Annotated in this window: 50 protein-coding genes and 3 pseudogenes (1 of these 53 running past the window's edge); 31 read left to right on the forward strand and 22 right to left on the reverse strand. The window is 61.9% G+C overall.

The window, feature by feature from the left end:
• A pseudogene (locus tag EFB14_RS18960) lies at positions 1-127 on the reverse strand (IS3 family transposase); the annotation flags it as partial.
• 231 nt (positions 128-358) lie between these two features.
• On the opposite strand from EFB14_RS18960, the gene EFB14_RS18965 reads away from it, so the two are divergent.
• Entirely contained in the window at positions 359-1,096 is a 738-nt protein-coding gene (locus EFB14_RS18965) for a hypothetical protein (protein WP_126827973.1), read from the forward strand.
• A 6-nt stretch (positions 1,097-1,102) separates the two neighbouring features.
• Here EFB14_RS18965 and EFB14_RS18970 read toward each other — a convergent pair whose 3' ends face one another.
• On the reverse strand, positions 1,103-2,530 hold the full coding sequence (locus EFB14_RS18970) for an ISNCY family transposase (RefSeq protein WP_126827975.1): 1,428 nt from the start codon (positions 2,528-2,530) through the stop codon (positions 1,103-1,105).
• A 357-nt stretch (positions 2,531-2,887) separates the two neighbouring features.
• On the opposite strand from EFB14_RS18970, the gene EFB14_RS18980 reads away from it, so the two are divergent.
• The 11 genes from EFB14_RS18980 (at position 2,888) to EFB14_RS19030 (ending at position 13,026) form a co-directional block, all read left to right on the forward strand.
• On the forward strand, positions 2,888-3,544 hold the full coding sequence (locus EFB14_RS18980; RefSeq protein WP_125844505.1) for a response regulator: 657 nt from the start codon (positions 2,888-2,890) through the stop codon (positions 3,542-3,544).
• Positions 3,541-4,917: a sensor histidine kinase gene (locus tag EFB14_RS18985; RefSeq protein WP_126827979.1), complete on the forward strand. Its 1,377-nt coding sequence runs from the start codon at positions 3,541-3,543 to the stop codon at positions 4,915-4,917. Before EFB14_RS18980 ends, EFB14_RS18985 begins: the two co-directional genes overlap by 4 nt.
• Before the next feature lie 111 nt (positions 4,918-5,028).
• On the forward strand, positions 5,029-5,712 hold the full coding sequence (locus EFB14_RS18990; RefSeq protein ID WP_126827981.1) for an MtnX-like HAD-IB family phosphatase: 684 nt from the start codon (positions 5,029-5,031) through the stop codon (positions 5,710-5,712).
• A 19-nt stretch (positions 5,713-5,731) separates the two neighbouring features.
• Positions 5,732-7,153 carry an aspartate aminotransferase family protein gene (locus tag EFB14_RS18995; protein WP_126827983.1) on the forward strand — a complete coding sequence of 474 codons (1,422 nt, stop codon included), beginning with the start codon at positions 5,732-5,734 and terminating at the stop codon, positions 7,151-7,153.
• Positions 7,154-7,157: 4 nt separating this feature from the next.
• Entirely contained in the window at positions 7,158-8,111 is a 954-nt protein-coding gene (locus tag EFB14_RS19000; RefSeq protein ID WP_126827985.1) for an arginase family protein, read from the forward strand.
• The gene (locus EFB14_RS19005; RefSeq protein WP_125844515.1) at positions 8,108-8,461 is read left to right on the forward strand and encodes a DMT family transporter; all 354 of its coding nucleotides are present in this window, start codon (positions 8,108-8,110) and stop codon (positions 8,459-8,461) included. Before EFB14_RS19000 ends, EFB14_RS19005 begins: the two co-directional genes overlap by 4 nt.
• Positions 8,458-9,330 (forward strand): fatty acid desaturase family protein, encoded by an 873-nt coding sequence (locus tag EFB14_RS19010; RefSeq protein WP_126827987.1) that lies wholly within the window; start codon positions 8,458-8,460, stop codon positions 9,328-9,330. The genes EFB14_RS19005 and EFB14_RS19010 overlap by 4 nt, the downstream gene beginning before the upstream one ends.
• Positions 9,320-10,135: an alpha/beta hydrolase gene (locus EFB14_RS19015; protein WP_126827989.1), complete on the forward strand. Its 816-nt coding sequence runs from the start codon at positions 9,320-9,322 to the stop codon at positions 10,133-10,135. Before EFB14_RS19010 ends, EFB14_RS19015 begins: the two co-directional genes overlap by 11 nt.
• The gene (locus tag EFB14_RS19020; RefSeq protein WP_126827991.1) at positions 10,116-11,261 is read left to right on the forward strand and encodes a GNAT family N-acetyltransferase; all 1,146 of its coding nucleotides are present in this window, start codon (positions 10,116-10,118) and stop codon (positions 11,259-11,261) included. The genes EFB14_RS19015 and EFB14_RS19020 overlap by 20 nt, the downstream gene beginning before the upstream one ends.
• Complete coding sequence (locus EFB14_RS19025; protein ID WP_126827993.1) at positions 11,261-11,689, forward strand: DMT family transporter; 429 nt, start codon at positions 11,261-11,263, stop codon at positions 11,687-11,689. Before EFB14_RS19020 ends, EFB14_RS19025 begins: the two co-directional genes overlap by 1 nt.
• Positions 11,689-13,026, forward strand: a complete 1,338-nt coding sequence (locus tag EFB14_RS19030; RefSeq protein ID WP_126827995.1) for an SAM-dependent methyltransferase — start codon at positions 11,689-11,691, stop codon at positions 13,024-13,026. The genes EFB14_RS19025 and EFB14_RS19030 overlap by 1 nt, the downstream gene beginning before the upstream one ends.
• On the opposite strand, the gene EFB14_RS19035 is transcribed toward EFB14_RS19030, so the two are convergent.
• The 11 genes from EFB14_RS19035 to EFB14_RS19085 form a co-directional block, all read right to left on the reverse strand.
• On the reverse strand, positions 12,967-13,791 hold the full coding sequence (locus tag EFB14_RS19035; protein WP_245438255.1) for a MipA/OmpV family protein: 825 nt from the start codon (positions 13,789-13,791) through the stop codon (positions 12,967-12,969). The two genes, EFB14_RS19030 and EFB14_RS19035, sit on opposite strands and share 60 nt — an antisense overlap.
• A 206-nt stretch (positions 13,792-13,997) precedes the next feature.
• Positions 13,998-15,623 carry a GMC family oxidoreductase gene (locus tag EFB14_RS19040; RefSeq protein ID WP_126827997.1) on the reverse strand — a complete coding sequence of 542 codons (1,626 nt, stop codon included), beginning with the start codon at positions 15,621-15,623 and terminating at the stop codon, positions 13,998-14,000.
• On the reverse strand, positions 15,620-17,149 hold the full coding sequence (locus EFB14_RS19045) for an FGGY-family carbohydrate kinase (RefSeq protein ID WP_126827999.1): 1,530 nt from the start codon (positions 17,147-17,149) through the stop codon (positions 15,620-15,622). Before EFB14_RS19045 ends, EFB14_RS19040 begins: the two co-directional genes overlap by 4 nt.
• 31 nt (positions 17,150-17,180) lie before the next feature.
• Positions 17,181-18,023, reverse strand: coding sequence for a class I fructose-bisphosphate aldolase (locus EFB14_RS19050; protein ID WP_126828002.1), 843 nt, complete (start codon positions 18,021-18,023; stop codon positions 17,181-17,183).
• Positions 17,996-19,744 carry a glycerol-3-phosphate dehydrogenase/oxidase gene (locus EFB14_RS19055; protein ID WP_126828004.1) on the reverse strand — a complete coding sequence of 583 codons (1,749 nt, stop codon included), beginning with the start codon at positions 19,742-19,744 and terminating at the stop codon, positions 17,996-17,998. The genes EFB14_RS19050 and EFB14_RS19055 overlap by 28 nt, the downstream gene beginning before the upstream one ends.
• A 12-nt stretch (positions 19,745-19,756) precedes the next feature.
• Positions 19,757-20,752, reverse strand: a complete 996-nt coding sequence (locus tag EFB14_RS19060; RefSeq protein WP_126828006.1) for an aldo/keto reductase — start codon at positions 20,750-20,752, stop codon at positions 19,757-19,759.
• Positions 20,749-21,753: a sugar-binding transcriptional regulator gene (locus EFB14_RS19065; RefSeq protein ID WP_126828009.1), complete on the reverse strand. Its 1,005-nt coding sequence runs from the start codon at positions 21,751-21,753 to the stop codon at positions 20,749-20,751. The genes EFB14_RS19060 and EFB14_RS19065 overlap by 4 nt, the downstream gene beginning before the upstream one ends.
• Position 21,754: 1 nt before the next feature.
• Complete coding sequence (locus EFB14_RS19070) at positions 21,755-22,747, reverse strand: ABC transporter permease (protein WP_126828011.1); 993 nt, start codon at positions 22,745-22,747, stop codon at positions 21,755-21,757.
• Positions 22,748-22,775: 28 nt separating this feature from the next.
• Positions 22,776-24,314, reverse strand: coding sequence for a sugar ABC transporter ATP-binding protein (locus EFB14_RS19075; RefSeq protein ID WP_126828474.1), 1,539 nt, complete (start codon positions 24,312-24,314; stop codon positions 22,776-22,778).
• Positions 24,315-24,383: 69 nt separating this feature from the next.
• On the reverse strand, positions 24,384-25,412 hold the full coding sequence (locus EFB14_RS19080; protein WP_126828013.1) for a substrate-binding domain-containing protein: 1,029 nt from the start codon (positions 25,410-25,412) through the stop codon (positions 24,384-24,386).
• Positions 25,413-25,783: 371 nt separating this feature from the next.
• The gene (locus tag EFB14_RS19085; protein ID WP_126828015.1) at positions 25,784-26,521 is read right to left on the reverse strand and encodes a LuxR C-terminal-related transcriptional regulator; all 738 of its coding nucleotides are present in this window, start codon (positions 26,519-26,521) and stop codon (positions 25,784-25,786) included.
• Positions 26,522-27,235: 714 nt separating this feature from the next.
• On the opposite strand from EFB14_RS19085, the pseudogene EFB14_RS19095 reads away from it, so the two are divergent.
• A pseudogene (locus EFB14_RS19095) lies at positions 27,236-27,806 on the forward strand (glutathione S-transferase family protein).
• 61 nt (positions 27,807-27,867) lie between these two features.
• On the opposite strand, the gene EFB14_RS19100 reads toward EFB14_RS19095, so the two are convergent.
• A complete protein-coding gene (locus tag EFB14_RS19100; RefSeq protein ID WP_126828018.1) occupies positions 27,868-28,956 on the reverse strand; it encodes a hypothetical protein in 1,089 nt (362 codons plus the stop codon).
• 574 nt (positions 28,957-29,530) lie between these two features.
• Between EFB14_RS19100 and EFB14_RS19105 the strand changes: the two genes are divergently transcribed.
• From EFB14_RS19105 to EFB14_RS19120, 4 genes and pseudogenes are all read left to right on the forward strand, one after another.
• Positions 29,531-30,100: a PE-PGRS family protein gene (locus tag EFB14_RS19105; protein WP_126828020.1), complete on the forward strand. Its 570-nt coding sequence runs from the start codon at positions 29,531-29,533 to the stop codon at positions 30,098-30,100.
• Between the two features lie 106 nt (positions 30,101-30,206).
• Positions 30,207-31,922, forward strand: coding sequence for a type I secretion system permease/ATPase (locus tag EFB14_RS19110; protein ID WP_126828022.1), 1,716 nt, complete (start codon positions 30,207-30,209; stop codon positions 31,920-31,922).
• Between the two features lie 14 nt (positions 31,923-31,936).
• Positions 31,937-33,379: an HlyD family type I secretion periplasmic adaptor subunit gene (locus EFB14_RS19115; protein ID WP_126828024.1), complete on the forward strand. Its 1,443-nt coding sequence runs from the start codon at positions 31,937-31,939 to the stop codon at positions 33,377-33,379.
• 7 nt (positions 33,380-33,386) lie between these two features.
• A pseudogene (locus EFB14_RS19120) lies at positions 33,387-33,644 on the forward strand (transposase); the annotation flags it as partial.
• Positions 33,645-33,719: 75 nt separating this feature from the next.
• Here EFB14_RS19120 and EFB14_RS19125 read toward each other — a convergent pair.
• Positions 33,720-34,577 (reverse strand): GNAT family N-acetyltransferase, encoded by an 858-nt coding sequence (locus EFB14_RS19125; RefSeq protein ID WP_210302879.1) that lies wholly within the window; start codon positions 34,575-34,577, stop codon positions 33,720-33,722.
• A 364-nt stretch (positions 34,578-34,941) separates the two neighbouring features.
• Here EFB14_RS19125 and argE point away from each other — a divergent pair, with 364 nt between their 5' ends.
• From argE to EFB14_RS19155, 6 genes are all read left to right on the forward strand, one after another.
• Positions 34,942-36,066, forward strand: a complete 1,125-nt coding sequence (argE, locus tag EFB14_RS19130; protein ID WP_126828028.1) for an acetylornithine deacetylase — start codon at positions 34,942-34,944, stop codon at positions 36,064-36,066.
• 26 nt (positions 36,067-36,092) lie between these two features.
• Positions 36,093-37,016, forward strand: a complete 924-nt coding sequence (locus EFB14_RS19135) for a 2-hydroxyacid dehydrogenase (protein ID WP_126828030.1) — start codon at positions 36,093-36,095, stop codon at positions 37,014-37,016.
• A gap of 25 nt (positions 37,017-37,041) precedes the next feature.
• The gene (locus tag EFB14_RS19140; protein ID WP_126828032.1) at positions 37,042-37,398 is read left to right on the forward strand and encodes a cupin domain-containing protein; all 357 of its coding nucleotides are present in this window, start codon (positions 37,042-37,044) and stop codon (positions 37,396-37,398) included.
• A 126-nt stretch (positions 37,399-37,524) separates the two neighbouring features.
• On the forward strand, positions 37,525-38,988 hold the full coding sequence (locus EFB14_RS19145; protein WP_125844549.1) for an aldehyde dehydrogenase family protein: 1,464 nt from the start codon (positions 37,525-37,527) through the stop codon (positions 38,986-38,988).
• Between the two features lie 13 nt (positions 38,989-39,001).
• Positions 39,002-40,042, forward strand: coding sequence for a tartrate dehydrogenase (locus tag EFB14_RS19150; protein ID WP_126828035.1), 1,041 nt, complete (start codon positions 39,002-39,004; stop codon positions 40,040-40,042).
• Positions 40,043-40,066: 24 nt separating this feature from the next.
• Positions 40,067-41,524 carry an NAD-dependent succinate-semialdehyde dehydrogenase gene (locus EFB14_RS19155; protein WP_126828037.1) on the forward strand — a complete coding sequence of 486 codons (1,458 nt, stop codon included), beginning with the start codon at positions 40,067-40,069 and terminating at the stop codon, positions 41,522-41,524.
• A gap of 67 nt (positions 41,525-41,591) precedes the next feature.
• Here EFB14_RS19155 and EFB14_RS19160 read toward each other — a convergent pair whose 3' ends face one another.
• Positions 41,592-42,866 (reverse strand): NAD(P)/FAD-dependent oxidoreductase, encoded by a 1,275-nt coding sequence (locus EFB14_RS19160; RefSeq protein ID WP_126828039.1) that lies wholly within the window; start codon positions 42,864-42,866, stop codon positions 41,592-41,594.
• Positions 42,867-42,881: 15 nt separating this feature from the next.
• Complete coding sequence (locus EFB14_RS19165; protein WP_125844558.1) at positions 42,882-43,550, reverse strand: haloacid dehalogenase type II; 669 nt, start codon at positions 43,548-43,550, stop codon at positions 42,882-42,884.
• Positions 43,551-43,866: 316 nt separating this feature from the next.
• Here EFB14_RS19165 and EFB14_RS19170 point away from each other — a divergent pair, with 316 nt between their 5' ends.
• The 7 genes from EFB14_RS19170 to EFB14_RS19200 all read left to right on the forward strand — a co-directional run bounded on the left by EFB14_RS19170 (position 43,867) and on the right by EFB14_RS19200 (position 52,275).
• Positions 43,867-44,703 carry a GNAT family N-acetyltransferase gene (locus EFB14_RS19170; protein WP_126828041.1) on the forward strand — a complete coding sequence of 279 codons (837 nt, stop codon included), beginning with the start codon at positions 43,867-43,869 and terminating at the stop codon, positions 44,701-44,703.
• A gap of 14 nt (positions 44,704-44,717) precedes the next feature.
• A complete protein-coding gene (locus EFB14_RS19175; RefSeq protein ID WP_126828043.1) occupies positions 44,718-46,094 on the forward strand; it encodes an aspartate aminotransferase family protein in 1,377 nt (458 codons plus the stop codon).
• A 236-nt stretch (positions 46,095-46,330) separates the two neighbouring features.
• Positions 46,331-47,044: an HAD-IA family hydrolase gene (locus EFB14_RS19180; RefSeq protein WP_126828045.1), complete on the forward strand. Its 714-nt coding sequence runs from the start codon at positions 46,331-46,333 to the stop codon at positions 47,042-47,044.
• Positions 47,045-47,122: 78 nt separating this feature from the next.
• Positions 47,123-48,733: an ABC transporter substrate-binding protein gene (locus tag EFB14_RS19185; RefSeq protein ID WP_126828048.1), complete on the forward strand. Its 1,611-nt coding sequence runs from the start codon at positions 47,123-47,125 to the stop codon at positions 48,731-48,733.
• Positions 48,734-48,818: 85 nt separating this feature from the next.
• Entirely contained in the window at positions 48,819-49,769 is a 951-nt protein-coding gene (locus EFB14_RS19190; protein WP_126828050.1) for an ABC transporter permease, read from the forward strand.
• Positions 49,766-50,620, forward strand: coding sequence for an ABC transporter permease (locus tag EFB14_RS19195; RefSeq protein WP_125844570.1), 855 nt, complete (start codon positions 49,766-49,768; stop codon positions 50,618-50,620). The genes EFB14_RS19190 and EFB14_RS19195 overlap by 4 nt, the downstream gene beginning before the upstream one ends.
• Positions 50,620-52,275, forward strand: a complete 1,656-nt coding sequence (locus tag EFB14_RS19200; protein WP_126828476.1) for an ABC transporter ATP-binding protein — start codon at positions 50,620-50,622, stop codon at positions 52,273-52,275. Before EFB14_RS19195 ends, EFB14_RS19200 begins: the two co-directional genes overlap by 1 nt.
• A 55-nt stretch (positions 52,276-52,330) precedes the next feature.
• Here the strand turns inward: EFB14_RS19200 and EFB14_RS19205 are convergent, their stop codons facing one another.
• Entirely contained in the window at positions 52,331-52,807 is a 477-nt protein-coding gene (locus EFB14_RS19205; RefSeq protein ID WP_008532606.1) for an Lrp/AsnC family transcriptional regulator, read from the reverse strand.
• 235 nt (positions 52,808-53,042) lie between these two features.
• Here EFB14_RS19205 and EFB14_RS19210 point away from each other — a divergent pair, with 235 nt between their 5' ends.
• Complete coding sequence (locus tag EFB14_RS19210; protein WP_126828052.1) at positions 53,043-54,368, forward strand: NAD(P)/FAD-dependent oxidoreductase; 1,326 nt, start codon at positions 53,043-53,045, stop codon at positions 54,366-54,368.
• 12 nt (positions 54,369-54,380) lie between these two features.
• Here the strand turns inward: EFB14_RS19210 and EFB14_RS19215 are convergent, their stop codons facing one another.
• The 4 genes in view from EFB14_RS19215 to EFB14_RS19230 are tightly spaced (at most 18 nt apart) and all read right to left on the reverse strand, a layout consistent with a single transcriptional unit that may run on beyond the window.
• Positions 54,381-55,358, reverse strand: a complete 978-nt coding sequence (locus EFB14_RS19215; RefSeq protein WP_183604885.1) for a sugar kinase — start codon at positions 55,356-55,358, stop codon at positions 54,381-54,383.
• An 18-nt stretch (positions 55,359-55,376) separates the two neighbouring features.
• On the reverse strand, positions 55,377-56,192 hold the full coding sequence (locus EFB14_RS19220; RefSeq protein WP_125844577.1) for a carbohydrate ABC transporter permease: 816 nt from the start codon (positions 56,190-56,192) through the stop codon (positions 55,377-55,379).
• On the reverse strand, positions 56,192-57,130 hold the full coding sequence (locus tag EFB14_RS19225) for a carbohydrate ABC transporter permease (protein WP_125844579.1): 939 nt from the start codon (positions 57,128-57,130) through the stop codon (positions 56,192-56,194). Before EFB14_RS19225 ends, EFB14_RS19220 begins: the two co-directional genes overlap by 1 nt.
• Positions 57,130-57,671: the 3' portion of an ABC transporter substrate-binding protein gene (locus EFB14_RS19230; protein ID WP_126828056.1), read on the reverse strand. Its footprint extends 787 nt past the window's final position; 542 of the gene's 1,329 nt are visible here — the last part of the coding sequence; its start codon lies off the right edge, out of view; it ends in the stop codon at positions 57,130-57,132. Before EFB14_RS19230 ends, EFB14_RS19225 begins: the two co-directional genes overlap by 1 nt.

Consider the following 57,671-nt stretch of genomic DNA (forward strand, 5'->3'; position numbering starts at 1 on the left):
CATATTCAGGGCCATTATCAACCCTGATTGCCAGCGGCTTGCCCCGCCATTCGATGATCTGGTTGAGGCTGCGCACGACCCGCTCGGCAGGAAGTGAGAAGTCAACCTCGATCCCCAGTCCCTCTCGCTACATACCTTGTCAAAGCTGATTAGTGCTGCGACTTCGCCAGCCAGTTAGAAACGCGACACTGGTTCTGATGGTCAGCCCCCGATCCGGCCGGCTGGGCCGGGTTGAAAGGGCGGAGCGGGGGCGGGTGAGAGGCACCCCTTCGGCTTTAGCTTTCTCAGTAGCAATTGTTCCGTCGCCGGCTGATACTCCTTTACACCGCATGGGGCGGATAGGGATCAAAGCCGCACGATGCTTCCGGAAATAAAGCTGCAGGGTGACGTCGATGTCGCCGCGCTGTCACCTCTTCTTCGCGGCATGCTTCTGTCCGTTGCCTATGCTGACGGCGAGGGTGGCATAGGATTGACGGCGACCGGCGCCATGAACCGCAAGTTCGTGCATTGGGCCGCTGTGAACTTCCTCTGGCCCGACTTCACAGCCGAAGACCTCTACAGCGTGAACAAAGTGCTGAACGAAAGCGACATGCCGCCGCTCTGGGTCGTGCGGGACATGACCCGCCATCTGAAGCTTCTCCGCCGGAAAAAGGATGTGCTGCTGCCAACCAGACGCGGCCGCGAGTTTCTGGTGAACCCGCAAGCCTTCTTCGATCTGGTCGCCACGGATTATCTCTATTCGTATGTCCACGCCACCGAGCGCCAAGAAGAGATACAAGCTCGGTTACGTTGGTGGCGCATGTTCCTCAATCTTCTCAATATCAAGGCGAGAGAGGGCTGCACGCCATTGGACGTTGTAAAGATCCTCTATCCAGACATGGCACCTCTGTCCGACACCGAAATGACCCTGGAAGCCTGGGAGCTGAAATCCGATCTCCAATATGGTGTCCTGCGGCGCCTGTGCTGGCTGGGCCTGCTTTATGAGGCACGAGAGGGGCTCACGCTTCTTCAAGACGGAGCCTTCCACAAGACGCCGCTTTGGTCCGCCTGCCTGCAGCTGGAATCAGATACGCAAAGCGACATTGGCGTGCATTGACGATCTTTATTCCGCCGCTGGCTGCCTCAATAGCGCTTTCTCTCGCCGCGCAATCACCTCAGGATCATTCATGAAATCCGTCCGCCGCCCCGGCTTGCGACCACGCTTCTGATAGCCGTTGGCTGTGCTACCGTCCCGAATGCCAAACATATGATCCTTCTGCCCGGTGCGGCGCGGACCGCTCTTGCTGCGCTGCTGTTCGCGGTCGGCCTGCATCTCGGCGACGATCGACAGCATGTCGTCCAGCCGCTTGTTGTCGACGACCTCCGCACGATGCACCGAGCGCAACGTGTCGAACGTTCGGTAGGGCAGGGTGAAGCTCTCGTGCATGATCTCGAGGCGTCCGTCTGGATAGTCGCAGACCACGACCTTCTGACCTGCCAATGGCCTGGAAATCTCGGTCGGATCGAGAATGAACAGCACCTTGTCGTAGCGTAGCGTCAGCGATTGCGACAGGGTGCGCACTTCCTTGCGGCACATGGCGCCATCGAGGTTCTCATGATCGGCCAGCGGTCGGTGCATGTCTTTCGGATTGCGTGGCGGCTTGCCAAAGCGCGCGTTGAAATCCGCCATGAACTCAGGCGCATAGGCATTGGCCGCCTCGATCGTATCGATGCCGCGAAGCCGCATCTCCTTGACCAGCCGATCCTGCAATGTCTGGTTGGCACGTTCCACCCGACCCTTGGCCTGCGGAGTGTTGGCGCAGATGATATCGATGTTGAGCTCATCGAGCGCCCGGCCGAACTGCGTCAGACCGCTTGTCCTGTCCTTCTTCGACGGATGCGTCGATCGAAAGACACCATGTTTGTCGCTGTAGAAAGCCAGCGGCTTGCCCCATTGCTGCAGATAAGCCTTCGTCGCATGCAGATAGTCGAACGTGTTCTCCGATCCGGCAAAGCGAAGATGCAAGAGCTTGCCGGTGGCGTAATCGATATAGACAAGCAGGGCGCATTTGGGGCCGCGGTTCTCGAACCGCCAGTGATGCGAGCCATCGATCTGCACCAGTTCGCCAAAGCAATCGCGCCGGCCGCGTGGTTGGAAAACCCGCTTCTTGCGTTCGCGACGCGAGACCCAGATGCCAGCCTCGGTCATCCATTGCCGCAGCGTCTCCTTGGCGACAGAGATCCGGTGCAACTCGATCAGCTTCTCCCGCGCCAGCGTCGGACCGAAATCCAGATAGCGCTCGCGGATCAGATCCAGCGCCGCATTGCGAAACTCCTCGCTGTGGCGCCGGTTGCTCGGCTGCGATCGCTTCTTCGAAACGAGGCCAGCTGGACCATCCCGGTCATAGGCTCGTAGCAACCGATGGACCTGACTTCGACTAAGCGCGAGCAGCTCGGCAGCCTGGACGACGCTCAGGCGTTCGTCACGAATCTTCTGGATGACTTCGAGGCGATGCAATTCTTTCTGCGACATGGTGATCAAACAGGACATGACGACTCCGACCGCACATGGTCTCGACCAGGTTGAAGGTCGTCATCCTTGCTCCCAACGTTGGCATTGACCAGAACATCGAGAGGCGAGACTGTCGCATCTCTAACTGGCCCAACTGTCGCATTACTAAATAGCCGCTACACATCTTGATCGCATAAGATAGCTTATGGAACTTGACGGCAGCCCTAATTCTCCGCCGCAAACTACGAGTTTCTGTGCGCAGCCTGTGGCAAATTGAAGCCAAAAAGAGATTTTACGCTGTGGCATATTGTGTCCGGCATTGCGTTTTCCAGCATAACAATGCTCCAAACCGGAATTCACATCCGTGCGCTTGCGTGTATCGAGGATGAAGTGAACATGCGCATATTGCTTGTTGAAGACGACAGCATTCTCGGCTCATCGCTGAAAAAGGCGCTCGAGAAGCACGCCTATGGCGTTGACTGGATGCGCGATGGCCAGTCGGGTCTGGAAGCGGCGGAGCATTCCGATTTTGCGGCCGTTATACTCGACATCAACCTTCCGATCCTGAGTGGCATCGACGTTTTGAAAGGAATGCGACGGGCCGGAAATTCCGTTCCGATCCTGCTGCTGACAGCCCTCGATGCGATAAGGCGCAAGGTTGAAGGCCTTGATGAGGGAGCGGACGATTATATGGTCAAGCCCTTCGACCTCGATGAACTGCTTGCCCGCCTGCGGGCGCTCATCCGGCGCCGCGACGGGCGCACGGAAAGCCTGCTGCGGTGCGGCGACGTCGAGGTGGATCCGTCGGCGATGGTCGCACGAAAAGCCAATATGCAGCTGCATATTACGGCCAAGGAATTTCACCTCCTCAAGGTGCTGATGGAGCGTAGCGGCCGATACGTGACGAAGAACGACATAGAATATGCGCTCTACGATGCCTACAGCACGGTCGAAAGCAATGCCATCGAGGTTACGATCTACAATCTGCGCAAGAAGCTCGGCACCGACTTCATCAAGTCCATCCGCGGCGTCGGGTACATGATCGACCGATGAGGAAATCCACCCTTACCCGCAAGCTCTTCCTCAGGATCGCGCCAGTCGTGGTGGTGGCGATCATGGTGATTGGCGCTTTCGCCTTCAACAGCGCCACGCGCGAGATCAACAATATCTACGACGCGCAGCTCATAAACGACGCGAACGTGTTGTGGAGATTGCTGCATTATCGGCTGAAGCATTCGTTGGATCGAACGCCCCAGCAGGTCGACGACATCGACTTCAGCATGGATAACCAGCTTGCCTTCAATGAAGACGCCGACGATTACGCCGATGCGCATATGTTCCGCGCCTGGGTGAACGACAAGATCATGTATTACAGCAGCACGGCCTTCCCGCCCGAAGTGCCCTACCAGAAGGTCGGCTTCACCGACCTGGCCTATAAGGGAGAGAATTGGCGCGTTTATTCGCTGCCGATCCCCGATTCCGGTATTATCATGGAAGTCGGCGAGAAGATTTCGCTGCGCCAGACGCTGGTCTCCAACATCCTCTTGAACCTCTTCTTTCCGCTGCTCATTCTGGTGCCGGTCATCGGTTTCCTGATCTGGCTTGGCATCCGCAGCGGCCTGCGCGGCATTTACGGGTTGGTCTATCAGATCCGCACGCGCTCGCCAGACGACCTTTCGGCCATCCTCGTCGAGGATCTGCCGCGGGATCTCCTGCCGCTTGGCCGTTCGATCAACCACCTGCTCGAAAAGCTCGGCCGTTCCCTGACGCTGGAGCGTCGGTTTTCGGATCTTGCCGCCCATCAACTGCGCACGCCCCAGGCAAGCGTCAAGCTGCTCCTGCAGATGCTGGACAAGAGCGACAGCGAACAGGAACGCAAGCCGATCATCGCGGATCTGGTGGCCAGCAACAACAGGGCAATGCACCTGATCGAACAGTTGCTGCGCCTGGCACGCGTGAGCCACCATCCGCTGAATCTGATGCCGGTTTCACTTTATGGGTTGATCGCGTCGACGCTCGCGGATTTCGGCAAGATCATCTCCAGCCGAGGTCTCGACGTTTCCCTGGAGGGTGCGGAAGCGGCTCAGGTTCGGACAGACGAATCCTTGCTGCAGGTGATGATCAGCAACCTGCTGGATAACGCCATCAAATATACCCCCGTCGGCGGCAGGATCGAAGTCATGGTCTCCCCGGAGCCGGGTTACTGGCTGATCTCGATCAGCGACAGTGGACCTGGAATCCCCGAGGAGGAGCGTGAGGCCGTCTTCAAGCGGTTCTATCGCCTAGACACGCTGCATGCCGAGGGCGCCGGCCTTGGGCTTGCGATCGTCGCCGATACCGCCGAACGCCTTTCCGTGTCGGTTGCGCTTTCGACACCTACCTGGGGTAACGGCCTGCGGGTCGAATTGCGCCTGCCCAGAGACTGAGGCGCTGCCGCCAGCGTCCGTTCATTTTTCATTTTCGCATCATTTTGCCCTCAGGCTTGCCTCATCGACCTTCGGTAAACACAGCCGCGGATCAAGTCGAAGGGCCATTGGATGCAAGTATTTTCCGATTTTGACGGTACGATTTCCATTCAGGATGTGACGGATATCGTCCTGTCCTGCTTTGCGGATTCGCAATGGGAAGACATCGAGCAGGAATGGAAGGACGGTCGGATCGGCTCGGCCGAGTGCATGCGCCGCCAGGTCCCCCTCATCCGGGCAACCCGGCACGAGCTCGATGCCCTCCTCGACACCGTGGCAATCGATCCCGGCTTCGTGGCCTTCCGTGATTACTGCAGCGATAACGGTCTGCCGATCACCGTCGTCAGCGACGGCGTCGATTACTTCATTCGCCATGTCCTGGCGCTGAACGGCATCAGGGATCTGCCCGTCATCGCCAATATCCTGACCCATCGGGTCGTCGAGGGTCACGACACCTATGCGCTTGCACCTTCGGCGGCGACAGCCGGCTGTTCGGCAGGCTCAGGCGTGTGCAAATGCAAAGTCATCGGCGGCATCGAGCGGCAGATCTACATCGGCGATGGACGGAGCGATTTCTGCGTCTCCGGCCGAGCCGGTCTCGTCTTCGCCAAGGGCAAGCTCGCCGAATACTGCAGCGACCAGGGCATTTCCTACATCGCCTTCGACGATTTCACCGACTTGATCCCCAAGATGCAAGCCGCCCTTCCCGGCATCGCGCGGGCCCCCCGCGCACTGCTCCAATCTTCAATCGCATAACCAGACCGAGAGGTTCACTATGAACATTGTCAACGCCGACGCCTTCAAGGAAAACACCGCGCTCACCGAAAAGTCGGAAGCCGAGCTGCGGGTTCTGGAGGAGACCTATTGCTCGCATGGCGATACGGTCCACTACGCGGCGGAACCGAAATTCTTCGAGGAATGCGAAGGCTCCTACGTCTATGACGCAAAGGGGACACCGTTTCTCGATCTGCAGATGTGGTATTCCGCCGTCAATTTCGGCTATCGCAACGAAAGGCTGAATGCCGCCGTCCATCGGCAGCTCGACCGGCTGCCGCAGGTCGCCTCGCAATATCTGCATCGCGAGAAGGTCGAGCTTGCGGCGATGATCGCGCAAGATGCCGAGCGCAAGTTCGGCCGCAAGGGGCGCGTTCATTTCAATGTCGGCGGCTCGCAGGCGGTCGAAGATTCGCTGAAGCTGGTGCGCAATTATACAGGCGGCAAAAGCCTGATGTTCGCCTTCGAAGGCGGCTATCACGGCCGCACCCTCGGTGCCTCGGCCATCACCTCCAGCTACCGCTATCGCCGCCGCTTCGGCCATTTCGGCGAACGGGCGCAATTCATCGAGTTTCCCTATCACTTCCGCGGCCCGAAGGGCATGTCGAAGGAAGAATACGGAGAGCACTGCGTGCGCAAGTTCGCCCGCCTCTTTGAAAGCGAATATAACGGCGTCTGGGATCCCAAGGTCGGCAGTGCCGAATATGCGGCCTTTTATATCGAACCGATCCAGGGCACCGGCGGCTACGTCATTCCGCCGATGAACTTCTTCACCGAACTCAAGAAGGTCCTGGACCAGCACGGCATCCTGCTTGTCGTCGACGAGATCCAGATGGGCGTCTACCGGACCGGAAAACTCTGGTCGATCGAGCATTTCGGCGTCTCGCCCGACGTTCTCGTGTTCGGCAAGGCGATCACCAATGGGCTTAACCCGCTCTCGGGTGTCTGGGCCAGGGAGGAAATGATCAATCCGACCGTCTTCCCGCCCGGCTCCACCCATTCCACCTTCGCCAGCAATCCGATGGGAACGGCCGTTGCGCTCGAAACCATGAAGATGCTGGAAGAGGAGGATTTCGGCGCGGCGATCATGGCCAAGGGCGCCTATTTCCTCGATGGCCTGAAGCAGCTTCAGAAGCGCCATCCGATCGTCGGCGACGTCGACGGGCTCGGATTGGCGCTGAGATGCGAAATCTGCAAGGAAGACGGTTTCACGCCCGACAAGGCGACGATGGACTGGCTTTGCGACGAAGGCATGAAGGGCGATCTCCAGGTCGGTAATAAGGTCTACGGCCTCGTTCTCGATGTCGGCGGCTACCACAAAAACGTCATCACCCTGGCGCCGAACCTGCTGATCTCACAAGAAGAGATCGATCTGGCGCTGACGCTGCTCGACCAGCTCTTCACGCGCGCGGCCCGGAGGTAGCACGGTGCAGCTTCTCCTCCTTCATCTCGACGATGCTTTGGAGTTGCAGCCTGATTTCGTGCGCGCCTGCACGCTTGCAGGCGCGTGCCACCATGTCGACAAGCGGGGCGGCAGTGCAATCAGATTGTGGGGCAGGCAGAAGATGCTTTCCGACCTTGGCCGGGATATCTCCCGGTCACTGCCCTCTCGAGGCAGGGGTCCGCAGCTTGCCTTCATGGGCTCGGGCGATTTCCACCATGTGACCGCACTGCTTCTCGATACGGCCCTCGAACGGCGGCCGGTTTCGACCACTCTCGTTCATTTCGACAATCACCCGGACTGGGTGAATTTCGAAGGCGGCATGCATTGCGGCTCGTGGATCAACAGCGCCCTGTCGAACCCCAGGATAGACAAGGTCGTCACGGTCGGCGTCTGCAGCAGCGATCTGCGCAACCCCGAACGCAAGGGCGCCAATCTACGCTGGCTGAGGGAAGGCAAGCTGGAGCTTTACCCTTACGAGCATCCGCCAAGCCGCGTCTCTGCCGAATACGGCAGCGGCGCCAGCTACCGGCAGGACGGGCGCGCCCTCTACTGGAATTCGATCTCCGAGATCGGCGAAGAGAATTTCATCGACCTGATCCTCAGCCGCATCGGCACCGAGGCGGTCTATTTCACGATCGACAAGGATGTGCTTGCCGCCGATGACGCCGTGACCAACTGGGATCAGGGCCGCATGCGCCTGCCCTATCTGATGGCGCTGATCAGCGAGATCGGCAGCCGCCATCGCGTCGTCGGCGCCGATGTCATCGGCGATTATTCGGCGCCGAGCTACGCCGGCGGCCTCAAGACCCGGCTGCTGAAGCAGGCGGAAATCTTTATCGATCAGCCGCGGCTGCGGCAGGCGGCGGACGCCGTGCGCAACATCAACAGCGCCGCAAATCACGCGTTGCTGGAAGTCCTGGCGGAATCGATGGAATGACCGGCGGCCTCACCTTGCCGATGTTCGGCCTGATCTTGTTCTGCGTGGTCGCCGAAACCGCCCGCGAGGTCTGCTTCAAGCAGGCGGCCAGCGACAGCGCCGTTCTAGCAACCCTGGCCAAGCCGCTGACCTGGCTCGGCATCGCCTTCTGGGCGATCGAACTGCTTGCCTGGGCGGCCGTGCTCGCCCGCGTGCCACTGACCATCGCCTTTCCGCTGATGGCGCTGAGCTACGTCGGGACCGTCGTCGCCGGTGCCGCCGTCTTTAAAGAAAATATCAACCTTCGCCACGCGGCGGGCGTGTTTCTCATTACCGCCGGCGTGGCCTGCGTGGGAGCAACCGGACTATGAAAATCTTTGCTCATACCAGATGGGATGCCGCCCCCGTGCTTGCGGCCTTCGCGCATCTCGTCTTTGACGTCTACCTGATCGTCGGCTTCGAAAGCCGGCCGCTCTGGGTCTCCGCGATCCTGGGTTGCCTCTATGCCGTATCGATATCCTGGAACATCAACAGCATCTCGCACAATTTCATCCACACGCCCTATTTCAAGCCGCGCTGGATGAATTACGGCTTCAGCCTGCTGGAGTCGGTGGCGATCGGTTTTTCTCAGACCTATTACCACTGGGTGCACATGCGCCATCACTCCGGCAACAGCGACCGGCCGGACGAAAACGGGGGCACGATCGATCTCCTGTCGATCTACCGCTACGGCCGGAACGGCGAGCCGGAGAATGTCTGGTCCTACACGCTGAAGAGCTTCTTCCGCGACAGTCTCGGCGATATTCACAAGGCCATCGCCAAGAACCGTCCTTTCGACGCCGCATGGGGTCGTTTCGAACTTCTGGCCTTCCTCGGCCTGGCGGCGATCGCGCTGATCTACGATTGGAAGGCGGTGCTGTTTTTCGTGCCGTTTTACTACGCCGGCAACTGCCTGTCGTCGCTCAACGGCTATTACGAACACCTGCATGGCGATCCGGACGAACCGATTGCCTGGGGCGTCAGCAGCCACAAGCCGTTCTACAACTGGCTTTGGTTCGGCAATGGTTACCATGCCGAACATCATTACCGGCCGCGCACCCACTGGACGAAGCTTGCAGCACTGCACGAACAGATCAGGGAAGACCAGGAAAAGGCCGGCACGCATGTGATCAGCACCTGCCATGCCCTGGGCTTCATGGCTCCGGAAAACCGCGAGCTGGAGCTTCGGCATGAGGTCTGAGCAGTTGAGCTTCTTCCTGCCGGGAACGAACGGCAAAGGTGTGTTGCTGATCCACGGCTTGACGGGCGCGCCGGCCGAAATGAAGCTCGTGGCGCGCCAGCTCAACCGGCGCGGCTACAGCGTTCACGCGCCGTTGCTGGCCGGTCATGGCGAAGACATCAGGACGCTGCGCCGCACGCACTGGGAAGACTGGCTGGCAAGCGTCGTGCGCGGATCCGAATTCCTGGCTGAGCGCACGCAAGCGGTTTTTGCCGCCGGCATCTGCGTCGGCGGCAAGCTGTCATTGCTGGCCGCCAAGCACCGGCCGGACCTGATCAAGGCGGTGGCGATCTACTCGCCCTGCTTCCACTATGACGGCTGGGACGTTCCGCGACATTATACGATGCTGTCGCCGCATATCGGCTGGCTGTCGCGGGTGCCGTTTCTCGACCGTCTCAACTTCAGGGAAAACCAATCGCTCGGCATCAAGGATGATCGCATGCGCCGCCTGGTCGAGGACATGGCGGGCGAAGGCATGCTCGACAAGTTCCCCGGCCGCGGCATCGTCGAGATGTATCGATTGGGCAAGGCGCTTCGCGGAACCCTGCCTGAGATCCAGACGCCAACCCTGATCCTCCACGCCGAAGAGGACGATCTCAGCAACCCCCGGCATGCGCTTTATATATCCGATCACATCGGCGGGCCGCATGAACTGAAGTGGATCAAGGACAGCTACCACATGATCCATCTCGACCGTCAGCATCGACAGGTCGCGGAATTCACGGCCAATTTCTTTGAGGCAGGCCATGCTGAAGCTCGCATATAGACAATTTCCCGCCGAAGACGGCGAGCCGGTCGCACAGGTCTACGACACGATCCGCGCCATCGGCCGCGAAGCGTGGAATGCCTGCTACCGCGGCCAGGTCGAAGATTATGATTGCCTGCTTGCGATCGAAGACGCCGGCATCGGTGACTTCGATTGGCGCTACATTGCGATCGTCGAGAAGGGAAGGATCAGCGCTGCCATGCCGGCGTTTCTCTGCCCCTATCCGCTGGACACGACACTGGAAGAGGGGTTGCCGCGCCGGTTGATCCGCCGCGTGCGACAACACGTTTCAGGCTTCCTGGTGCTGCGGCTTGCCTGCCTCGGTTCACCGTGCACCGAAAACGGCGTCATAGGCTTTCATGCCGAAGTGCCGGAGGACCGTCGTGAAGCACTGCTCGGCGAACTGCTCGACGCCTTCGAAAGTCTCGCGGCTCGGGAAGGCTGCGCGCTGATGGGGATCAAGGATATTCCCGCGCCGGTCGCCCTGGAATTCGGCGCCGTGTTTTCAAAACGGCGCTATGCCGCAATCGGCGGCCTGCCATCCGCCTGGCTCGATGTCGATTTTCGGACGATCGACGAATACATGGCCCGGCTGTCTGCGGGCACGCGCAAGGACATGCGGCGCAAGATGAAGTCCTTCGACGCCGTCCGCGTCGAAATTAGAACGGATGTGGGTGACGTGCTGTCGCGGATCATGGCGCTCTACCACGATACGCGCAATCGCAGCGAATGGCAGTTCGAAGAGCTGACGCCTGCCTATTTCGAGGGGATCCTGACCCATATGCGCGGCCGTTCATTCTGCGTCCTCTATTTCGTCGAAGACGAGCTGCTGGCTGCCAATCTTATCGTTCATGATGATCGGGTCGCGATCGACAAGTTCTTCTGCATGGATGGCGAACAGGGACGGCCGTACAATCTCTATTTCCTGAGCTGGTTCACCAATCTGCGTTATTGCCTCGATAGCGGTCTCAGCCGTTACCAGAGCGGCCAGGCATATTATGAAAACAAGGTGCGGCTCGGCAGCCAGCTGACGGCCAACACCATGTTTTTTCGTCACCGAAATCCCGTGCTGCAGGCACTGCTGCGGCTGGTCTCCCCGCTTTTTTCCGCAGAGCAGGCCAAGTGATGACGTCGATGCGCCTGACATGGCTTGCCGTGCCTGTTCTCAATACGCTGTTTCAGATTTTTATGAAGCTCGGCGCGACGCAGTTGAACGGTACCGAGGCGGCGACCTTGTTGCACGATGCGCTCGCCTCGCACTGGATCCTGGCGGCCCTCGTCGTCGAGATCGTCTGCTTCTTCGTCTGGATGACCATTCTGGCCGAACTCGACCTCAGCCGGGCCTTCCCGCTCTCGGGTATCAGCTATGTCCTGATCATTGCGAGCGGCTGGTTGATGTTCGGCGAGCCGGTCGTCGCACTCCAGATCGTCGGCAGCGGCCTGATCCTTGCCGGCGTTTGGCTGATCGCCGGCGCATCGGAGGCGACACGCGCGGTCAGTGACCCCCGTAGCGGGCACGCCCTGCCCCGCCCCCATCTTGGCAAGGATCGGTGATGGCACAGACACAAGGCTTCCTCTTCGAGAGGATCGGCGCGGCGGCTGCGGCCTTCACCAACTGGATCATGGCACGGGCGCTTTCTCGCATCGTCACCCACGGCTCCCTCGACATTACCACGTCCAATGGCCGCCTGCTCTCCTTCGGTGACGCATCCGGTGAGCGGGTGCATGTGCGCTTTGCCGATCTTGCTGCGCAATGGGCTTTCCTGATCGATGCCGATATGCGGCTCGGCGAACTCTACATGGACCGCCGCTTTCTCATCGAACATGGTTCACTTTACGACTTCCTGGCAATGATGTTGCGTGAGGCGCAAAACGCCAGGCATCCCCTCGTCGCCCGGCTTATCGATGGTGCCCGCACCCGGTTGCGCACCTTCCGCCATCGCAATCTGCCGACGCGCTCGAAAGCCAATGTCGCGCATCACTACGATCTCGACGGCCGGCTCTACGAGCTCTTCCTCGACACGGACCGGCAATATTCCTGCGCCTATTTTGAAAGCCCCGACCAGTCGCTCGATGGCGCGCAGCTTGCCAAAAAACGGCATCTCGCCGCCAAACTGCAGGTCGCCCCCGGCAACAGCGTGCTCGATATCGGCTGCGGCTGGGGCGGGCTGGCCCTGCATATGGCGGGTCATGCACGCGGTGGCCATGTGCTTGGTATCACGCTGTCGGAAGAGCAGCATGCATACGCGATGAAACGGACCGCTGAACGCGGGGAAAGCTCAGCGGCGGTCGAGTTTGCGCTGCAAGACTACCGCAGCCTGACAGGACGCTTCGACCGGATTGTCTCGGTCGGCATGTTCGAGCATGTCGGGCTGGCATCCTATCGCGCCTTCTTCGAAAAATGCGCGGAACTGCTGGAAGACAATGGCGTGATGGTCTTGCATACGATCGGCTGTTCGGCGACGCCAGGCTTCACTACGCCGTGGCTCGACAAATATATCTTTCCCGGCGGCTATATTCCCGCCTTGTCCGAAATCATCCCGGAAATCGAGAAGGCCGGGCTCTTCGTCACCGATATCGAGGTGCTGCGCCTCCATTATGCATGGACGCTGGCAGAGTGGCGAAGACGCTTCATGGCAAGATGGGACGAGGCGGCAGCGCTTTACGATGAGCGCTTCTGCCTGATGTGGGAATATTACCTTGCCAGCGCGGAAGCCGCATTCCGCTACGAGGACCTGGTGGTTTTCCAGATCCAGTTGACCAAGCGCAATGACACCCTTCCGGTGACACGCGACTATATCGGGGCACATGAGAAGGCGGCGGCGCGGCGCTTAGAAGCCGATCTGGAAGGAACGGTTGAGGGCAAAGCCGATCACGTTTTGATCGGCTGAGCCGATCTTCGAGGTGATCGGACTGTCGGCAGCATCGCCGACCAGGCGGCTGTATTTGTCATAGACCTGCACGCTCCAGGCCGGCGACAGCGCATAGGTCGCTGCGGCGGTGAAGCCGATCGATTTCACACCGCCGCTGGCGCCGAACGCATCGACGCGCCCGTTGCTGGCGGCTTCGGTGGCCGAGACCCCGAAATTATTGCGCATATAGGTGGAGTTCGCCAGAGACAGGCGCGGGCCGGCAGACAGAAGCCAGCGATCCCCAAGCGGCTGAAACCAGTCGAGATAGAGATCGGCAAGCAGACCGTCGCCACCCCAGAGCGCCTGGCGCGTTTCGGCCCGCGCGCGCAGGCGATCCTCTATCGGCCAATATTGCATGTAGACACCGGCATCGAAATTCCAGTGTACTCGGCGTAGGCCTTGCAAGTCGGAATCTTCGAGCGGCGACCGCCCGTCTCTCAGGCCGACAACCGGGCCGATCTCGACACCGCCGATGTCAAACAGACCATAGTCGATATTGTCGTCGGGAGCGCTGTATTCCGCCGCATCTCCCAGGCGCCTGACATCAAAGGAGGGCATGCCGCTGACGGAAAGATGCTTCGACCCTTCATAGGACGGACCGTATTCGACGGAACCGCCGAGGGTGACGATCCATTGGCTCTTCGCCGACGTCGCATCCTGGCTCATTGCCGGGTGAGCATCGATCAATGTCAGTCCCAGGGAAACGGCTGCAATCGCAGGTGACGCCTTCCAAAAAGAGACCATATACGCTCAACTCCGCGGCACCCAGGCAGACGATTATGCAGGCGCAAAACTCTTCTACAATTTAAGCCGCGGCTCGGCCAGAGCCGGATCGTCCCGCGGTTCCAAAAAGATGGGACGCTCCGTCGGCCAAGGATATCTGCCTGGCAGACCCGCAACGACTGGGCAGCTTGCCGCAGACCACGCAAGCGCCGAAATTTCCGGGCTCTTTACCTCAGCGACAGAATGCTCTCAGCGGCCTTCTCGGCAATCATGATGACAGGCGAGTTGGTGTTGCCCGAGACGATCGTCGGCATGATCGAGGCATCGACCACCCGCAGTTTCGCCAGCCCATGCACCCGCAATTGCGGATCGACAACCGCCATCGTGTCACTGCCCATCTTGCAGGTGCCGACCGGATGGAAGATCGTCGTGGCGATATCGCCGACGCGACGGATCAGCTCTTCGTCACTCTGATATTCCCTGCCGGGCAACATCTCCTGCGGCCGGTACTTGGCGATGGCGCCGGCCTCCATGAGCCGGCGGGCATGCCGGACCGATTTCGTCGCAACGATCCGGTCGCCGGCGGTTGAAAGATAATTCGGACGGATTTCCGGCGCCATGGAAAGCTCCGGGCCACCGATATGCACGGTGCCTCGGCTTTCCGGCCGCAGATTGCAGACGGAGACGGTGACGGCCGGATATTTGTGCAGCGGCTCGCCGAGCCGGTCGGTGCTCAAGGGCTGCACGTGATATTCCAGATCGGCGGTCGCAACTGCCGGATCGCTCCTGGCAAAGATACCGAGTTGGCTCGGCGCCATCGACAGCGGCCCCGACCGGCGCAGTATATATTCAAGCCCCATGCCCGCCCGGGTGAACAGGTTGTGATAGAGCTGGTTCAGCGTCTTTGCGCCGTCGATGCGGAAAACCGTACGGATTTGCAGGTGATCCTGCAGGTTTTCGCCGACCCCCGGAAGTTCATGGGCGACATCAAGTCCGGCGGCGGACAGCACATCCGGGCGGCCGATCCCTGAAAGCTCCAGGATCTTAGGCGAATTGATCGCGCCGGCGGACAGAATGACCTCGCGACCGGCGCGCGCCAGATGGCCCTGCCCGTTCAGCCGGAACCGCACGCCGGTCACCATCCTACCGTCGAATTCCAGCCGCTCGGTTTCGGCGCCAGTCAGAACACGCAGATTGGCCCGCTTCATCGCCGGGCGCAGAAAGGCCTTTGTCGTGTTCCAACGCAGGCCGCCGCGCTGATTGACTTCGAAATAGCCTGAGCCCTCATTGTCGCCTTGGTTGAAATCGTCGGTTTTTGGAATGCCGAGCTCCTCGGCCGCTTCGCGAAAGGCATCGAGGATCGGCCAGGTAAGCCGCTGCTTGTCCACCCGCCACTCGCCGCCTGCCCCGTGCATCCGCGACTTGCCGCGGTAGTTGTCCTCGGATTTCAGGAAATAGGGCAGCACGTCGTCCCAGCCCCAGCCCGAATTGCCTGCCTGCCGCCAGCCGTCGTAATCGGCCGCCTGGCCGCGCATGTAGATCATGCCGTTGATCGACGAGCAGCCGCCCAGCACCTTTCCGCGTGGATAGGGCAGCGACCGGCCGTTCAGTCCGGCTTCCGCCGCCGTCTTCATCATCCAGTCGGTACGCGGATTGCCCATGCAGTAGAGATAGCCGATCGGCACATGCACCCAGTGATATCGGTCGCTGCCGCCGGCTTCGAGCAATAGGATGCGGTTTTTCGGATTGGCCGACAACCGGTTGGCCAGAACGCATCCCGCCGATCCCGCGCCGACGATGATGTAGTCGTAGCTGCCCGCGTCAATCGCCGCGTCATTCGCGCGCATGTTCATGCCGCCTCTCCCGCTGCAGCCGGCGGGACCGCCGTCAGGCGCCGCCAGAGCGGCGCCATTACCTCGGCGATATCCTGATAGAGAGCGTAGCGCCGCGCATAATGCGCCTCAAGCGAGGCATCCGGACGATAATGCCGCTCGGTGCGCACCATGGCCGCAGCGCCAGCGCCGAAGTCCGCGAAGATGCCGATGCCGGTTCCGGCCGCAATCGCCGCTCCGAGCGCACCGGTTTCGCGCGAGCGGGCAACGGAGACGGGAACGCCGAGCACATCGGCAAAGATCTGCGGCCAGATCAGGCTGCGCGAGCCCCCGCCGGCCAGCACGGCTTCGTTGAAGACCGCGCCCGCCTTTCGGATCGTCTCGATGTGCTGACGATGACCGAAGGCGACGCCTTCGAGAAGCGCGCGAACGAGGTGCCCCTTGGCGTGCCAGCCGGCAAGGCCGTAGAAGCCGGCGCGGGCGTGGCCGTCCTGCTGGGCGCCGTAGAGATAGGGATGGTAGAGCGGGTCGTCTGCCGCGGGTTTGATCGCCCCGGCCAGCGCGCAGCAGGCATCGAAGGGCGAAACGCCTTCCGCATGTTCACCTTCGAAGAACTCTCGTACCAGCCATTCGAGATTGGCAGCCGAGGTGGCGCTGTTTTCCATCGCCATGTAGCGGGTGCGATCGAAGGTCGACGACATGAAGACCGGCCCGTCGAGGCTGGGGCCATCGATGATGATCTGGTTGATGCTCCAGGTGCCGGCAATGATCGAGGCGCTGCCGGTGCGCACGACGCCCGAGCCGAGCGCCGAGGCGACGACGTCGAACAGCCCGCCGACCACAGACGTACCGGCGGCGAGCCCGGTTTGCGCCGCCACCTCTTCCGTTACCCTGCCGGCAATATCGGCGCTTTCGATCAGCGGCGGCAAGAGCTCCATGCAATCGCCCAGTCCATAGGCCTCCATCAACGCCTTGTCGTAGCGGCGTGCGGCAAGATCCAGCAGGCCGGCCCCCGACATATCGGACACCTCGCTGACGCGGCGGCCGGTCAGGCGGTTGACGACAAAATCCTTGGAGAAGAACACCGTACCGATGCGGTTGAACAGTTCCGGCCGGTGACGCTTAAGCCAGGCAAGCAATGTCGGCGTCTGCGACGGCCACGGTCGCTGGCGGGAAATCGGATAGGTCCGATCTCCGACGCCGGCCTCCCACCATTCTTCGACCAGCCCGGCCGCCCGCGTGTCGAGCGACTGGATGCCGAGCAGCGGAGCGCCGTCGCGATCAAGCGCATAGAGACCGTTGCCGTGTCCGGCGCAGCCGATCGCGGCAATTTCCTCCGGCGCAATCCCTGCTTTTTCGATGCAGGCGCGGATGACCTGCCGTGCATTCGCCCAGAGTTCGTCCAGCCCCCGTTCGACATGCCCCGGGCTCGGCATGCGGCTGTGCCCCTCTTCGGACGCAGCCGCGATCTCGTTGCCGCGCCGGTCGAAAATCACCGCCTTGATAACGGTGTTCCCGGCGTCGAGCCCCAAAAGATAGTCTCCCATGCAGAACCCCTCCCAAGGTTCGAGTCGCACTTCAGCCCTGCTGATAGAGCGCGAAGGCCTGTTCGCCGCTCGCGTCCTCATGCACGATCGCCATCAGCCCGCGCACCACGGCGCTTGGATTGGCGTGCTGATAGATGTTGCGGCCATAGACCATGCCCATGGCGCCCTGTCGCATCAAGGCCGCCGATTTGTCGAAGACGGCACGAAGATCTTCCTTGCCGCCGCCGCGCACAAGCACCGGGCAGCGAGCTGCCTCCACCACTCTGTGAAAATCCTCGGCATTGGTGGTCGGGTCCGCCTTGACGATATCCGCACCCATCTCACGCGCGAGCCGCGTCAAGGTAACGATCTTGTCCGCGTCGCCATCGACCATGTAACCGCCCTTTTCGGTGACCGGCTGCATCACTAGCGGCTCGATCATCAGCGGCATGCCATACCTGTCGCAATCGGCCCGCACGCGGGAAATATTCAGGACGCACTGGCGGAACAGGTCCGGCTCATCAGGCAGCATGAACAGGTTGACGACGACGCAGGCCGCATCCATCTCGATCGCGCCGATCAACGGCTCAGCCTCGTTCTGCAGCACCGCCCACATGTCGCGGTGGCGGATTCGGTTATAGGGGTTGCCCATGTCGATGCGCATGACCAGAGCCGGCTTGTCCTTGCCGGGCACCTCCTGCAGCAGGTCCGCCTGGCCGGAGTTCATCTGGATCGCATCCGGCCCGGCAGAGACCAGCGCCTTGACGACGGCCTGGATGTCCTCCAGCCCTTCGAGGAAGGACGGTTCGTTGCAGACGCCGTGATCGATCGCCACGTCGAGGCAACGGCCGCTGCCGAACAGCCGGTTCATCCGGACTTTGCTGTTGTGTCGCATTCTATGCTCCTTGGTTCGTTCCTTGCGAAAAGCATGTCTTCGTCGACGCCGTGGCGTTCGTTGAGAAGGGTGAGAAAACGGTCGCGCTCACCGGCGCGATGCGCGGGCGTCCAGTACTTTTCCTGCGCCAGCAGGTCGAGCGTGGCATCCATCATGTCGAGCGAAAGCTCGCCCGAAACGGCAAGCGTCGTGCGCCGCAACAGCAGGTCGTCGAGATGTTCCACCGCTTCCTCGCGGATCAGGAACTCCAGTTCGCGCATGGAGTAGCCGGCGTGCGGCAGCGCGGCATCGGCGCCATCAGCGATGAAGCCGGCAATCGCCTCGGCATCCGTGCCGTATCGGGCAAACAGTTCGGCCATGCGGCTTTCGGACAAACCTTTGCTGGCCGCTGTCTGCTTGAGCCAGGCGGGCGCGTTGGCGGGAAATGCCCGACCGCCGCCGATCGGCCGATCGCGTGTCGCAACACGCCGCCGCCTGCCCTGCCTTTCCAGAACCATGTCGGCCGCGAGTTCCCCGAAGGACCGGAATGTCGTCCACTTGCCGCCGATCATGCAGAGCACTGGCGGACCGCCTTCGGGCGGCTCGAGCACGGTGCAGAAATGATCACGCGGGATGCGGCCGGTAAAACTGTCGGTGCTGGCCGGCAGCGGCCGCACGCCGGAAAACTGGAAGACGATCTGCTCCGGCCGGATGGCGATGCCAGGCAGCACGAAGGCGAGCGATTGCAGGATATAATCCCGCTCGTCCGCTTCGCAGCGCACCGTTTCCGGATCATCGACGCGGATATCGGTGGAACCGACGAGAACCTTGCCGAGATAGGGAAACAGGATGCAGATCCGCCCGTCCTCATTCTCATAATAGATCATGTGATCGGCAAGCGCGTTGCACAGGTCCGCATTGTCGATGATCAGATGCGAGCCCTTGGTGCCGCCGATCAGCGGTGACGGCCGTGCTTCCGGCGAAAACAGGGCTTGATTGGCCGCATCGATCCAGCCGCCAGTGGCGTTGATGATCAGCGCCGGTTCGACAGCAACGGAGGCACCGCCTATCCGGTCCTCGACGCGATACTGGCCATTTCCCGTTCGCCGCAGTTCGGCATAGTTCAGCGCCCTCGCGCCGGAATTGGCCAGAAGACCATCCTGCAGAAGCTCGATGCCCAGCCGCTCGGGATGACTGACCCAGGCGTCGAAATAGGTGGCGGAACTCTTGATGTCAGGATTGAGCGCCGGCCACTTCTCGAGCGTCGTACGCCGGCCGCGAAACTGGTGGCGCGGCATCAGTGCGCGCTTCCGGGTCAGGAAATCATAGATGCTGAGGCCGGCCTTGATAGCGACGGCGCCGCGGCGGCTCGGGCGGCGGCTGAGACCGAGGAAGCGCACGATGCCGTTGCCGAGGCCGGAAAAGTTATCGAACACCGGCACCGTCGTCGGCAGCGGCGCGACGTAATGCGGCGCGTTGCGCAGCAGCCGGTCGCGCTCGACCAAGGATTCCTGCACCAGCTTGAATTCGCCGTTTTCAAGATAGCGAAGCCCGCCATGCACCATGCGCGACAGCGCCGAACTGGCGCCGGAGCAATAATCGTGCTTCTCGACGAGCAGCACATTCAGCCCCTGCAGCGCCAGCTCCCGAAAGACGCTGATGCCGTTGATGCCGCCGCCGATGACGCACACGTCCACCTTCGGGCTTTGGCGGAGCCCGTCCAATATTTCTTCCCGCTTCATGATGGCGATCCGCTACTTGTCCATGTCAGTCAGTTTCGCCGCTATGGCCGTATCGATGGCGGCAAGATCGGCCGCATCCAGCCGGATAGTTCCGGCCCGAGCATTGTCGATTGCCTGTGCCGGATTGCGCGCGCCGCAAAGTGCAAAGGTGACGCCAGGCTGCGCCAGCGTCCAGGCAATCACGGTCTGGGCGATGCTGGCGCCGTGTCTTTCGGCGACCGGCCGGATGGCGTCGGAGAGTGCGGCTGCCTTCTGGCGGTTGCCAACCGAAAAGCGCGGATTGTCCTTGCGCTGGTCGTCGCCTGAGAACACACGGTCCGGACCGATGGCGCCGGACAGCAACCCCAGCGCCAGCGACGAATAGCTCAGCGTCGCAATGCCATTGGCCCTGGTCAGCGGCAGAAGCTCGGCCTCGATCTCGCGGTCGATCATGCTGAACCGCTCCTGGATCGCGTCGAGACCACCGGCGGAGATATAGGCGTTGAGGTCGTCTGGGCTGACATTGCTTGCCCCGATCGCCCGGATCTTGCCCGATGCGCGCAGGTCCTCCAGCGCCCGCATCGTTTCCTCGATCGGTGTCGTCGGGTCCTGCCAATGGGTGATGTAGAGGTCGATATAGTCAGTTCCAAGCCGCGTCAGGCTTTCCTCGACCTCATGCAGGATCGCATCGCGGCCGAGATAGCGGTGGACCGGCTTGCCGTCCTGATCGAAGAAATGGCGGCCTTTCCTTGTATGCCAGACAAGGCCGCATTTGGTGGCGATGACTGCCTTGTCGCGGCGTCCGGCCAGCGCCTTGCCGACGATCTCTTCGGAACGTCCAAGACCATAGGCCGGCGCAGTGTCGATCAGCGTCACCCCGGCATCAAGCGATGCCTGGATCGCGGCGATGGATTCCGCCTCGTCGGCCCCGCCCCACATCCAGCCGCCGATTGCCCAGGTGCCTAGTCCGACCGCCGAGGCGAAAACGCCGGATTTGCCGATCTCACGTGTCAATTGCCGTCCGCTCATGCCCATTTTCCCTTGCCATTCGCCAGTGCCAGCACCCGGGCACCCGTCGCCTCATCGGTCACCAGCGTATCGAGGTGATTGCCCCTGAGAACGCTGAGGATCGGGCCTGCCTTGTTCGGTCCGCTCGCCACGCCGATCTTCGTGGGGATCGAAGCGAATTCCGGCAGCGTCAGCGATACCAGCGAACGATTGAGGCTGTAGTCGCAGACCTGGCCATGATCATCGAGCAGATGCGCCAGTAATTCGCAGGACGCGCCGGACCGCTCGATCGCGACGCGGTCGGTGCTCGAGGAGGGATGCAGGTCGTAATAGCTCGAATCGTCCGACAGGATCGAGCCGATGCCGACCACCGCCACCTTCGCCTCACGCGCCCGTTTGAAAACGTCTGCGACGGAACGCATGTTGATCAGCATCGCCCGCTGCTCGGCATCGTCGGCAAAGAGCGGCGCGTGGATCTGGTAGGAGCGCCCCCCAAGCCTGTCGGCCATCAAGGTCGAGACATGGTTAACGTCGGTATAGTGCTTGCCCTGCACGCATCCGGTTGCCGGAATGACCTCGACATCGAAACGACGCGGCGGATGCAGACCGGCGACGACGGCGCTCACGCCTTTGCCGCCGGTGATGCAGATCGTATCGCCGTCGACGATCTCTTCCAGCAGCAACCGCGCTGCCGCTTCGCCGACGGCCTGAAGTGCTGTCTGCGGATTGTCGGATACGGTCGGCACCACCACGGCGCGGCCGATGCCGCCAAGCGCGCGCAGCTGTTCTTCCATATCGACCAGCGGCTCGACCGGCGACTTGATCTTGATTTCGACCAGACCGAGCTGGCGGCCGCGCTTGATCAGCCGGTTGACGGTGGCGTGCGAGATGCCGAGCTGATCGGCAATCTGCGCCTGTGTCAGTCCTTCGAGGAAATGCAGGACCAGGGCCTGGTGCATCTGCCGGGCGATGACGATTTCCTCGCGCGGCGCGTTGGCGGGTTTGAGTTTGGCTATCGGCATGTCAGGCAGCCTTCCGCTTGTGCAGGAAATGATCGATCGAGACGGCGGCAAGCAGAATGCAGCCTTTGATCATGTCTTGCCAATAGACGGACACGTCGAGCAGGATCAACGAGCTTGTGACGACCGACAGCAGGGCAATGCCGAGAATGGCCCCCAGGATCGTGCCGGAGCCGCCATTGAGCGACGCACCGCCGATCACGGCAGCCGCGATGATGTTGAGCTCCATGCCGACGCCGAAGGTCGGGGTAGCGGCACCGAAGCGGGACATGTAGATCACCCCGGCAACACCGGACAACGTCGCGCAAAGCACCGTCACCCAGAACTTCACCTGGTTCGTCTTGATGCCGGAATAGAGCGCCGCCTTCTCGTTGCTGCCGGTGTAGAACACCTTGCGGAAGGCGGTTGCTCGCCGCAGCAGGAAATCGAACAGCACTACGACGGCGACGAAGATCAGGATCACGTAGGGGACGCCATAGAACGTGCCCTGCCCGACCGCCTTGAACGAAGGCGGCAAGGTGAACAGCGACAAGGGCGTGCCCTTGGTGATGATCAGGCAGATGCCCCGCACGATCACCATCGCCGCAAGCGAGGTGATGAAGTGGTTGAGGCCGACGACGGTCACGAAAAAGCCCATGACGCAGCCGATCAGGCCGCTGGCAATGATCCCGATCAGGGACGCGCTCCACGGATCGAGCCCCATCAGGAACAGCGAGCCGGACAGCACCATCGAGAAGCAGACGACCGAGCCGACCGACAGGTCGATGCCGCCGACGATCAGCAGGATGGTCATGCCGACGACGACGATGCCTTCCACCGAGAATGACATCAGCATGGCCCGGAAGTTGCCGAGCGTCAGAAAATGCGGCGAGGCAAAGCTCATGACGATGCAGAGCGCCAGGATGATCGCGATCAGTCCCGCTTCGCGCATCCTCCCCAGCCGTTTCCAGCCGGGCGCGCGTGGTTGATGTGCCGCTGCCAATGTCGCGTCCGCCATGACCTTGTCTCCTGCCCGTGCTTTTTCTCTATGCGGCATGCACCGATGCCTTTGAATTGTTGTGACCGCCGATACCCGAGGCGAGCCGCATGATCGCTTCCTCAGTCATCGTCTCGCCCTCGACCTCGCCTGCAATCGTGCCCTCGTGGATAACAAGCACCCGGTCGCACAGGCCGAGAAGCTCCGGCAGTTCCGACGAGATGACGACGATGCCGATGCCGGAGCGGGCGAGATCGCGCAGCAGCCGATGGATTTCCGATTTGGCGCCGACATCGATGCCGCGGGTCGGTTCGTCCATCAGGATGACCTTGGGATTGACCGCCAGCTGCTTGGCAATCGCCACCTTCTGCTGGTTGCCGCCCGACAGCGACGAGACAGGCATGTCGATGCCGCCCATCCGCACGCCGAGCCGCCGGACCAGGTCGTGGGCACGTTCCGCCTCGGCCTTGGAATTCAGAAGTCCGAGCGGTCCGGTCAGCGACTTCAAATCGAGAACGGCAATGTTCTGGGCGATGGAGAGATCGAGGAAAATGCCGGAGCCTTTCCGGTCTTCGGAGAGATAGACGACGCCCGCCTGCGCGGCCCGCGCATAGGACCGCGTCCGCAGCCGCTGTCCATGCAGTTGCACCTCGCCTGTGATTACCGGTCGCAACCCACAAATGCCTTCAGCGATCTCGGTGCGACCCGAGCCGATCAGCCCGCCGACGCCGAGAATTTCGCCCTTGCGCAGGTCGAAGCTCACATCCCTGAAGCGGCTGCCGTCGCCGAGGTGGCGGACGCTCAGAATGATCTCGCCGGTCCGTTCCGCCGGCGCCTGCTTTTCCGGATAGAGCTGGGTGATCTCGCGTCCGACCATGCGGCGCACCACATCATCCGGCGTCACATCCGCCACCTTCTCCGTCGAGATGTAGCGGCCATCGCGAAAGACGGTGACCCGGTCGCACAGGCTGAAGATTTCGGCCATGCGGTGGCTGATATAGATGATCGAAATACCCTGCGCCTTGAGGTCGCGGATGATTCCGAACAGGATCTGCGCCTCCGATTCCGTCAGTGCTGCCGTCGGTTCGTCGAAGATCAGCACCCGGCAATCGAGCGTCAGTGCCTTGGCGATCTCGACAAGCTGCTGGCTGGATATCGACAAGTCGCCGACTTTGCGGCGCACATCGATCGGCGCCAGGCGATTCATGACGACCTGCGCATCCCGCTCCAGCCTGCCATAGTTCATGAAAGGTGAGCGGCGGCGGTTGGTCGCGGCCATGAACATGTTCTCGGCCACCGTCGCATCGGGGCAGAGCGCGATTTCCTGGTGCACGAGGCCAAGCCCGAGCGATTGCGCCACGGCTGGCGACGTCACCTTGACCGGTGCGCCATCGACGAGAACGTCCCCCTCGCTTGGCTGCAGAACGCCGGCAATGATGTTCATCAGCGTCGACTTGCCCGCGCCGTTTTCACCGCAGAGCGCGTGAACCTCGCCTCTTTCCAGGCTGAAGCTCACATCCGTCAACGCCTTCACCGCACCGAAGTGCTTGCTGACATTGCGGATTTCCAGAACCGGCACCGACGCCATCATCGTCTTCTCCTCACGCTCTCGGGGGGCTGTCCGAAGCTTCGGGCCCCGGACAGCCGACACGAAGGCTTACTCCTCGATGCCCTTGGTGCCCCGCCGCTTCAGGTACTTGTCCCAGTAGAAGTCGTCGGCATTGTCGGCGGTCACGATCGACAGGCCGTTGTCGACGAAGGGAATGCTCATCGGGTTGAAGCCAACGCGCTTGGCGTCGTTCATCGGGTCGATGAGTTCCGGATGCTTGGCAAGCCACAGGAGCATGAAGCCCATGTAACCCTGCATGCCCTGGTTCGGGTTGATCGAGCCGAACACTTCGCCGGCCTTGATCATGTCGAGGATGTTGGCGTTGACGTCGGCGCACATCACGAGGATCTTGCCGCCGCTTTCCTTGTTGGCCTGCGAAGCGCCGATCGCCGAATTCGCTTCCGGCATGAAGACTGCGCCAAGATTCGGATGTGCCTGCACCAGGCTCATCAGCCCCTGATAGGCCTTGTTCGGATCCTGGTTGGACGCGGCGCGGCCGACCAGCTTCATGTCAGGATATTTTTCCTCCATGCGGGCGATGAAGGCGGCAATACGCTTGTCGTGATTGTCCTGGCCCGGATTTTCCAGAACGGCATATTCGCCCTTGCCGCCCATTTTTCCGGCAATCGCGTCGGCCGCATAGGTGCCCTCGCGGGTATTGTCCGAGGTGATGAACGAGATGCGCTTGGAGAGCGGCGCATCGGCTGCGAAGGTGACGACCGCCGTGCCCTGGTCGATCGCCCGGTTGATCGGCTCGATGAACGGGTCGGAGTTCATCGGATGAACGAGGATGCCGGCCGGATTCTGGGCCAAGGCCTGGTCGAACGTGGCGATCTGCTTGTTGACGTCATATTCCGGCGTGCCGGTGTAAGCGGTCTCGCAACCGAGCTGCTGACCGGCCTGCTTGAACATCTCATAGACCGGGAACCAGTATTCGACGCCCGATACCATGACGTTCATGACGTATTTTTCGCCCGGCTTGCAGCGGAACGGATTGTCCGTGTCCGCGCTGGCGAGGCCGGCGAAAAGCGTCGATGCAAGGACCGCCAATGCGGTCGTGCTTAGAAATTTGCGCAAGTTTCCTCCTCGAGGCCGAAGCCCCTCCCAAATATCCGGCGGCGCCTGAGCGGCTGCCGATGATCCAATGAAGACCGGAGTTCCTCCTCGAAGTCCGGTATGGGCAGGTAATCGCAATGGCGGCGCGCTGTCAATATAATTCAATCAATGAAATATATTTCACATGGTGCCCGTGGAAACGCGAGATGTCGGTCGAGCCGGCCTCTCGACCTCGATCTGCCTGAATATCTGCTGGCGGGGCACGCGGAATTTGGGGATTTGCCGGACGATCAAAATATTGGCACGGCCCGGGCGGCCAGAGAGAGGAATCTTTGATTCCTATGATAGGTCAAACCGTGCTTGGCAATTCGACCAAGACGTTGCGACTCCGCCTAACCCGGCGAGACGTCCTGCCCGCCGGCGGCTCTTTGAATTAAGCGGGCAACCACTTCAGTACGGTTCTGCGCCTGCAATTTGCGCATGATATGTTGCAGATGCATCTTCACCGTATGCCCCGACAAATTGAGTTTTCCTGCAATGACCTTATTTGAGCAGCCGGATTGCAGCTCTGCGAGGATATCCGCTTCCCGCGGGGTGAAATCAGCAATCGCCAGGTATTGCGTCCTGTCATCCAAGCGTTTTTCGGCCTCATTTCTGGCCGGACGATGCCCGTTTGAGCCGGTTGTATCGGCGCCCAACAGCTGCGGGAAAAATGTTCCTCCTGCCAGAACAAGACGAAGACCGGCAAGGGCGATGTCAACGGCGAGCGACGTCGAGAATAGGCCGCGAATGCCCATCTTGAGCGCCTGACGGGCCACGACCACATCATCCGCACCTGAGAGCAACGTGATAGGTGCCTCAGGAAAACGTGCAGCAATGGCCGCGAGGTCATCACGCAGGCTAATGCTCTCGATACCTCTGCCGACCAAATCCAATACAATCAAACGCACCTCAGCTCCGAGAGCCCGGTCGAGACTCTCGGTCGAGATCAAATCGATCACATTCCACCCGGCGAGTTCACGCTCAAGAAGCTTCACCACGGTGGTGCGCGCGAGTGTAGAATGCTCGATAATGATCACAGTTGGTGCGTTGCGCCCCGTACGGCGCTTAGTTTTAGCACTGTCGGACACTTGCGTGCTCCCCAGAAGGTTTGCAACCCAACAGCCGCTGACATTATTCCTGTTCTCGCTTCATGTCATGATAAAAAACGCGTGTTTTCTCGATGAAAATAGTCTGATCTCTCATGATAATTCTTATAGTCTATAAGACATAGGCGAGATACAACTGAGCTCGCAGAGCATTTTGGAAAGCGTATCTATAAGGTTGTAATGGATCGACTTGCCGCTACGGAGTTTCCAGTCTTCGCCAAGTTCACGTATGGAAAGCGGCTCAACAAAACTTTCAAAGGCACTGAAAAGGCACCCGATCTGCTACAAATCCATTCAGAAAATAGCTGTTGAATATTACGAGCTGCCGATCGATTGGGCTTTGTGTCCCTACCTCAATTCAAATCCGTCGCAGACCTCGACAGCAAGGCGACGAACACGAAAAGCGACAAAAAGTCTGAGATCGCCGGTAACTCATTATGATTACTGAATAACTCCGCCCTGTCGACGCATTAATGCCGGCTGCCACCTCAATCCAAAGTAATCGGTCCCGAGCTTAGCCGAAATAGACATGAATCAATACTTCCCGGTGGTTTTGGCAATGCGTTGTCGGACCGGACGGGTTTCAATCGTCCCTGGGTTAGCACGCCAAAGAGAGACGACCATGACCAACAGGATTACCCCACCATAACAGTCTTTGAACGGTCGCCCGATGGCGGCCGGGGACTGGCGCGTGACATGCCCGTTCGCTGGGCGCTCGAAGAAGTGGAACAGTCTTACGAGGTTCGCCTTGTTTCGTTCAAAGCGATGAAGGAGCCGGCGCACCGCGCGCTTCAGCCTTTCGGGCAAATCCCGACCTATGAGGAAGGCGATCTTACTCTGTTCGAGTCAGGGGCGATCGTGTTCCATATCGCAGAGCACCATACAGGCCTCCTGCCACACGATGCGAATGCCCGAGCACGCGCGATCACCTGGATGTTCGCTGCGCTCAACACGATGGAGCCGCCGATCATCAACCGCGGCTCCGACGAGCCTTGGTACGAGCAGCGCCGGCCTCTCGTCGAGGTAAGGATCCGTGATCGACTGGGTGACCTTTCCAGTCGGCTTGGTGATTGCCGACTGGCTCGACGGTGCCTTCACCGCCGGCGACTTGATGATGGTGTCGGTGCTGCGCAGGTTGAAAAGATCGGGCATGCTGGATGAATATCCGACCCTCTTTGCCTATGTCGCCCGCGGCGAAGCGCGGCCAGCCTTCGAGCGTGCTTTCGATGCTCAGTTGGCGGTTTTCACCGCCGCATCGACCGGCTGAGATCCATCGGAGGCTCGCCGTCGTTTTTGCGAGATTTTGTTCGGTTGATGGGTCGTGATCCCTAGCTGTGCATGAAGCCCAGAATGTCGTCGACGAGAGCCGAATGGGCGTCAGTGAGGTTGCCCTCTCCGCTATGCCCCCCGATGCCGGCCAACTGGAGCGCATGCTGGTCATAGAGAACATGATCGATCTGCTGAGCGTCCGCCGTCCCACCGGCGGGAACGGCAAGGTTGATGGGATGGAAATAGGCGAAATTGATGTCGACCATGCTGCCGGTCGACGATCCGACCCCGCCGCCTCCGCCCGCATGGTTGCCGGTAAAAATCGTGTCCGACGACAGGTTGAAGCCACCGCCATTGCCGCCGATGCCTGCGATCTGCACCGCACCCTGATCGAAAATGACATTGTTTGTCTGATGGGCCTCCGCCGAGCCGCCCGCGGCGCCGATGGCGATGTTGATCGGTGAGAAGATGGCGATACTCACGTCGACCATAGCGCCGACGAAATACCCATCGCCGCCGTGGCCCGCATAGTAGTCACCGGTCAATGTAAGCGACGTTCCCGGGCTCATCGGCGTGCCATGGCCCGCGACGTTATGGTCTCCGCCCGAGCCGCCCATGCCGCCCATCTGGGTTGCGCCCTGCAGGAACAGGGCGTTGTTCGATTGGTCGGCGTGAGCCTCCGAGCCAGGGCCTGCAGCCACGGCCGTATTGACGGGGGCAAACAGCGCGACTTCGGTGCTGACGAGCCCACCGTAGAAGAGGCCATTGCCGCCGGAGCCGGCATGGCTGCCGCCATCGCCGCTGCCGATGGCAACATTGCCGCTTCCACCATTCCCGCCTATCCCGGCCATTTCGGTGGGATGCTGATTGATGAGCGCATCGTTGCCCTGGAGTGCTTCGGCACTGGAATGAGATCCTGCCATGGCGGCATTGGACGGCATGAAGACGGCCAACGCGTTGCTGCTGATCACGCCTTCGCTTATTCCATCGCCACCGCTGCCGGCGGAAATATAGTTTGGACCGGAAGCGACATCCAATGGAAGCCAGGTCGGCACCAATGCCAGATGCCCCGCGGCCAGGTTGGAGGCGAGGTGTTGATCGGTGCCTGCCTTGGGCAGGTCTTCCAATGAGGGACGAGTTTCCGCCATTACTGTCTCCATTTCGCGGTCAACCGAACGTCCACCGAGCGTGTGGCGCGATGCAGCCTGAATTGCTCGGGCATTGTGCATCTGAACGCAGGAAAAGCAGAGCCTGCAATTCGTCTACATCTGGTCGGTTAGTGCTGTAGCCATTTGGCTGTCATGGCCGCAGCGACCGTCGTGCAAGTTTGCGAGCATGACATCCGTCTGCGGGTTAGAGGCCCCTGCATCTTGCACCCTCGTTGTCGCCGCCAGTGATGAAAGTTTTCGGCCCCAGGCAGGGTCTCCCTCGCCAGGCGCAGCCCGATCAGAATCCCGGAAAACGGCGCTGCTTCAACGAAGTAGCAGGCATGATCATGCTATCCGGCGCTAAATCACTTCGTGCTAATCCAAAATAATTCTCTGTCACCTCCAAGTATACATCCGAAAGAGCGTCGCCGAATATCTAGATGGTTCATAGATTAAATCGCAGGCAATATTCAACTGCGGTTGTATTGGCTGGCGGTGACATCTGAATACCCACGCCGTAAGGGGACGCCGTAAAAAAGAACACGGACGAAACGAAGTAGAAGGAGCGACATCAATGCCTATTCCACAAATGTCTGACACGATCCATCTCCACAACCCGGATGCAGGCGACGCGAATGCCGGCAACGGCGGCGATGGCATCAATCATGGTAACATTGACTACAACCCGGTTGCCTATGTGGACCCCGTGCAAACGGTCGACGGGGCATCTACCCATCTGCACAACGGCGATCACGTTTGGCAGACGGCAGATTGGGACGCCGGCGGTGGCGGAGCCGGTGGCTACAGCCAGGCCCAGAATGGCTTCCTGGCATCGCTCACCAGCGGCGCCGGCGGCGCGGGCGGAAGCGCTCACTCCAACGGTGATCAAGAAAACACGAGCGGCGGCGACACGGCTACGGTGAATGCGGCTACATCCGCAACACAGTATACGCAACTCGTGGCTGACCAGCATGCCACCATCCTCGCAGGCGTCGGCGGCAACGGCGGCAACGGCAACATGGCTCGGGGCGGAGATATCGCGTCAGCGTTGGTTCACACGGATCCCGAAACGACGACGGTGAACAATTCTCTCGATCATTTCATAAATGCCTTCGGTCATATCGACGTCAGCCATCTTGGCTGATGAACTCAGACCCTGAGGGTCGCCGGTTTCGGCTGGCGGCCCTCCTGAATTGCTGACCCAGCACGCAGTCTTTTCTCGTCAGTCTCAAATGCAGCGAGATCTGATAATGACAACGATTTCCATAAAGCCATTGCGCCCGCAGACACAGCTCGTTGTCGCGCTCCGAGCCTGTGCCGGAGCCTTCGGGTTGGTCTTTCTCTATAGCTGCGGCTATAATCTCTTTCTTCTGGCGCCGTCCATCTATCTCCTGCAGATCTATGACAGGGTTCTATCGAGCAGAAGCGCGGACACGCTCCTGATGCTGACGATGATCATCGCCGTCGCCGTGGTGGTCGGGTCCTTGCTGGACATCGTGCGCAGGGCAGCTCTTTCGCGCATCGGCAGTTGGCTGGACCACAGGCTGCGCCCTATGGTGCTCACCGCATCATTCGAATATGCCACGCGCGCCGATACGGGAGCCGCTACGGAGTGCTACAGGGACCTGGCTACATTGCGCCAGTTTCTCGATTCACCGGCAAGCTCGCTTTTTTTTGACGTTCCCTGGGCGCCGGTCTTCCTGCTCCTGCTGTTTCTCGTTCACCCGCTGCTTGGGACCATCGGTCTTCTGAGCGCAGTTGCACTTCTGCTGTTTGCGTTCCTGACGGAACTGGCGACGCGGGAACCGCTTGCCCATGCCAATCTTGCCCTTTCGATGAGCTATCTCAGGTTTGCGACCGCCCTCAAAAACATCGAGGTCATCCGGGCAATGGGCATGCAGGATGGCGCAGCGCAGATCGTCTATCGCGATGCGGAAATGGCAAGAAGGGCGCAGGACATTGCGATGCGTCGCACGGAGATCATTATTGGTTTCTCCAAATCGATCCGCACGCTTGCGCAGATCCTCATGATGGGATCGGCGACATGGCTGGTGCTCATAAACAGCGGCAGTCCCGGGATCATCTTCGTTGCGAGCCTGCTGCTCGGGCGCGGGCTTGCGCCCATCGAGGGCGCGATAGGTGCATGGCGCTCCTTTACCTTCGCGCGCAACGCCTTCCGTCGCTTGAACAGAATGCTGATAGCAGTTGCATCGGAACGCGACAGCCGAATGGTGCCGATACCGGAACCCAGTGGCCTCGTTCTCGACAACGTCAGCTATGTCAGGCCATTCGCCAATCGGCCGATATTGACAGGCATCACCTTGCGCCTCGCGCCAGGCGATTGCGTGGCAGTCATCGGCCCATCGGGATCGGGAAAATCGACGCTCGGTCGCGTCATCGCAGGCGTTGTGCAGGTAACGAGCGGATGCGCTCTTCTTGGTGGGGTGGATATCTCGGCTCTGCGCCTTTGCGGGGGGACCCGCCACGTCGGATACCTGCCGCAGGACATCGAACTCTTCGGCGGAGCAATCAAGGATGTGATCGGCCGGCTGGACGGAGGAGATCCCGGCAAGGCGATCGACGCCGCGAAGCTGGTGGGATTGCACGAAGCGATCATGCGGCTGCCCCAGGGCTATGAGACCGATATCGGTGAAGGTGGAAACCTGCTCCTTCGAGCACAGCGCCAACAGCTGGGACTGGCACGGGCAGCCTACGGAAATCCATCTCTTGTCGTTCTCGACGATCCGAATTCGAGCCTGGATTATGATGGCGAACGCATGCTGTTCAGGGCGATCGAGCGCATGAAATCCAGGGGGATGATCGTCGTTATCATAACGCACCGGATGGGGATCCTGCCTGTTACCAACAAGATTGCCATCATGCGTGACGGGACGGTGGCCGCCTTCGGCGACAGCGAGCGGATTTATGAAACCTATCTTCAACCGCCGGCTCGAACAGGAACATAGGGAAGGACGTTGCCGTGACCGTTGTTCAATTGAACCCAACGCCGGCGAGAATTTCAGATTCGTCAGGGGGGCAGCGGTTGGCTCAACAACCGACGGCGACATCCAGGCGACAGACGGTATATTTACCGGTGATCGAGTCAAAACAGCGCGGCCCCGCCGCCCCTTCGCCCATGCCGGGACTCAGAGGCGTTGTCTGGATGGGCAACCTGTTGATCCTGGTCTTCATCGTCGGATTGGGGATCTGGTCGGTTCTGGCGCCGCTGAAAAGCGCTGCGATCGCATCGGGCATCATTGAACCGGAAACCAGCCGCAAGACCATTCAGCATCTGGAAGGCGGGATCGTGCGACGGATCCTCGTCAAAAACGGCGATGCCGTCATGGCCGGGCAAATCGTCATCGAGCTCGACGATACGAAGTCTCGCTCAGAGCGCGACAGCATTCAAGGGCAACTTTGGGAGGCCGAAGGAAGCCGCGCTCGCCTGGCTGCGGAGCAGACGGGCGGCGACCATGTCGCCTATCCCGGCAATCTCAGGGCAGCCATGGCCAAATACCCCTTGGTCGGCGCGATTCTGATCGGGCAACAGAAAATTTTCGAAGCCCGTCGCCAGGTCATGCAGGCGGAAATTCAGATCGCCAATGAAAAAATCGCGCAGGTGCGGCAGGAAATCGTCGGACTTGGCGCGCAGAAGGCGGCACTGGCCGACAGGGCCGCGATCTCGCGGCAGGAACTGGATCAGGTTACGGCCCTTACCGCCAAAGGACTGGAAACAAGAAGCAGGCTTCTCAACCTCCAGCGGGAAAAGGCAGACTTGGATGGCCAGCAGGGTGAAGTGGACGCGCAGATCTCCCGCGCCTACCAGGTGATCAGCGGGTCACAGGCCGATCTCGCAAAGCTTGAGAGCGACCGGTTGAGCGAAGTCGCCCAGGGCATGCGCGAGACGGAAAGCCGGATCATGCAACTGCGCGAGCGCTTGCGGGCGATCGACGACCAGCTTTCAAGGACCTATATCCGCGCTCCCGACGATGGAACGATCATGAACCTGCGCATCCACACGTCAGGTGGGGTGATCGGCGCGGGCGAACCGCTCGTCGATCTCTTGCCACGCACCGATCGCCTTATCGTGTCTGCCCACGTCAGGCCTGAGGACATCAATCTCGTCCGTGCGGGGCTCGAGGCGCAGGTTCACCTCCTTCCATACAATCAGCGGCGCGTTCCTCTCCTGAAGGGCCGGGTCGAGTATGTTTCGGCGGACCGTCTCATCGATCCGCAGAGCGGCCAACCCTATTTTGCCGCGACGATCCGTGTCACGGACGAGCGGCTGGCGAAAATGAAGGATGTCGAACTGGTTGCGGGCATGCCCGCGCAGACACTGATCGAAACGGGCCAAAGCAGCGTGGCGCTCTATGCCATCAGACCACTCCTCGACAGTTTCAACAGAGCATTTCGCGAGGACTGAGACGGTGATGGGCAAGAGAAAATTCGACGACGACCAGATTACGGGCATTCTGAAAGAGCACCAGGCCGGGGTGACGGTGGCGGACGTTTGCCACAGGTACGGCATCAGCGAGCCGACTTTCTATCGGTGGCAATCGCTGAAGTACGGAAATGTCGGCCTCTATGCCAGAAGGGTGAAAGCGCTGGAGGAAGAGAACCAGAAGCTCAAGAAGCTTTTGGCCGAAGCCATGCTCTCAGCGGCGACGCTGAGCGAGATGCTGGCGAAGACTTCCAAAGGGTGAAACCAGCCTTCCGGCTCTGTATATCAGGAGCGCGGCTCGAAAAGTCGCACCGTGCCGGGGTCAGCCGAGCGCGTGTCCGGCCAATGCGTATATTTTCGGCGTGCCGGCGGTGTGGCGATCTCGGACTGCCAGCCACGGGCGGCCGCGCGACATGGTGGTGACGGTATCGAAAACGGAAAGGCCGCAACGGGAGAGGAAGTCGGAAAAGGCTCCGCTTTTTTCGCGCGTGTCGAGCCGCAGGAACTTGCCCGCGTGCTCGACGACGTGCGGACGGATGACGGCGATGGCGTCAGCGTCGCTGGCTGCCGCAACCGGGCCGATGACCTGCCCGCGGCCGAACCGTCGACAGAAGGAGAAGGCTTCGATTTTTCCGTTGCGGACTAACCCGAAGCCGCTGGACGAGGGAAGGATTCGGCTGAGAAGTGCGGTGCGATCGGCACCGAAGGCCTCTTTGTCCAAGGCGGCAATGGCCGCGAGATCGGAGATATCGAGCGCCCGAAGTTCGGCGTCGGGCGGTGTTTCCGCGGGAGGGGCAGAGAAAGCTTCGCCCTGACATTGGGAGACGACGGCCTCGGTGGTGAAGTCGAGCGACCGATAAAGGCGCCGCGCTGCCCGCGTGGCATTGAGACCCAGATTGCATTGGGGAACCTGGGTAAGAACGTGGTCCATCAGCCATTGGCCGGCGCCCTGGGCCTGCAGGCGCGGTGAGGTGATGACGAGCCCGATTGTGGCGAAATCCTCGCCATAGGGAAACCACATGGCCGATCCCAAAACGCGCCCGACCTCGTCAAGCGCCACGACACCCTTGCCGAGTTCGCGCGCAAATTGCCAGTCGTCGGCGCGGTGCGGCCAGCCGACGCCGATCGACAGGGCATGCAACTGTTCGAGATCGACCGTATTGATGTCGGCGATGCGCATCTCGAAGCTGTCGACCAGTCTCGATTTCCCAGCGACCACGCGATTCCTCCAAAATTGATCCCCATGGCAACGCCGGCTAGGATAACATCCCGACGCCCCCTCCAACCAGATTAGGGGAAAGCGGTCAGCAGAAATTGCTGGTCAAACCCATTCCGGCGCAACAATCAACCAAATCGCCCTGGCTTTCGGCATCTAAAGCCTCGCGTCTTGGAAAAGATTCCAGTCGGCGGTGTCGCCATTCACTCAAGAGGTTGGGAATGTCTTCTCCCGTCAGCGTTGCACGCCGTTTCAGGACCGCGCCGGATGCTTCCGGTGTCGGTGGCCGGGTCGAGGTTACCGGGCCGGACATGCCAGGGGGATACACATGCACGTAGTCGAGATCCTCCGGAAGCTGGTCGGCTTTCCCTCCGTCGTCGGCACCTCCAATGACGCCATCGTCGGCTGGATCGATGCCCATCTCCGCGCCTTCGGCGTCGAAGCCCATATTCTTCCCGGTCCCGAGGGCGACCGGGCCAATCTCTTTGCCACCATCGGCCCCTCCGATAGGCCGGGCTACATTCTCTCCGGCCATATGGATGTCGTTCCCGCCCATGAAGCGGGCTGGCGCACCGATCCCTTCGAGCTCAGAGCCGAAGATGAGCGGCTCTATGGCCGCGGCACCTCCGATATGAAAGGTTTCCTCGCCGCGGTCCTTGCCGCCGTTCCGGCGTTGACGGCGAGGCCGCTTGCCCGCCCGGTCCATCTCGCCTTTTCCTATGACGAGGAAGCCGGCTGCCGCGGTGTGCCCCACCTGCTTGCCCGGCTCCCCGATCTCTGCGCGCCACCGCTCGGCGCGGTGATCGGCGAACCGAGCGGCATGCGGGCCATTCTCGCCCACAAAGGCAAGGCTGCTGCCCGCATCAACGTCAAGGGCCGCTCGGGCCATTCCTCCCGGCCCGATCTCGGGCGCAACGCCGTGCATGCCATGGCCGACGTGCTGAACGCGGCGATTGCAACGGCCGAGAATCTGGCTGAAGGCCCCTTCGACGACGCATTCGAACCGCCCTACTCATCTCTGCAGGCCGGAACCATCGTCGGCGGTCAGGCCGTCAACATCATTCCCGATCTCTGCACTCTGGAGGTCGAGGCGCGGGCGATATCCAGCATCGATCCCATCTCCCTGCTTGCCCCCTTGCGCGAGGCCGCGGAAGCACTGAGAGCGCGGGGTTTTGCCGTCGAATGGGAAATTCTCAGCGCCTATCCCGCTCTCTCGCTGCCGCCGACCGCAGCGCTCGCCGGCCTCCTGCGGGAGTTGACCGGCAAGGCGCCGCTTGCGGCCGTCAGCTACGGCACGGAGGCTGGCCTCTATCAGCGCGCGGGCGTGGATGCGATCATCTGCGGTCCGGGTGACATAGCGCGCGCCCACAAGCCCGACGAGTTCATTCTGGCGAGCGAGCTTGCCGCCTGCCAGGCGATGGTAGAGGCGCTCGCCGCCCGCTGCCGCGCCTGAGTTGCCGAGATCAAGGATTCCGGACGATGACCTTTCTCTTCAATTCCGACGCTCGCCGCGGCGCCGTCTTCCAGGAGATTTTCGCGCGCGAGCTGCCGGATCTGCCTTTCTCGATGGAGCCGGCGACCGTCGATCCCAATGCGGTGCGCTACCTGATCAGCTGGACGGTCCCTGCCGACCTCTCGCGCTACCGCAATCTCGAAGTGCTGTTTTCCATCGGCGCAGGCGTCGATCAGTTCCAGATTGCCGACGTGCCGGATCATGTGAAGGTGGTGCGCATGGTCGAGGAAGGCATCGTGCGCATGATGCAGGAATATGTGACGCTCGCGGTGCTGGCACTTCACCGCAACCTGCCCGCCTATCTCGGCCAGCAGCGCGAGCGGGTCTGGAAGGCTCTCCCCCAGCTTCAGGCTCCAGAGCGTCGCATCGGCGTTCTCGGCCTCGGCGTGCTTGGCCGTGCCGTGCTCGAGCGGTTGAAGCCTTTCGGGTTTCCGCTGTCGGGGTGGAGCCGCTCAATGCATGAGATCGAGGGAGTGATCTGCCATGCCGGAGATGCCGGGCTCGAAGCCATGCTTGCCGAGACCGACATTTTGGTCTGCCTTCTGCCGCTGACCGATGAAACCCGCGGCTTTCTCAACGCCGATCTGTTCGCCCGCCTGCCGCAGGGGGCGGCGATCGTTCATGCCGGCCGTGGGCCGCAGCTCGACCACGAGGCCCTGATTGCCGCTTTGGACGATGGGCATCTCTCCGGCGCGGTGATCGACGTCACCGATCCGGAACCGCTGCCGGCGGGCCACGCCTTCTGGAGCCACCCGCGCCTGTTTCTCACGCCCCACGTCGCAAGCGTCACCCAGCCTCATAGCGCTGCCCGCGCCGTCACCGAGAACATCAAGCGAATGCGCGCCGGCCTGGAGCCGATCGGATTGATCGACCGCCGTCGCGGTTACTGACCATTCAACCTCCAAAGGAAAAACCATGCCGCTTCTCAAGACCATCGACCCGAATCCCACCTCCGCGCCGCGCGAAAACCTGCCGCTGCCGGAGCGGCTGATCTCAGGCAATCCCGAGTTCAAGACCTGGGCGCAGGACGTTGCCCGCGGCGAGATGATCCATACCGGCATCTGGGAAGCCACTCCGGGCGTCACCCGCTCGATCAAGGGAGAGACCTTCGAATTCTGCCACATCCTGTCGGGCGTCGTCGAAATCACGCCGGAGGGCGGCGATCCCGTCGTCTACAAGGCGGGCGACAGCTTCGTCATGAAGCCCGGTTTCATCGGTGTCTGGAAGACCATCGAGACGGTCCGCAAGATCTACGTCACCGTCATGGCCTGACGGCGCCAAACAATAAGCTGTCGGGCGGCGGCAGAACGGGTTTTTCCGCTGTCGCCCCCACTGCCATCGGATCAAGCTACTTCGACCGATCGGCTAGCCTTGCTCTCAGTGATGCGAGGTATTGCCATGACGCTGAGTTTCGATCCCGATAGCCTTTCCCTTCCCATCGGGCATCTCGTTGGAGATCGCCTCATGCCGGCGGAGGGCGTCATTCCCATGCATCGCCCGTCCGACGGCAATGCCTATGCCGATTGCCCTGTTGCTGGGGCAGATCTGGTCGACCAGGCCGTTCAATCGGCGAAATCAGCGCTCAAAGCCAGCAACTGGGGCGGCGTTCGCCCGCGGGAGCGCTTGAAGGTGCTGCACCGATGGGCCGACCTGATCGAGCAGGAGGCGCCTGATCTCGCAAGGCTGGAGGCGCTGTCGTCGACTCGTCCCGTCGGCCATCTGGTGGAAGGCGATATTGCGGTTTCGGCCGAGCAGATCCGCTTCTTCGCCGAGTTCGCCGACAAGGAAGGCAGCGATCTCGTACCGACCGACGACGGCAATCTCGGCATGATCATGACGGAACCCTATGGCGTGGTCGGCGCGATCACGCCATGGAATTTTCCGGTATCGATGGCGGCATGGAAGCTCGGCCCGGCGCTCGCCGCCGGCAATGCCGTGGTTCTGAAGCCGTCCGAGATGACGCCCTTCTCGACCATACGCATGGCCGAACTCGCGCTTCGCGCAGGCCTGCCGGCCGGGCTGATCAATATCGTGCTGGGGGACGGCCCGGTCACTGGCACGGCAATAACCGGGCATCCCGACATCGCCAAGGTCAGCTTCACCGGCTCCACGCGGGCGGGATCGGCGATCATGGAAAACATCGCGCGGACCGGCATCAAGCCGATGACGCTGGAGCTTGGCGGCAAGAGCCCGCAGCTCGTCTTTGCCGATGCTGACATCGGCAAGGCGGCCGCCGCGATTGCCGCCGGCATCATGAGCAATGCCGGCCAGGCCTGTGTCGCCGGCTCCCGTCTCATCGTTGAGGAGGCCGCTGCCGGCCCGCTCGTCGAGGCGATCGTTGCCCGGATGAAGACCGCTATTGCCGCGCCCACCTGGGATGGGGCTGCGCAATACTCCCCGATCATTTCCGAAAGGCAGCAGCATCGCATCCATGCGATCGTTTCGGCGGCGGTCGAGGCCGGCGGCGAATGCCTGACCGGCGGCACGCCGATGGATGCTCGGGGGTTTTTCTACAGCCCAACCCTCATCGCCGGGATCGACAGGAATTCGCCTGCTATCACCGAAGAGATTTTCGGCCCCGTGCTTACGCTGCAGACATTCCGGGACGAGGAAGAGGCGCTCCTGCTGGCCGACCATCCGACCTACGGTCTGGCGGCGGGCCTCTTCACCCGAGACCTGTCGCGGGCGATCCGGCTCACCCGGCGCCTGCAGGCCGGAACGGTCTGGGTCAATCGCTACAACCGCTCGCGCGATCACATCCTTCCCACCGGCGGCTACAAGCAGTCGGGCATCGGCAAGGATCTCGGCCGCGAGGCCTATCATGCCAACCGCAAGAGCAAGAGCGTCTTGATCAGCCTTTGAGGAGGATATCGCCATGACAACCTACCGGATCGCTCTCATCCCCGGCGACGGCATCGGGCGCGATGTCACCGCCGCCGCCTGGTCGGTGCTTGAGAAGGCGGCCGATAAGGCCGGCTTTACGCTCGACGGCCAGGAGTTCCCCTGGTCCTGCGCCTTCTACAAGCAAACCGGCACGATGATGCCGGCCGACGGCATCGAGACGCTGCGCGGCTTCGACGCCATCCTGCTCGGCGCTGTGGGATGGCCGGCGGAGGTGCCGGATTCGGTCTCGCTGCATGGCCTGCTGCTGCCGATCCGCAAGAGCTTCGTGCAATATGCCAATATCCGGCCTCACCGCCTGCTTCCGGGCGTCAAGGGACCGCTAAGGTCCGAAGGCTTCGACATTCTCTGCATCCGCGAAAACACCGAGGGCGAATATTCCGGCGCCGGCGGCCGTGTCCATCAGGGCACGGCGGACGAGGTCGCTGTGGAGACGTCGATCTTCACCCGCACCGGCGTCGAGCGTATCCTGCGCTTTGCTTTCGAACAGGCGCGCGCCCGCCGCGGCAAGCTCGCCTCGGTGACGAAATCGAACGCGCAGAAATTTTCGATGGTCTTCTGGGACGAGGTCACCCGCAAGCTTGCCGGCGAATATGCCGATGTCGAGGTGACGAGCTACCACATCGATGCCATGGCGGCCCGCATGGTGATGGCGCCGGAAAGCCTCGACGTGGTCGTCGCCTCCAATCTCTTCGGCGATATCCTCACCGATCTCGGCGCCGCCATTCAGGGCGGGCTGGGCTTTGCCGCCTCGGCCAACATCAATCCGGATCGCAGCACGCCGTCGATGTTCGAACCCGTGCACGGATCGGCCCCGGACATTGCCCATCTCGGCATTGCCAATCCCATCGCCGCCATCTGGTCCGGCGCCATGATGCTCGAACATCTCGGCGAGAAGGCCGCGGCCGGCGCCATCATGGCCGCGATCGAACGAACGACCGCCGGCGGCATCGGCACGATCCAGGGCAAGGACAGGACCGAGGCGATCACCGCCGCCATTCTCGCTCAGCTTTGATTTTCTTCACCAGGGGATAGATAGATGCAGAACTTGAAGGAAGCCGGCCTCTTCCGGCAACAGGCACTTGTTGGCGGAAAGTGGATTCCGGCCTCTTCCGGCAACAGCGTCGACGTCATCGATCCGGCTACCCAAACGGTCATCGGGACGGTGCCCGACATGGGCGCGGCCGAAACGCGCGCCGCTATCGAGGCCGCGCAAGCAGCCTATGGCCCGTGGAAGAAGAGGACGCATGCCGAGCGCGCCGCGCTCCTGGAGGCCTGGCACGCCCTGATGATCGAACATATCGAGGATCTCTCGCTGATCCTGACCACCGAACAGGGCAAGCCGCTCGATGAAGCGCGCGGTGAAATCCGCTACGGCGCTTCCTTCGTGAAATGGTTTGCCGAGGAAGCCCGCCGCATCGGCGGCCACACCATCCCCTCGCCGACGCCTGATCGTCGCATCGTCGTCCTGAAGGAGCCGGTCGGAGTCTGCGGCATCATCACGCCGTGGAACTTCCCCAATGCGATGATTACCCGCAAGGTGGCGCCGGCTCTTGCCGCCGGCTGCACCGTCGTCATCAAGCCCTCCGAGTTCACGCCCTATTCGGCGCTCGCCATCGGCTGGCTTGCCGAAAAGGCCGGCATTCCGGCCGGTGTGATCAACATCGTCACCGGCTTGCCCGACGGGATCGGCGACGAAATCATGGCCAACGAGACGGTTCGCAAGATTTCCTTCACCGGCTCAACCCGCGTCGGCTCGCTGCTAATGCGCGGTGCGGCCGACAGCGTGAAGCGGCTTTCCCTGGAACTTGGCGGCAATGCTCCTTTCATCGTCTTCGACGATGCTGACATAGACGCCGCCGTCGAGGGCGCGATCGCCTCGAAATTCCGCAACGGCGGCCAGACCTGCGTCTGCGCCAACCGCATTCTCGTCCAAACAGGCGTCTATGACGCCTTCGCCGAAAAGCTCGCGGCCCGCGTCGACAGGATGAAGGTCGGCCCGGGCACGGAAGCAGGCGTTGCGATCGGCCCGATGATCAACGAAGCGGCGATCGCCAAGATCGATCGCCATGTCGAGGATGCGCTCGCCAAGGGTGCTGCGATCGTCACCAGAAGGGCGGAGCTGCCGCCGGGCCGACAATATACCGCGCCCTTGGTGCTCACCGGCGCCACCACCGAAATGCAACTCGCCAGCGAAGAGACGTTCGGCCCGGTCGCACCACTCTTCCGCTTCGAGCGCGAGGAAGAGGCGCTGGCGATCGCCAACGGCACGCCCTACGGCCTTGCCGCCTATTTCTATACCGAGAGCCTGAAGCGCGCATGGCGGGTCGGCGAAGCGCTTGAGTTCGGCATGATCGGCCTCAATACCGGGGCCATCTCGACCGAGGTCGCCCCTTTCGGCGGCGTCAAGCAGTCGGGGCTTGGCCGCGAAGGCGCACAGGCGGGCATCGAGGAATATCTGGAAATAAAGTCCTTCCATATCGGCGGGCTCGCCTGAACAGGAAAAGTCGAGGGGTTGCTTTTCGCAACCCCTCGATCCCCAGATGGAGAAAGACGCAGCCGGCTTACCGGATCTTGTCGAGCATCTTGTAATAGAGCCCGACGAGCGGCAGGAACCAGGGCTTGCCGAAGTGGCCGGGAACCGCGGGCCATTCCAGTCCCTTGAGCGGATTATGGTCCGGGCGGCCGAGGATCGCGTCGGCGATCGTCATTCCGAGATGGGTGGAGAGCTGCGCCCCATGGCCGGAATAGCCCATCGCATACCAGGCGCCGTCCTGGTATCCGGCGCGGGGGTATCGGTCCTTGGTCATGTCGACCAGCCCGCCCCAGCAATAGTCGATCCCGACATCGGCAAGCTGCGGAAAGATCCGGCTGAGGCTGTCATGCAGGATCGCGCCGCTTTTGGCATCGGAGCGCTGATCCGAGGTGGCCGAGAAGCGCGCCCTCCCCCCGAAGATCAGCCGGTTATCAGGCGCCAGGCGCCAGTAGTTGCCGATGTTCATCGAGTTGACGCAGGTGCGGTTACCGGGCATCGTTGCCGCGATTTCCGTTTCCGTCAGCGGCCGCGTGGCGATGATGAAGCTGCCGACCGCGATGATGCGGCGGCGGAAATAACCGAAATTGGGTGTCGTATAGGCTCCCGTGGCGATCAGCACCTGATCCGCCGTCACGACGCCTTTTGCCGTCTTCAGCACATGTTTGCCGTCCACCTGGCGATGGTCGGTGACGCCAGCCTTTTCGACGATCGTTGCACCATGGCGCCTGGCGGCCTCCGCCAGTCCGACGACATAGCGCCCCATGTGCATCATGGCGCTCTTTTTCGACAGCATCGCCCCATGAAAGGCCGAGCCGACCTCGCTTTTCAGATCGCTCGCCGACAGCAGGGCCGTCTCGGCATCCACTTCCGCGTGGACCGCTTCGAAATTGCGGGCGATCGCATCGTAATGCTGCGGCTTGGATGCGAGCTTCAGCTTTCCGGCGCGGCGGAAATTGCAGTCGATCCCCTCCTCGGCGATGATCGCCTCGATGGTGTCGATCGAGGCATCGAACGCCTTGTAGAGCGCGATGGCGCGCTCCCTGCCGAGCTCGGCCTTGGCGGTAAGGAAGCTGTGGGCAAGGCCGTTGTTGAGATGGCCGCCGTTACGCCCCGAGGCTCCCCAGCCGACCGTTTCGGCTTCCAGCACGATGACGCGGACACCCGCCTTGGCGAGCTGGCGTGCCGCGGCAAGCCCGGTAAAGCCCGCGCCGACGACCGCAACGTCATAGTGACCTTCCACAGGGCCTTGCGTGGCGTTGGCGAAGGCCGGGGCAGTATCGTGCCAGTAGGATTGGAGCTTCATCGCCGCGGCTCTCCCTCAAAGCCCGACGACGCCGGGCAAGCCCGAAATATCGGCGATTTCGACATAGCCGTAATAGGGGTTGGCAGGCTCGTGGCCGCGATTGACCCACACCTTGTTCTTGATCCCGAGGTCATGGGCCGACATCAGGTCGTAGCGGAAGGACGACGAGCAATGCAGAATGTCCTCAGGGCCACAGCCCAGCATGTCGAACATGTATTCGAAGGCTTGGAAGCGCGGTTTGTAGGCATTGGCCTGCTCAGCGGTATAGACCGCATGGAAGGGCGCCCCGAGCTTTTCGACGTTCGACATGATCTGCGCGTTCATGGCGTTGGAAAGGATCACCAGCGGGATTTCCTTGGCGACTTTTGCAAGGCCCGCGGGAACGTCGGCATGCGGTCCCCAGCTCGGCACGCGCTCATAGACCATCCGTGCGGCTTCCTCGCGGAATATTATGCCGTTGCGCTTGCAGGCCCGCTCGAGGGAATTGTGCACCACCTCGTTATAGGGCTTCCAGTCGCCCAGGATCTCGTCGAGACGATAGGCGGCGAAGTTCCTGATGAACTCCACCATATGAGGTTCGCTCAGCTGCTCGCCATAGAGATCGCGGGCGGCTTCGGCCATTTGGAAGTTCGTCAGCGTGCCGTAGCAGTCAAAGGTGATGTATTTCGGACGGAAGTGAGCCATGAGGGTGTCCTGAATGTTCCAGCTGTTGCGCCTGCCTTCATCATAGGCCGCGGTCCAGCGGTCCGCTCGACTGAAATCCGGACCGCCGAAGCAGAATGTTTCGTATCCTGAGCCGGCTTTGGCAGAAGGTTGCGTGCGGCCGATGCCGCCATGGCTCGTTTTGGCGGAGAGGTTTGTGAAGTCACAGCGCCTGCCAGCATAAGATGCGGCGGGCCATCCGGGCAACGCTATAAGATACTGCCGGGAGCGGCGCCTTCAGACGATCTGCCGGTCGATCCTGCACCACACTTGCCGGCAAGAGATGAAGGACATCGCAATGCAGACAAGTCAGATCGATCTCGTGGCATTCGGCTCCGAACACCTGGAGGCCGCAGTGCAGCTCTCCCGGCAGGCGGGCTGGCCGCACCGGCTGGAGGATTGGCAGATGGCCTTTATCCTGAGCAAAGGCGCCGTTGCGATCGAAGGGGGCCGCGTCGTCGGAACCGTGCTGACGACGAGCTACGAGGCCGACTGCGCCGCCATCAACATGGTGATCGTCGACGAATCCATGCGTGGGCGCGGCCTTGGCCGCAAGCTGATGGATGCCGCATTGGAGATCGCGGGCAGCCGCCCCCTCCGGCTGGTCGCGACCGAGCAAGGTTTGCCGCTCTATGAAAAACTCGGCTTCCAGAAGACGGGCGCCATCCGGCAGCACCAGGGCGTGGCGGGAGAGATTGCCGCTTCGCCGGGGACGGAAGCGGCGACCGAAGGCGACATGGATGCAATCGTCGAACTGGACCGCAGCGCCTTCGGCGCCGATCGCAGGCGGCTGCTCTCCTACCTCGCGGCATCAGGCGAATTTGCGGTGATGCGCCGGAACGGCCGCGTTTGCGGCTTCGCCGCGCTTCGGGCTTTCGGCCGCGGCGAGGTCATCGGTCCCGTCGTCGCCGCCGGCCTCGACGATGCCAAAGCCCTTGTCGCCCACTTCATCGCCCGGCGCCCCGGGCAATTTTTGCGGGTCGATACAACAGTCGATACCGGGCTTGCGCCCTGGCTTGCCGCACAGGGTCTTGCCCATGTCGGAGGCGGGATCGCCATGGCAAAGCCGCCAATCCCTCGCGGCGCCGATCCGGCGGCCACGACTTTCGCCCTCGTCAATCAGGCCCTCGGCTGAGGCAGGAGACATCAATGTACAGCAATTCTCTCATCGAGCTCGACCGCGCCCATCTCATTCATCCCGTTGCCTCCTATCGCGGTCATGAAGCGCAGGGCGTGCGGGTTCTCGCCTCGGCCAAGGGGGCGACGGTGACCGACGCTTATGGCCGCCAGCTGATCGACGGCTTCGCCGGCCTCTGGTGCGTCAATGCCGGCTATGGTCACGAATCGATCGTCGAGGCCGCAACGCGCCAGATGCGTGAGCTGCCTTATGCGACAGCCTATTTTGGCCTGGGTTCCGAACCCGCCATCCGCCTTGCCGCCGAGCTCGCCGAGCGCGCGCCCGGAGATCTGAACCATATCTATTTCACGCTCGGCGGTTCCGACGCCGTCGACAGCACGATCCGCTTCATCCGCTATTACTGGATCGCCCGCGGAAAGCCGCGGCGCGACCAGTTCATTTCGCTGGAGCAGGGCTATCACGGTTCCTCGACGGTCGGAGCGGGATTGACCGCGCTGCCGAACTTCCACGCCGGCTTCGGCATTCCTTTCGACTGGCAGCACAAGATTCCGTCTCCCTACCCTTATCGCAATCCCGCCGGCGACGATCCGAAATGGATCATCGCGGCATCGCTTGCCGCGCTCCGCGCCAAGGTCGAGGCGATCGGCGCCGACCGCGTCGCCGCCTTCTATGTCGAGCCGATCCAGGGGTCGGGCGGCGTCATCGTGCCGCCCAAGGGCTGGCTGAAGGCCATGCGCGACCTATGCCGCGAGCTCGACATTCTGTTCGTCGCCGACGAGGTGATCACCGGCTTCGGCCGTACCGGCCCGCTGTTTGCCTGCTCGGAGGAGGATATCGTTCCCGACTTCATGACGACAGCCAAGGGGTTGACCTCGGGCTATGTGCCGATGGGCGCGGTCTTCATGGCCGACCACGTCTACCAGACGATCGCCGAGGGCGCGGGCGCTTCTGCGGTCGGTCACGGCTATACCTATTCCGCCCATCCGGTCAGCGCCGCCGTCGCCCTCGAAGTGCTGAAGCTTTATGAGGGCGGCCTGCTGGAGAATGGCGTCAAGGCAGGCGCCCGATTGATGGCGGGCCTCGAGGCGATGCGGGATCACCCCCTGGTCGGCGACGTGCGCGGACGCGGCATGCTGGCCGCCATCGAACTCGTGACCGACAAGACGGCCCGCACGCCGCTTCCCGCCGAGACGCAGCCCGCCCGGCGCATTTTCGACCGCGCCTGGGAGAACGGCCTGGTGATCCGCGCCTTCGCCAACGGCGTTCTCGGCTATGCGCCGCCGCTCTGCTGCACCGATGCCGACATCGACGCGATCCTCGAGAAAACCGCCAAGACGCTCGACCAGACATTGGAGGACCCCGACGTCAGGCGGGCGTTGAGGGATTGAACCGCAGCCGGCGAAATACCGCCGGATGCCGATATTCGGAATTTTGTGCCGCATCACGGCGTCTATTCGGCGCAAACGATGCGGAGAAGGTGCCAAACTCCAAGTGAAGAGAAGCCACGGACCCACAGAAATTGGGGGCTTCATCATAAGGACCCGGGCCAAGCCGGGCCGGGAACGACATAAATTTTGCGAAGCGCAGCAGTCCATGCCGCTTCGCCTGACACTGGGGACACGAAATGACGAAGTCTCTGCCTGAATTCAAATATATGAGTTTCGACGTCGTCGGAACGCTGATCGATTTCGAGAGCGGCCTCACGTCCTGCCTTCAGGAGATCGCGGCCGAAGCCGGCGTGACGATCGACGGCGAAGAAGCGCTGACGCTTTATCGCGCCGCCCGCTACAGCGAAGATGCCTCTCTCTTCCCCGACGATCTCGTGCGCGTCTATCTCGCAATCGCGCCCGATCTCGGGCTGCCGGTCGATAAGCGCTATGGCGAGCGCCTGCGCGATTCCGCCAGAACCTGGAAGGCATTTCCCGACAGCGCGGCGGCGATGGAGCGGCTTGCCCGCGACTACCGCTTGATTGCCATGACGAATGCCCGCCGCTGGGCGTTCGACTGTTTTTCCGCCGAACTCGGCAACCCGTTCCACGCCGCCTTTACGGCTGACGACACCGGCACGGAAAAGCCGGATCCGACCTTCTTCGAGAGCGTCTTCGATTTCGTGGCCGGCGAAGGCGCGTCCAAAAGCGATATTCTGCATGTGGCCCAGAGCCAGTATCATGACATCGGCGTCTCACGCGCGCTCGGCATGACCAATTGCTGGATCGAGCGCCGCCATGCGCAGAAAGGATATGGCGGCACCATCGAACCCGCCGAATTCACCGAACCCGACTACCACTTTGCATCCATGGCAGGCCTCGCCGAGGCCGTGGCCGCAGCGCGGAGCTGATCCGCGGGAAGACCCGACCAGGGCCAAGCCCGCGTGGAGACGGGCAGCCCCCCAACCAGACGACAAAAGGGGAATGACATGACCGATAAAATCACCAACTGGACTGCGTCGGACGACGCAAAGATCGAAAACGCCATCCGCCGCGGAGCAACCCGGCGGGAGCTTCTGCAGATGATGCTGGCAGGCGGTGTCGCGATGTCGGCCGGCGGCCTGATCCTCGGCCGCGCCTCACAGGCGGTCGCGGCGACCCCCGTTGCCGGCGGCGCCCTCAAGGCGGCCGGCTGGTCGTCCTCGACGGCCGACACGCTCGACCCGGCGAAGGCCTCGCTCTCGACCGACTATGTGCGCTGCTGCTCCTTCTACAATCGCCTGACCTTCCTCGATAAGTCGGGCACGCCGCAGATGGAGCTTGCCGAGGCGATCGAATCCAAGGATGCCAAAGTCTGGACAGTCAAGCTGCGCAGCGGCGTGACCTTCCATGACGGAAAGCCCTTGACCGCTGATGACGTCGTCTTCTCGCTGAAGCGTCACCTCGATCCGGCTGTTGGTTCCAAGGTCGCCAAGATCGCCGCGCAGATCACCGACGTAAAAGCGGTCGACAAACAGACCGCTGAGATCACGCTCGCCAATCCGAACGCCGACCTGCCGACGATCCTGTCGATGCACCACTTCATGATCGTCGCTGCCGGCACCACCGATTTTTCCAAGGCCAACGGCACCGGCGCCTTCGTCAGGGAAGTATTCGAGCCTGGCGTGCGCTCGGTCGGCATCAAGAACAAGAACTACTGGAAATCCGGCCCGAACGTCGATTCCTTCGAATATTTCGCGATCAGCGACGACAATGCCCGCGTCAACGCGCTGCTGTCGGGCGACATCCATCTTGCCGCCTCGATCAATCCGCGCTCGATGCGTCTGGTCGAGAGCCAGGGCGCCGGCTTCGTGCTGTCGAAGACGACATCCGGCAATTATACCAATCTCAACATCCGCCTCGACATGGAGCCGGGCAGCAAGCAGTCCTTCATCGAAGGCATGAAATATCTCGTCAATCGCGAGCAGATCGTAAAGTCGGCGCTGCGGGGCCTTGGCGAAGTCGGCAACGACCAGCCGGTTTCTCCGGTCAACTTCTATCGCGACGCCAATCTCAAGCCGAAATCCTTCGACCCCGACAAGGCGAAGTTCCTGTTCCAGAAGGCCGGCGTCCTCGGACAGTCGATCCCGATGATCGCGTCGGAAGCGGCCAACTCCTCGATCGACATGGCCATGATCATCCAGGCCTCGGGTGCGGAGATCGGCATGAAGCTCGACGTCCAGCGGGTTCCGTCGGACGGTTACTGGGACAATTACTGGCTCAAGGCGCCTGTTCATTTCGGCAACATCAATCCGCGCCCGACGCCCGACATTCTGTTCTCTCTGCTCTACGCCTCGGACGCGCCCTGGAACGAAAGCCAGTACAAGTCCGAGAAATTCGACAAGATGCTGCTGGAGGCGCGCGGCCTGCTCGACCAGGAGAAGCGCAAAGCCATCTATAACGAGATGCAGGGCATGATCGCCGAGCAGGCCGGCACGATCATTCCGGCCTATCTCTCCAACGTCGACGCGACCTCCGCCAAGCTCAAAGGCCTGGAACCCAGCCCGCTCGGCGGCCAGATGGGTTACGCCTTCGCGGAATATGTCTGGCTCGAAGCCTGATAAAGAGAGCAGCCGGGGACGAAAATTGTCCCCGGCCCGCTTTCCCCCGCGTTATATTAGTCTCAATGCCAAAGGGAGCGCGCGCGTGAACAAAGAGGTGCTGTCTCTCATATCGAGCCGGTTGCTCATCGCCCTGATCACCCTGATGATCGTCTCCTTCGCCGTGTTTTTCGCCACGACGACGCTGCCGGGCGACACGGCGACGATCCTTCTCGGGCAGGCGGCAACACCCGAAGCCGTCGAAGGCCTGCGCAAGGCCATGCATCTGGACCAGCCGGCTTTCCTGCGGTTCCTCAGCTGGCTTTTCGGCCTGCTCTCGGGCGATCTCGGCACGTCCTATGCCAACGACATGCCGATCAGCCAGCTGATCGGCGGCCGCTTCGTCAACACGCTGAAACTCGCCGGCGTGACCGCGCTGTTCTCAGTGCCGATCGCGCTGACGCTCGGTATCACCGCCGCGATGCTGCGCGGCTCCGTTTACGACCGGATCGTGACCATCGTGACCATCGGCGTGATTTCAGTGCCCGAGTTCATGGTGGCGACTTCGGCGGTGCTGATTTTTGCCGTCTATCTCCGCTGGCTGCCGGCGTTGTCGCTTGCCAATGAAGTCCACTCGTTTGCCGATATGCTGCGCGTTTACGCCATGCCCGTCATCACGCTCACTTTCGTCGTTTCGGCGCAGATGATCCGCATGACGCGCGCCGCCGTCGTCGAGACGCTGAACATGCCCTATGTCGAGATGGCTCTGCTGAAAGGCGCGTCGCGAACCCGCATCGTTCTGCGGCACGCCCTTCCCAATGCCCTCGGTCCGATCGTCAACGCGATCGCCCTGTCGCTGTCCTATCTCCTTGGCGGGGTGATCATCGTCGAGACCATCTTCAACTATCCCGGCATCGCCAAACTGATGGTCGATGCGGTCGCCACACGCGACCTGCCGCTGATCCAGAGCTGCGCGATGATCTTCTGCCTCGGCTACCTGATCCTGATCACGCTTGCCGACATTGTCGCCATTCTTTCCAATCCGAGGCTGCGATGACATCCCATATCGAACAACGTCCCGCCGTGACACGCCGGCCCGGCTACCGCTTCAATCTCGTCGGGCTGCTCGGGCTTGCCGTCATTCTCGTCTGGGCCTTCATCGCGATTTTCGCGCCTTTGCTGATCCCCTACCCCGTCGGCGAGATCGTCGATACCGACTATTTCGGTCCGATGTCCCAGCAGTTCTGGATGGGGTCGGATTATCTCGGCCGCGATGTCTTCTCACGCATCCTGATGGGCGCGCGCTATACGGTCGGCATCTCGCTGGCGGCGGTGACCATCGCCTGCTTCAGCGGCGTCGTGCTCGGAATGATCGCAGCCGTCGCCGGAGGCTGGCTCGATACCCTGCTCTCTCGGTTCCTCGATGCGCTGAATTCCATCCCGGGCAAGCTCTTCGGCCTTGTCGTGGTCGCTGCCGTCGGTTCGTCGATTCCCGTGCTGATCCTGACGCTTTCGGTGATCTACATACCAGGGTCCTATCGGTTCGCACGGGCGCTTGCCGTCAACGTCAACTCCATGGACTTCATCACTGTCGCCCGCATCCGCGGCGAAAACACGCTGTATCTCATCCGCTCGGAAATCCTGCCCAACATCGTGGGGCCGGTGCTTGCCGATCTTGGGCTCCGCTTCGTCTTCATCGTCCTCCTGCTCTCCGGCCTTTCCTTCCTGGGGCTCGGCGTGCAGCCACCCTATGCGGACTGGGGGGCGCTCGTGCGTGAAAACATCGGCGGCCTGCCTTTCGGGGCTCCCGCCGTCATGTTCCCGTCGCTTGCGATCGCCAGCCTCACGATCAGCGTGAACCTGTTGATCGACAACCTGCCGCAGAAAATTCGAGATCGGAGCGAATGATGGCCAATCTCGTCGAAATCCGCGACCTCAGGGTCGAAGCCACCACCGATTCCGGCCGTCGCGTCGAAATCATCCGGGGCGTCAGCCTCGACATCGCCGAGGGCGAGATCGTCGCACTGATCGGCGAAAGCGGCTCCGGCAAGACGACCATCGCGCTAAGCCTGATGGGACATTCCAGGCCGGGCTGTCGCATTTCCGGCGGTAGCGTTTCGCTTGCCGGCAAGGATATGGTCCGGCTCGGCGAAAAGCAGCGCGCCAGGTTGCGTGGCACCGAGGTCGCCTATGTGCCGCAATCGGCCGCCGCCGCCTTCAACCCCGCCATCACAATCATGGATCAGGTGATCGAGGTCACACGCATCCACGGGCTGATGCCGGCCGAGGAGGCGAGAAGTCGGGCGGTCGAACTCTTCCGGGCGCTTTCCCTGCCCGAACCGGAGATCATCGGCACACGCTACCCCCACCAGGTTTCCGGCGGCCAGCTGCAGCGCCTTTCGGCGGCCATGGCCCTGATCGGCGACCCGAAGCTGATGATCTTCGACGAGCCGACGACGGCGCTCGACGTGACGACGCAGATCGAAGTGCTGCGCGCCTTCAAATCGGCCATGAAGAAAGGCGGCATATCAGGCGTCTACGTCTCGCACGACCTTGCCGTCGTCGCCCAGATCGCCGACCGCATCGTCGTGCTGAAGGGCGGCGAGGTCCAGGAAACCGGCACGACGGAAGAAATCCTGACCGCGGCGAAACATCCCTATACCCGCGAACTGCTTGCCGCTTTCGAGCCGAAGGCCCGCAATCCCGAAGCCGATGGCAAGGCAGCGCCGGCGCCGCTCTTGACGATCGAAGACGTCATCGCCGGTTACGGCCGGCGCCAGGCCGATGGCCGGCCTCTGGTCTGCGCCGTCCAGCAGGTGAGCCTCAAGGTCGAGAAAGGGCGCAATCTCGGCATCATCGGCGAATCCGGCTGCGGCAAATCCACCCTTGCCCGCACCATCGCCGGCATCCTGCCCGCCGCCTTCGGCAAGATCGTCTTCGATGGCAAGGAACTCGGCCACAGCGCCCGCGAACGCTCGCGCGATCAGCTGCGCGAGATGCAGATCGTCTTTCAATATGCCGATACGGCGCTCAATCCGGCAAAATCGGTCGAGGACATACTCGACCGGCCGCTCGTCTTCTACCACGGCATGCCGGCCAAGGCGCGCAGCGTGCGCATCGACGAATTGATGGACATGGTCCGCCTGCCACGCAGCCTTCGCCATCGCCGGCCGGCAGAGCTTTCAGGCGGACAGAAGCAGCGCGTGAACTTCGCCCGGGCACTAGCCGCCGATCCGAAACTGATCCTGTGCGACGAGATTACCTCGGCTCTCGACACCGTGGTCGCCGCCGCCGTGATCGATCTCCTCAAGGAATTGCAGCGGGAGCTCGGCCTCTCCTACATCTTCATCAGCCACGATCTTTCGGTGGTGGAGGCGATCTGCGACGAGATCGTCGTGATGTATGACGGCAGGAAGGTCGAGGAAATCACGCCCGCGAAGATCAGGGCGGCCCAGCACCCCTACTCCCAGCTGCTCTTCTCCTCGGTGCCGAAGCTTGATCCGGCCTGGCTCGACGGGCTGACGCAGGATCCGGAACTGGTGCGCGCCTACAGCAGGGGGTAAGACACAGCCCCCAGCACCTGTGAGCGCAGGACCATTCGTGTAGCGGAGTATTGTCCTAAAGCGGAAACAGGCTCGTCAGCGGCATATGCGCCCTGACGATCGGCGACTTCAGGACGACGAAGCTGAAATATTTGTCGATGCCGACATCCATGTCGGTGAGACGCTCCATGATCGTCTGGTACTCGCCGATCCCCGACGTAACGAATTTGACGAGGTAGTCGTAGCCGCCGGACACGAGATGGCACTCGATGACCTGCTCGACCTTTTCGATCGCCGCCAGGAAGCGGGCGAAATCGATCTGCCGGTGGTTCTTCAGGGTGATCTCGGTAAACACCGTCAGGGTCTGGCCGAGCTTGCCGACGTTGATCTGTGCCGAGTAGCCTTCGATGTAGCCCTCCGCCTGCAGCTTTTTCACCCGCATCAGGCAGGGGCTCGGGGACAGCGCCACGAGGTCTGCCAATTCCACATTCGTGATGCGCCCGTTCTTCTGCAGTTCGTGGAGGATCTTGACGTCGATTCGATCGAGTTTCACGAAGCACCTTTTCGGGTTACAGCAGGTGGAGGACGCGGCAGATTATGCTGTCGCCTTCCCTTGATTGAGGGTAACACATTGCGCCTCCCTGTCTATTTTGTTTTGCTGGCCGGCGCGAAGCACAACTGTCTGCGTGCTTCCGGCAAGACGGCATGTTGTGCTGCCGGCCGGTCGAACTCCAGCAACGCGACATCGGCAAACCCCGCTAGATTATGTCGCAACCGGAGACCGCCTCATGCCCGCACCGCTGAAACTCGTTGAGTCACCCCTTACACTTCCCGCGGCTGCCGATGCCGTGGTGATCGGCGGCGGCATCATCGGCGTCTTCACGGCCTATTACCTGGCGCTGCGGGGCCAGAAGGTCGTTCTCGTCGAGAAGGGCCGGATCGGCGCGGAACAGTCGAGCCGGAACTGGGGCTGGTGCCGCCAGCAGAACCGCGATGCGCGGGAGCTGCCGATGGCGACGAAGAGCCTCGACCTGTGGGAACGCTTCGCAGCCGAATCCGGTGAGGATACGGGCTTTCGCCGCTGTGGACTCTTCTATCTGAGCAACAGCGACGAAGAGCTCGCCGGCTGGGCGCGCTGGCGCGACTTTGCCCGCACCGCGGGCGTCACCACCCATATGCTCGACGGCACCCAGGCGAGTGAGCGCGGCCGCGCGACCGGCAAAACGTGGAAGGGCGGCGTTTTTTCCCCCACCGACGGGACGGCCGACCCGGCGAACGCTGCTCCGGCCGTTGCGCGCGCGATCCTGAAGCTCGGGGGCACGGTGCGCCAATCCTGTGCCGCCCGCGGCATCGAAACCGAGGGCGGGCGGCTTTCCGCCGTCGTCACCGAACACGGCACCATTCGCACCAAGACCGCGGTTCTTGCCGGCGGCGCCTGGGCTTCGTCCTTCTGCCACCAGCTCGGCATCCGCTTCCCGCAGGCCTCGATCCGCTCGTCGATCCTTTCGGTTTCACCGCCCGCCGCAGCCTTGCCGGATGCGCTGCACACCTCCGCCGTCTCAGCCACGCGCCGCGGCGACGGCGGCTATACGCTTGCCATCAGCGGCGGCGGCCGCGTCGACCTGACGCCGCAGCAATTCCGCTACGCGCCGCAGTTTCTGCCGATGTTCATCCGGCGTTGGCGAAGCCTGGCGCCCGGCGGATGGGAGGGGATGAGATCCGGCCACGAAACCTTGAGGCGATGGCGTCTGGACGCACCCACCCCGATGGAGCGGATGCGCATTCTCGATCCAAAGGTCGATCAGGCGACGATCGAGCGGACCCACGCACGCGCGCTTGAGCTTCTGCCCGACCTCAGAACCACTGAAATTACCGCCGCCTGGGCGGGGTATGTCGACAGCACGCCGGATGGAGTGCCCGGGATCGGCGAGATCACTGATATACCCGGCTTCATTCTGGCCGCCGGCTTCAGCGGTCATGGCTTCGGCATCGGTCCGGGCGCCGGCCATCTCATCGCCGATATCGTCAGCGGCGACACGCCGATCGTCGATCCCAGGCCCTATCATCCGAAGCGGTTCAAGACATCGGCCTGGGGCCAGGTCGCTGATTTTTAGACGAGCTGGGCATCATGGGATATGAGGTGCGCTGACCGACCTGACGTTCCAATCCCGCAGGGCATCGCAGACTTCCGCCCGGCTCGGAGCGCCGATGCGGCCCCCGAATACCTGGCATTTGAGCGCTGCCGCCATGGACGACGATCGCATCGTCTCTTCGATCGGCATGCCTTCGGCGATCGCGAGCGCGAAAGCGCCGTGGAAGATATCGCCGGCCGCCAGCGTATCGACGGCCTTCACGTCAGGCGCAGTGAGATGACGGATTTCGCTCGTGGTGTCATCGAACCAATACGAGCCGTTTTCGCCTGACGTGACGCTGACGAAGGCCTGGTCGTATTTTCGTTTCAGACGGCCGACGATCTCCGTCAGATCCGTCGCTCCGGCAAGGCGCTCGGCCGCCGGCTGGGAGAAGACGATGTGGCTTGCCGCCGGCGCCAGCATCTCGATCACGCCGTCGCCGGCAACGTCGCCGTCGAGGATTGCGGGCTTGCCCGCCTCCCTTGCCGCGAGCAGCGTCGCCAGCGCAAGCTTCGGCCACCGCACGTCGACCAGCACCGCATCGAAGGACGAGACATCCCCTGCCGCGACCGACCTGACCGTGTCGTGCAGCCGCGTATCGTAGAAGGGCACGATCAGGCGCTCGCCCCGATCATCGATCAGGATCGTCGAGACGGCCGAGCGCGCGCCTTCCGCCCGCAGCATGCTGCCCGTGTCGATGCCGCTCTTGCCGAGCTCGGTCAGGATGCGGTCGCCGGTGGCGTCGTCGCCGACCGCGCCCCAGAGGCTGGCGTGACCGCCGAGGCGGGCGACCGCGAATGCCGCGCTCGAGGCCATGCCCTCGGCGACCTGCAGCATCTCGTAGGGCAGGATCTTGCCCTGGCCGGTCGGCAGCGAACGCACGCGAAACAGGGTGTCCAGAACCGCCGCGCCGACACAGAGGACGCGGCGCGGCGGGCCGGAAGGCGGATCAAAGGCGGAAGAAGCCATCAGAATCTCTGTCTCACCTGCTTACTTGACGGCTCCGGCCGTCAGGCCCGCCACGATCTGCCGTTGCGCAAACACCGTCAATATCAGCACCGGCAAGGTGACGATCAACGCCGCCGCGGCAAGCGGTCCCCAGCTCACCTGTTCGAAGGAAAGCATGTTGTAGACCGCGACCGGAAGCGTGCGCGTCTCCCGGCTGGCGAGCACGATGCCGAAGACGAAGTTGTTCCAGGAAAAGATGACCGACAGGATGAAGGCGACGACGATGCCGGGCTTTGCGATCGGCAGGGCGACCATGCGGAAGACCTGCCAGGGCGTTGCGCCGTCGATGCTTGCCGCCTCTTCCAACTCCATCGGCGTCGTCTCGAAATAGCCGATCATGATCCACACGACGATCGGCACGGTGACGACGAGATGGATGATGATCTGCGGCATGAGCGTGCCTAAGAGGTTCAGCCACTGGAACAGCAGGAAGAGCGGGATCAGGAAAGAAAGACCGGGCGTCATGCGCGCGATCATGATGACCATCGCCGATTTCTCCGCCTTGAGGCGCGCAATGCCGTATCCGGCGGGGACGCCGATCAGCAGCGCCAGAAGCGTGGCCGCACCGGTCACCAGCACCGAATTCCAGAGGTAGAGGAAGAAGTTGTTCTCCTCGAAGACCTTCACATAGTTCGACCAGGCGAAACGCTCCGGGATGAAGATCGGCGGATAGGCGCCGTTGTCGATTTCATATTTCAGCGACAGCGAGATCATCCAGAGGAAAAACAGGACGACCGGCGAGATCATCACCAGGGCGACGAACAGCAATCCGATGCGGTCGAGCGTCTTGCGCTTCATCAGCGTGCCTCCCCGTCGGACCAGTTCACGCGCTGCCGGACCATCATAAGGACGAAGGAGAGCAGGACGATGAGGAGGAAGAAGACGACCGCCATGGCCGAGCCGTAGCCGATGTCGTAATAGGCGAAGGCCGTGTTGTAGAGATAGATGTTGATCGTTTCCGATGCGGTGCCCGGGCCGCCCTGGGTCATGGCATAGATAATGTCGAAGCTCTTCACGGCATCGATGCTGCGGATGATCACCGCGATCATCAGGAACGGCGCGATCATTGGCAGTGTGAGGTAACGGAATTTCTGCCAGACATTGGCGCCGTCGATCTCGGCACTTTCATAGGGCTCGCGCGGGACGGCCGCCAGGCCGCCGAGCACGATCAGCATGACGAGCGGCGTCCACTGCCAGCTTTCGACCAGCACCAGCGAGGGAATGACGCTGCTCTGATTGTAGATCCACTCCTGCGGTCCGATGCCTGCGAAGGAGAGGAGATAGTTGAGGACGCCGAGCTGCGGATGGAACATCATCGTCCAGACGAGCGCGATAGCGACCGGGGTCGCCATCATCGGCATCACGAATATGCCGCGCAGAAGTCCGCGCAGCGGAAATTGGGCATCGAAGATCAGCGCCGCGAGCGTTCCCAGGAACAGAGGAACCACCACGGAGAGCGTCGTATAGAGCACCGTATGCCAGAGCGACTCCCAGAAGCGCATGTCGCCGGCGAGACGGATGTAATTGTCCAGCCCCGCAAAGGTCTGCGACTGCCCGAGCGTCCAACTGTTGACGCTCATCCACACCGTAAACACCCATGGAAAAACGATGACGGCTGATATGACGATCAGCGCCGGGATGACGAAGGGCCAGTAGTTGGGAGCAAACCGGCCCGGTTTGCTCCCCGTTTTCGAGGCCCTGGCCATGGCGGCCGTTTCGATGCCCGCCGAAGCCATTATCCCTCGCTTTTCGCCAGGACGGGTTCGAACTGGGCCGTTGCCGACTTCAGCTCGGCCGCAGGATCGGCGCCGCCGATCATGTTGGTGAGGCCGACGCCATAGATGTCGCGGAACTCGGTGACCGGAATGATTACCGGCAGCGCGAGCTGAGAGATCTTGCCGGAACCGACGACGGCATCCAGCCATGTGGCCGGCATCTTGACGCCCTCACGGACTTTCGCATCTTCGAGGATCGACTGGCGGAACGGAACGCCGGCGCCGGCCTGCAGCAGGCGTGCACCCATTTCATGCGAAATCGCCCATTGGCAGAAGAGGTAGGCGGCTTCCTTCTTCTGGCTGGCCGCGACGACGCCAAGCCCGTCGCCGAAGGTGCCGGCGGCTTGCGCCTTCGGGCCTTTCGGCATGATACCGTAGCCGACCTGGCCGACGACGCGCGACTTTTCCGGGTTCTCGATTGGCGGTGCAAAGCCGACGCCATCCATCCACATGCCGATCTTGCCCTGCAGGAAGGCCGACTGCGCCTCGGCCCAGTTGAAAC

The organism is Rhizobium fabae (assembly GCF_003985135.1).
Taxonomy (GTDB): domain Bacteria; phylum Pseudomonadota; class Alphaproteobacteria; order Rhizobiales; family Rhizobiaceae; genus Rhizobium; species Rhizobium pisi.

Coding starts and splice junctions, on each gene's coding strand:
- EFB14_RS18965 (WP_126827973.1), top strand. CDS start 359: ATGCTTCCGGAAATAAAGCTGCAGGGTGACGTCGATGTCGCCGCGCTG.
- EFB14_RS18970 (WP_126827975.1), bottom strand. CDS start 2,530: ATGTCCTGTTTGATCACCATGTCGCAGAAAGAATTGCATCGCCTCGAA.
- EFB14_RS18980 (WP_125844505.1), top strand. CDS start 2,888: ATGCGCATATTGCTTGTTGAAGACGACAGCATTCTCGGCTCATCGCTG.
- EFB14_RS18985 (WP_126827979.1), top strand. CDS start 3,541: ATGAGGAAATCCACCCTTACCCGCAAGCTCTTCCTCAGGATCGCGCCA.
- EFB14_RS18990 (WP_126827981.1), top strand. CDS start 5,029: ATGCAAGTATTTTCCGATTTTGACGGTACGATTTCCATTCAGGATGTG.
- EFB14_RS18995 (WP_126827983.1), top strand. CDS start 5,732: ATGAACATTGTCAACGCCGACGCCTTCAAGGAAAACACCGCGCTCACC.
- EFB14_RS19005 (WP_125844515.1), top strand. CDS start 8,108: ATGACCGGCGGCCTCACCTTGCCGATGTTCGGCCTGATCTTGTTCTGC.
- EFB14_RS19010 (WP_126827987.1), top strand. CDS start 8,458: ATGAAAATCTTTGCTCATACCAGATGGGATGCCGCCCCCGTGCTTGCG.
- EFB14_RS19015 (WP_126827989.1), top strand. CDS start 9,320: ATGAGGTCTGAGCAGTTGAGCTTCTTCCTGCCGGGAACGAACGGCAAA.
- EFB14_RS19020 (WP_126827991.1), top strand. CDS start 10,116: ATGCTGAAGCTCGCATATAGACAATTTCCCGCCGAAGACGGCGAGCCG.
- EFB14_RS19025 (WP_126827993.1), top strand. CDS start 11,261: ATGACGTCGATGCGCCTGACATGGCTTGCCGTGCCTGTTCTCAATACG.
- EFB14_RS19030 (WP_126827995.1), top strand. CDS start 11,689: ATGGCACAGACACAAGGCTTCCTCTTCGAGAGGATCGGCGCGGCGGCT.
- EFB14_RS19035 (WP_245438255.1), bottom strand. CDS start 13,791: ATGGTCTCTTTTTGGAAGGCGTCACCTGCGATTGCAGCCGTTTCCCTG.
- EFB14_RS19040 (WP_126827997.1), bottom strand. CDS start 15,623: ATGAACATGCGCGCGAATGACGCGGCGATTGACGCGGGCAGCTACGAC.
- EFB14_RS19045 (WP_126827999.1), bottom strand. CDS start 17,149: ATGGGAGACTATCTTTTGGGGCTCGACGCCGGGAACACCGTTATCAAG.
- EFB14_RS19050 (WP_126828002.1), bottom strand. CDS start 18,023: ATGCGACACAACAGCAAAGTCCGGATGAACCGGCTGTTCGGCAGCGGC.
- EFB14_RS19055 (WP_126828004.1), bottom strand. CDS start 19,744: ATGAAGCGGGAAGAAATATTGGACGGGCTCCGCCAAAGCCCGAAGGTG.
- EFB14_RS19060 (WP_126828006.1), bottom strand. CDS start 20,752: ATGAGCGGACGGCAATTGACACGTGAGATCGGCAAATCCGGCGTTTTC.
- EFB14_RS19065 (WP_126828009.1), bottom strand. CDS start 21,753: ATGCCGATAGCCAAACTCAAACCCGCCAACGCGCCGCGCGAGGAAATC.
- EFB14_RS19070 (WP_126828011.1), bottom strand. CDS start 22,747: ATGGCGGACGCGACATTGGCAGCGGCACATCAACCACGCGCGCCCGGC.
- EFB14_RS19075 (WP_126828474.1), bottom strand. CDS start 24,314: ATGGCGTCGGTGCCGGTTCTGGAAATCCGCAATGTCAGCAAGCACTTC.
- EFB14_RS19100 (WP_126828018.1), bottom strand. CDS start 28,956: ATGGCGGAAACTCGTCCCTCATTGGAAGACCTGCCCAAGGCAGGCACC.
- EFB14_RS19105 (WP_126828020.1), top strand. CDS start 29,531: ATGCCTATTCCACAAATGTCTGACACGATCCATCTCCACAACCCGGAT.
- EFB14_RS19110 (WP_126828022.1), top strand. CDS start 30,207: ATGACAACGATTTCCATAAAGCCATTGCGCCCGCAGACACAGCTCGTT.
- EFB14_RS19125 (WP_210302879.1), bottom strand. CDS start 34,577: ATGCGCATCGCCGACATCAATACGGTCGATCTCGAACAGTTGCATGCC.
- argE (WP_126828028.1), top strand. CDS start 34,942: ATGCACGTAGTCGAGATCCTCCGGAAGCTGGTCGGCTTTCCCTCCGTC.
- EFB14_RS19135 (WP_126828030.1), top strand. CDS start 36,093: ATGACCTTTCTCTTCAATTCCGACGCTCGCCGCGGCGCCGTCTTCCAG.
- EFB14_RS19140 (WP_126828032.1), top strand. CDS start 37,042: ATGCCGCTTCTCAAGACCATCGACCCGAATCCCACCTCCGCGCCGCGC.
- EFB14_RS19145 (WP_125844549.1), top strand. CDS start 37,525: ATGACGCTGAGTTTCGATCCCGATAGCCTTTCCCTTCCCATCGGGCAT.
- EFB14_RS19150 (WP_126828035.1), top strand. CDS start 39,002: ATGACAACCTACCGGATCGCTCTCATCCCCGGCGACGGCATCGGGCGC.
- EFB14_RS19155 (WP_126828037.1), top strand. CDS start 40,067: ATGCAGAACTTGAAGGAAGCCGGCCTCTTCCGGCAACAGGCACTTGTT.
- EFB14_RS19160 (WP_126828039.1), bottom strand. CDS start 42,866: ATGAAGCTCCAATCCTACTGGCACGATACTGCCCCGGCCTTCGCCAAC.
- EFB14_RS19165 (WP_125844558.1), bottom strand. CDS start 43,550: ATGGCTCACTTCCGTCCGAAATACATCACCTTTGACTGCTACGGCACG.
- EFB14_RS19170 (WP_126828041.1), top strand. CDS start 43,867: ATGCAGACAAGTCAGATCGATCTCGTGGCATTCGGCTCCGAACACCTG.
- EFB14_RS19175 (WP_126828043.1), top strand. CDS start 44,718: ATGTACAGCAATTCTCTCATCGAGCTCGACCGCGCCCATCTCATTCAT.
- EFB14_RS19180 (WP_126828045.1), top strand. CDS start 46,331: ATGACGAAGTCTCTGCCTGAATTCAAATATATGAGTTTCGACGTCGTC.
- EFB14_RS19185 (WP_126828048.1), top strand. CDS start 47,123: ATGACCGATAAAATCACCAACTGGACTGCGTCGGACGACGCAAAGATC.
- EFB14_RS19195 (WP_125844570.1), top strand. CDS start 49,766: ATGACATCCCATATCGAACAACGTCCCGCCGTGACACGCCGGCCCGGC.
- EFB14_RS19200 (WP_126828476.1), top strand. CDS start 50,620: ATGGCCAATCTCGTCGAAATCCGCGACCTCAGGGTCGAAGCCACCACC.
- EFB14_RS19210 (WP_126828052.1), top strand. CDS start 53,043: ATGCCCGCACCGCTGAAACTCGTTGAGTCACCCCTTACACTTCCCGCG.
- EFB14_RS19220 (WP_125844577.1), bottom strand. CDS start 56,192: ATGAAGCGCAAGACGCTCGACCGCATCGGATTGCTGTTCGTCGCCCTG.
- EFB14_RS19225 (WP_125844579.1), bottom strand. CDS start 57,130: ATGGCTTCGGCGGGCATCGAAACGGCCGCCATGGCCAGGGCCTCGAAA.